45 protein-coding genes, 1 tRNA gene, 1 riboswitch and 1 other annotated feature are annotated in these 49,235 nt (G+C 40.1%); of the genes, 4 read left to right on the top strand and 42 right to left on the bottom strand.

Annotated elements, in window-relative coordinates; genetic code table 11:
- The first annotated feature begins 95 nt into the window (after positions 1-95).
- Entirely contained in the window at positions 96-1,541 is a 1,446-nt protein-coding gene (locus CH76_RS06775; protein ID WP_036144548.1) for an APC family permease, read from the top strand.
- Between the two features lie 31 nt (positions 1,542-1,572).
- Here the strand turns inward: CH76_RS06775 and CH76_RS06780 are convergent, their stop codons facing one another.
- The 7 genes from CH76_RS06780 to CH76_RS06810 form a co-directional block, all read right to left on the bottom strand.
- Positions 1,573-3,072 carry an ABC transporter permease/substrate-binding protein gene (locus CH76_RS06780; protein WP_036144550.1) on the bottom strand — a complete coding sequence of 500 codons (1,500 nt, stop codon included), beginning with the start codon at positions 3,070-3,072 and terminating at the stop codon, positions 1,573-1,575.
- Positions 3,069-3,992 carry an ABC transporter ATP-binding protein gene (locus CH76_RS06785; RefSeq protein ID WP_036144553.1) on the bottom strand — a complete coding sequence of 308 codons (924 nt, stop codon included), beginning with the start codon at positions 3,990-3,992 and terminating at the stop codon, positions 3,069-3,071. Before CH76_RS06785 ends, CH76_RS06780 begins: the two co-directional genes overlap by 4 nt.
- A gap of 73 nt (positions 3,993-4,065) precedes the next feature.
- Positions 4,066-5,883 carry an acyltransferase family protein gene (locus tag CH76_RS06790; protein ID WP_036144555.1) on the bottom strand — a complete coding sequence of 606 codons (1,818 nt, stop codon included), beginning with the start codon at positions 5,881-5,883 and terminating at the stop codon, positions 4,066-4,068.
- 161 nt (positions 5,884-6,044) lie between these two features.
- The gene (locus CH76_RS06795; protein WP_036144556.1) at positions 6,045-8,486 is read right to left on the bottom strand and encodes a LuxR C-terminal-related transcriptional regulator; all 2,442 of its coding nucleotides are present in this window, start codon (positions 8,484-8,486) and stop codon (positions 6,045-6,047) included.
- Between the two features lie 102 nt (positions 8,487-8,588).
- The gene (locus CH76_RS06800) at positions 8,589-9,224 is read right to left on the bottom strand and encodes an O-methyltransferase (RefSeq protein WP_036144558.1); all 636 of its coding nucleotides are present in this window, start codon (positions 9,222-9,224) and stop codon (positions 8,589-8,591) included.
- Positions 9,211-9,450 (bottom strand): hypothetical protein, encoded by a 240-nt coding sequence (locus tag CH76_RS06805; protein ID WP_036144560.1) that lies wholly within the window; start codon positions 9,448-9,450, stop codon positions 9,211-9,213. The genes CH76_RS06800 and CH76_RS06805 overlap by 14 nt, the downstream gene beginning before the upstream one ends.
- A gap of 67 nt (positions 9,451-9,517) precedes the next feature.
- Positions 9,518-10,180 carry a precorrin-3B methylase gene (locus tag CH76_RS06810; protein ID WP_036144562.1) on the bottom strand — a complete coding sequence of 221 codons (663 nt, stop codon included), beginning with the start codon at positions 10,178-10,180 and terminating at the stop codon, positions 9,518-9,520.
- Positions 10,181-10,351: 171 nt separating this feature from the next.
- Between CH76_RS06810 and CH76_RS06815 the strand changes: the two genes are divergently transcribed.
- Positions 10,352-11,665 carry a multicopper oxidase family protein gene (locus CH76_RS06815; RefSeq protein ID WP_152553304.1) on the top strand — a complete coding sequence of 438 codons (1,314 nt, stop codon included), beginning with the start codon at positions 10,352-10,354 and terminating at the stop codon, positions 11,663-11,665.
- 59 nt (positions 11,666-11,724) lie between these two features.
- Positions 11,725-12,543 carry an AraC family transcriptional regulator gene (locus CH76_RS13470; protein ID WP_051910262.1) on the top strand — a complete coding sequence of 273 codons (819 nt, stop codon included), beginning with the start codon at positions 11,725-11,727 and terminating at the stop codon, positions 12,541-12,543.
- 11 nt (positions 12,544-12,554) lie between these two features.
- Here CH76_RS13470 and CH76_RS06825 read toward each other — a convergent pair whose 3' ends face one another.
- The 16 genes from CH76_RS06825 to CH76_RS06900 form a co-directional block, all read right to left on the bottom strand.
- On the bottom strand, positions 12,555-14,540 hold the full coding sequence (locus CH76_RS06825; RefSeq protein ID WP_036144564.1) for an iron ABC transporter permease: 1,986 nt from the start codon (positions 14,538-14,540) through the stop codon (positions 12,555-12,557).
- Between the two features lie 4 nt (positions 14,541-14,544).
- The gene (locus CH76_RS06830; RefSeq protein WP_036144567.1) at positions 14,545-15,507 is read right to left on the bottom strand and encodes an ABC transporter substrate-binding protein; all 963 of its coding nucleotides are present in this window, start codon (positions 15,505-15,507) and stop codon (positions 14,545-14,547) included.
- Positions 15,508-15,523: 16 nt separating this feature from the next.
- On the bottom strand, positions 15,524-16,303 hold the full coding sequence (locus CH76_RS06835; protein ID WP_036144569.1) for an ABC transporter ATP-binding protein: 780 nt from the start codon (positions 16,301-16,303) through the stop codon (positions 15,524-15,526).
- A gap of 163 nt (positions 16,304-16,466) precedes the next feature.
- A complete protein-coding gene (locus tag CH76_RS06840; RefSeq protein WP_036144571.1) occupies positions 16,467-17,540 on the bottom strand; it encodes a hypothetical protein in 1,074 nt (357 codons plus the stop codon).
- Between the two features lie 75 nt (positions 17,541-17,615).
- Positions 17,616-18,044, bottom strand: coding sequence for a hypothetical protein (locus tag CH76_RS06845; protein ID WP_036144573.1), 429 nt, complete (start codon positions 18,042-18,044; stop codon positions 17,616-17,618).
- Positions 18,041-18,979 (bottom strand): arsenic resistance protein, encoded by a 939-nt coding sequence (locus CH76_RS06850; RefSeq protein ID WP_036144575.1) that lies wholly within the window; start codon positions 18,977-18,979, stop codon positions 18,041-18,043. The genes CH76_RS06845 and CH76_RS06850 overlap by 4 nt, the downstream gene beginning before the upstream one ends.
- Positions 18,980-19,044: 65 nt before the next feature.
- Positions 19,045-19,118 (bottom strand) — tRNA-Arg (locus tag CH76_RS06855).
- A gap of 68 nt (positions 19,119-19,186) precedes the next feature.
- Positions 19,187-19,801, bottom strand: a complete 615-nt coding sequence (locus CH76_RS06860; protein ID WP_036144577.1) for a DUF5052 family protein — start codon at positions 19,799-19,801, stop codon at positions 19,187-19,189.
- Positions 19,802-19,806: 5 nt separating this feature from the next.
- Positions 19,807-20,274, bottom strand: coding sequence for a YfcE family phosphodiesterase (locus tag CH76_RS06865; protein ID WP_051910264.1), 468 nt, complete (start codon positions 20,272-20,274; stop codon positions 19,807-19,809).
- Positions 20,274-20,855: an XTP/dITP diphosphatase gene (locus tag CH76_RS06870; protein ID WP_036144579.1), complete on the bottom strand. Its 582-nt coding sequence runs from the start codon at positions 20,853-20,855 to the stop codon at positions 20,274-20,276. The genes CH76_RS06865 and CH76_RS06870 overlap by 1 nt, the downstream gene beginning before the upstream one ends.
- Positions 20,855-21,610, bottom strand: coding sequence for a ribonuclease PH (gene rph, locus CH76_RS06875; RefSeq protein ID WP_036144580.1), 756 nt, complete (start codon positions 21,608-21,610; stop codon positions 20,855-20,857). Before rph ends, CH76_RS06870 begins: the two co-directional genes overlap by 1 nt.
- Positions 21,611-21,684: 74 nt before the next feature.
- Positions 21,685-22,485, bottom strand: coding sequence for a glutamate racemase (racE, locus tag CH76_RS06880; RefSeq protein WP_036144582.1), 801 nt, complete (start codon positions 22,483-22,485; stop codon positions 21,685-21,687).
- Between the two features lie 62 nt (positions 22,486-22,547).
- Entirely contained in the window at positions 22,548-22,997 is a 450-nt protein-coding gene (locus CH76_RS06885; RefSeq protein ID WP_036144583.1) for a thioesterase family protein, read from the bottom strand.
- An 87-nt stretch (positions 22,998-23,084) separates the two neighbouring features.
- A complete protein-coding gene (gene sdhB, locus CH76_RS06890) occupies positions 23,085-23,864 on the bottom strand; it encodes a succinate dehydrogenase iron-sulfur subunit (RefSeq protein WP_036144584.1) in 780 nt (259 codons plus the stop codon).
- Positions 23,865-23,866: 2 nt separating this feature from the next.
- On the bottom strand, positions 23,867-25,624 hold the full coding sequence (gene sdhA / locus CH76_RS06895) for a succinate dehydrogenase flavoprotein subunit (protein ID WP_036144587.1): 1,758 nt from the start codon (positions 25,622-25,624) through the stop codon (positions 23,867-23,869).
- A 61-nt stretch (positions 25,625-25,685) separates the two neighbouring features.
- The gene (locus CH76_RS06900) at positions 25,686-26,300 is read right to left on the bottom strand and encodes a succinate dehydrogenase cytochrome b558 subunit (protein ID WP_036144589.1); all 615 of its coding nucleotides are present in this window, start codon (positions 26,298-26,300) and stop codon (positions 25,686-25,688) included.
- A 274-nt stretch (positions 26,301-26,574) separates the two neighbouring features.
- Here CH76_RS06900 and CH76_RS06905 point away from each other — a divergent pair, with 274 nt between their 5' ends.
- The gene (locus CH76_RS06905) at positions 26,575-26,988 is read left to right on the top strand and encodes a YslB family protein (protein ID WP_036144591.1); all 414 of its coding nucleotides are present in this window, start codon (positions 26,575-26,577) and stop codon (positions 26,986-26,988) included.
- A gap of 101 nt (positions 26,989-27,089) precedes the next feature.
- Here the strand turns inward: CH76_RS06905 and CH76_RS06910 are convergent, their stop codons facing one another.
- The 19 genes from CH76_RS06910 to CH76_RS13715 form a co-directional block, all read right to left on the bottom strand.
- Positions 27,090-28,343, bottom strand: a complete 1,254-nt coding sequence (locus CH76_RS06910) for a methyl-accepting chemotaxis protein (RefSeq protein ID WP_036144594.1) — start codon at positions 28,341-28,343, stop codon at positions 27,090-27,092.
- A gap of 190 nt (positions 28,344-28,533) precedes the next feature.
- Positions 28,534-29,736 (bottom strand): aspartate kinase, encoded by a 1,203-nt coding sequence (locus CH76_RS06915; RefSeq protein WP_036144596.1) that lies wholly within the window; start codon positions 29,734-29,736, stop codon positions 28,534-28,536.
- Between the two features lie 79 nt (positions 29,737-29,815).
- A riboswitch (Lysine riboswitch) is annotated at positions 29,816-29,993 on the bottom strand.
- A gap of 48 nt (positions 29,994-30,041) precedes the next feature.
- The gene (uvrC, locus tag CH76_RS06920) at positions 30,042-31,814 is read right to left on the bottom strand and encodes an excinuclease ABC subunit UvrC (RefSeq protein WP_036144598.1); all 1,773 of its coding nucleotides are present in this window, start codon (positions 31,812-31,814) and stop codon (positions 30,042-30,044) included.
- A gap of 66 nt (positions 31,815-31,880) precedes the next feature.
- Positions 31,881-32,195: a thioredoxin gene (gene trxA / locus CH76_RS06925; RefSeq protein ID WP_036144599.1), complete on the bottom strand. Its 315-nt coding sequence runs from the start codon at positions 32,193-32,195 to the stop codon at positions 31,881-31,883.
- A 445-nt stretch (positions 32,196-32,640) separates the two neighbouring features.
- Complete coding sequence (locus tag CH76_RS06930; protein ID WP_036144601.1) at positions 32,641-33,615, bottom strand: electron transfer flavoprotein subunit alpha/FixB family protein; 975 nt, start codon at positions 33,613-33,615, stop codon at positions 32,641-32,643.
- 30 nt (positions 33,616-33,645) lie between these two features.
- Positions 33,646-34,419, bottom strand: coding sequence for an electron transfer flavoprotein subunit beta/FixA family protein (locus CH76_RS06935; RefSeq protein WP_036144603.1), 774 nt, complete (start codon positions 34,417-34,419; stop codon positions 33,646-33,648).
- 71 nt (positions 34,420-34,490) lie between these two features.
- Positions 34,491-35,264, bottom strand: a complete 774-nt coding sequence (locus CH76_RS06940) for an enoyl-CoA hydratase (protein WP_036144606.1) — start codon at positions 35,262-35,264, stop codon at positions 34,491-34,493.
- 16 nt (positions 35,265-35,280) lie between these two features.
- Positions 35,281-35,862, bottom strand: coding sequence for a TetR/AcrR family transcriptional regulator (locus CH76_RS06945; protein WP_036144608.1), 582 nt, complete (start codon positions 35,860-35,862; stop codon positions 35,281-35,283).
- A gap of 99 nt (positions 35,863-35,961) precedes the next feature.
- Positions 35,962-37,653 (bottom strand): AMP-binding protein, encoded by a 1,692-nt coding sequence (locus tag CH76_RS06950; RefSeq protein ID WP_036144610.1) that lies wholly within the window; start codon positions 37,651-37,653, stop codon positions 35,962-35,964.
- 274 nt (positions 37,654-37,927) lie between these two features.
- Positions 37,928-38,344, bottom strand: coding sequence for a DUF350 domain-containing protein (locus CH76_RS06955; protein WP_036144612.1), 417 nt, complete (start codon positions 38,342-38,344; stop codon positions 37,928-37,930).
- Between the two features lie 15 nt (positions 38,345-38,359).
- On the bottom strand, positions 38,360-40,711 hold the full coding sequence (locus CH76_RS06960) for an endonuclease MutS2 (protein ID WP_036144614.1): 2,352 nt from the start codon (positions 40,709-40,711) through the stop codon (positions 38,360-38,362).
- Between the two features lie 14 nt (positions 40,712-40,725).
- Positions 40,726-42,414: a DNA polymerase/3'-5' exonuclease PolX gene (gene polX / locus CH76_RS06965; protein WP_036144616.1), complete on the bottom strand. Its 1,689-nt coding sequence runs from the start codon at positions 42,412-42,414 to the stop codon at positions 40,726-40,728.
- A gap of 55 nt (positions 42,415-42,469) precedes the next feature.
- A complete protein-coding gene (locus tag CH76_RS06970; protein WP_036144618.1) occupies positions 42,470-43,006 on the bottom strand; it encodes a CvpA family protein in 537 nt (178 codons plus the stop codon).
- 5 nt (positions 43,007-43,011) lie between these two features.
- The gene (gene zapA, locus CH76_RS06975) at positions 43,012-43,242 is read right to left on the bottom strand and encodes a cell division protein ZapA (RefSeq protein WP_369792369.1); all 231 of its coding nucleotides are present in this window, start codon (positions 43,240-43,242) and stop codon (positions 43,012-43,014) included.
- A 114-nt stretch (positions 43,243-43,356) separates the two neighbouring features.
- Complete coding sequence (locus CH76_RS06980; RefSeq protein WP_036144620.1) at positions 43,357-43,779, bottom strand: hypothetical protein; 423 nt, start codon at positions 43,777-43,779, stop codon at positions 43,357-43,359.
- Entirely contained in the window at positions 43,757-46,174 is a 2,418-nt protein-coding gene (gene pheT / locus CH76_RS06985; RefSeq protein WP_036144623.1) for a phenylalanine--tRNA ligase subunit beta, read from the bottom strand. The genes CH76_RS06980 and pheT overlap by 23 nt, the downstream gene beginning before the upstream one ends.
- A 12-nt stretch (positions 46,175-46,186) precedes the next feature.
- Positions 46,187-47,224 (bottom strand): phenylalanine--tRNA ligase subunit alpha, encoded by a 1,038-nt coding sequence (pheS, locus tag CH76_RS06990; RefSeq protein ID WP_036144624.1) that lies wholly within the window; start codon positions 47,222-47,224, stop codon positions 46,187-46,189.
- Positions 47,225-47,276: 52 nt separating this feature from the next.
- Positions 47,277-47,487 (bottom strand) — a binding site (T-box leader).
- Positions 47,488-47,527: 40 nt separating this feature from the next.
- A complete protein-coding gene (locus CH76_RS06995) occupies positions 47,528-48,274 on the bottom strand; it encodes an RNA methyltransferase (RefSeq protein WP_036144635.1) in 747 nt (248 codons plus the stop codon).
- Between the two features lie 79 nt (positions 48,275-48,353).
- Positions 48,354-48,821 (bottom strand): competence protein ComK, encoded by a 468-nt coding sequence (locus CH76_RS13715; RefSeq protein ID WP_081892648.1) that lies wholly within the window; start codon positions 48,819-48,821, stop codon positions 48,354-48,356.
- Between the last annotated feature and the right edge of the window lie 414 nt (positions 48,822-49,235).

Here is a 49,235-nt window from a genome sequence, read left to right on the forward strand (position 1 = left end):
CGGACATTGTCTCGTGAGCTTTTTATCGTTTATGTTTAAATCGTGTCAAAAACGGTAAAACAATACTATCGAAAAATAAAGAAAGAAGTGATGGTATGACACAACATTCAGACGAGCAAAAGAGGAGGCAACTTAAACCCTCCTTATCAACTTCAAGCGTTTTTGCGATAGCGTTAGGTTCTTCTATTGGCTGGGGTGCATTTATTTTACCTGGCGACTGGATTAAAACAGCAGGGCCTATGGGCGCAATGATTGGTTTACTTATTGGTGCCGTTATTATGATGATCATTGCAGCTAACTACGGGATTTTGATCGAAAAGCACCCTGTTTCAGGTGGCGGCTTTACATACGCATATATTGCAGGTGGTAAAGTTTGGGCATTTATTGCAGGCTGGTTTTTATCGCTCGGTTATATTTCTATTGTAGCTTTAAATGCTTCGGCCTTTTCATTACTACTCAAATTTTTGTTGCCAGATATTATGCAACAAGGCTATTTATATACTGTAGCGGGCTGGGATGTATTTTTACCAGAGGTGCTCGTATCTAGTGCTCTTATTTTATTGTTTGCTGTGCTAAATACGCTTGGTACAGAGCTATCAGGTAAGCTACAATTTTACTTTAGTATGGCATTATTAGTTGGTGTATTTGCATTAGGTGGTTTTACTTTCCAATTTGCTTCTACACCACTTGAAAATATGGCCCCATTATTTAAGGAAAGCCAGTCCATTTGGGTATCAATTATATTAATTTTAGCCATTGCACCTTGGGCGTATGTAGGTTTTGACAATGTGCCGCAAGCTGCTGAAGAATTTGACTTTTCACCTAAAAAGGCAGCTGGCTTAATGATTTTTTCATTAGCTGCAACATTTTTAGTGTATGCTGTGATGATTGGTGTAACAAGTTGGTCATTTGCTGCAGGTGATTTACCTGAGGACAGCTTATGGCTCACGGGTACTATCGTCAATAAATTGCTAGGTACAACAGGCGTTGTAGTATTAGCTATTGCGATTATGATGGGTATTTTCACTGGTTTAAACGGCTTTTATATGTCATCAAGCCGCCTATTATTTGCGATGGCGCGTGCTCGTGCATTACCAAACTTCTTCCGTACATTATCAAAGGGTAAAAAAACACCATTATGGGGTATTTGGTTTGTAACATTAATGACCTTACCAACGCCTTGGTTAGGTCGTCAGGCATTAACATGGATTGTTGATATGAGCTCGATGGGTGTATCTGTTGCGTACTTCTTTGCTAGTTTAGCTGCATTCCGCTTATTGGCATGGCGTAAAGACGGCACAGAACGTCGTGTGTCACCAATTTATAAAGTATTTGCGATTATTGGGATGCTTGCTAGTATTGTGTTCCTTGCGCTATTACTTGTACCCGCTTCACCTGCTTCATTATCAACACCTTCGTACGCGTTACTTGGTGGATGGATTGTGATGGGTATAGTATTTTATGCAATTATCCGTAAGCGTTACAACTCTTTAACCCCAGCGGAGACTGAGCATTATATTTTAGGTAAAGAATTAGAGTAAACAAAAAGAGGCGCGAATCTGCGCCTCTTTTTTATGGTTTTAATAAGCCTTGTTGTTGTAAAAAGTCACGTGCTACATCTCGTGGGTTAGCATCGTCAACATTTACAGCGTAATTCATTTTACGCATCTCTTCGTCTGTTACCTTGCCAGCCAGTTGTTGTAATATACTCTCTAGCTCTGGGTACTGTTCAAGTGTTTCTTGTCGTAATAAAGGCGCACCTTGATATGGTGGGAATAGCATTTTATCATCCTCTAATACTTTAAGTTTATACGTTTCTAGTTCACTATCTGTAGCATAAGCGTCCAATACGTCAATATCGCCATGTTCGAGTGCTGTATAGCGTAGTTTTGGCTCCATAGTTACCATATCTTTAAAAGTAATACCATATAGGGATTGAATGCCTAAATAACCATCTTGACGGTCTGAAAACTCTAATGTAAAGCCTGCACGCACTTCATTTTGTAATGCGGCAAGTTCTGAAATTTTTGCAATACCTAGCTCCTGTTTTACTGCAAGTGCGTACGTATTATTAAATTGCATTGGTGCTAAATAACGCATATTAAATTTTTCTGCCATACCATCCTTAGCTTGATTGTATACGCCTGTGGCTTCCCTAGTAGTCACTTGCTCTTTAAGTAATTCATTAATAGCTGTCCCTGTAAACTCTGGGTAAATATCAATATCACCATTTTTTAAAGCATTAAATAAAAAGCTCGTTTTACCAAGTCCAGGTTTAAGTGTTACATGTAAATCTGTATCTTGCTCAATTAATGCCTTGTACATTTCAATTAAAATGGCTGGCTCTGCACCTAATTTACCGCCAATTGTAATCGTTTCTTCATTTGTTTTAGTTACCATTGGTGCAAGTACAATACCAACCGCTAGCAACATCAATGCTACAAAGGCAAGCATGGACTTACGATAGCTAAGCTTTTCGATACTACGGAGCACACTATCAAAAATAATCGCAAGTAAAGCAGCTGGTACTGCACCAAGTAATATGAGTTGTGGGTTGTTGCGATCAATCCCCAAAAGAATTAAATCACCTAGCCCACCTGCACCAATTAAGGCAGCGAGCGTTGCTGTCCCAATAATTAATACCATGGCTGTTCTAATCCCTGCCATAATAATAGGCATAGCTAATGGTAACTCTACCTTAAATAAGCGCTGTCGCTTATTCATTCCTAAACCGCGAGCCGCTTCGATTAACGAAGCATCCACTCCTACAATACCAGTATAAGTGTTTCGCATAATTGGTAATAAGGCATAAACTACAAGCGCAATAATTGCAGGTACTGTACCAATACCAAATAACGGAATCATTAGACCAAGTAGTGCAAGTGAAGGAATGGTTTGTAGCACCGCACTCATATTAATAATGGGCTCTGCTAAACGCTTGTGCCTCGTTAAATAAATACTGACGGGAACGGCAATGACTACAGCAATTAATAAAGAAATAAAGGATAGCTCAATATGTTCAAGTAGTGCTTGCCAGAGGTCTGCTTTACGTGCGGTAAATGTAGCAATCATTGCACACCACCTCCTGCATATTGCTCAAGCATTGTATAGGCATGACTGCGTGTCACCTCGCCTATAAGCTTACCTTCTTCTGTAATACCTATTACCTCATGCGCTACTAACACATCTAGCAACTGACGTAGGCTACTGGTCACCGCAAGTGTAAATGGCATGTCCGTTGCTATTGGCTCTAATAAATCACGTATGGTTAACGTAGTACGATTGACAAATGCTTTTACAAAATCATTAGCAGGACTCGCAATAATTGCTTGCGGCGTATCTAGCTGTACAATATGTCCATCTTGCATGACACAAATGCGGTCAGCTAATTTAAGTGCCTCCTCCATATCATGTGTAACAAAAACAATTGTCTTTTGAATTGTACGCTGAATGTGAAGGAGCTCATCTTGTAGCTTAGTGCGACTTAATGGATCTAGTGCACTAAAGGGCTCATCCATTAATAAAATATCTGGATTAGCGGCTAGTGCTCGTATTACACCTACGCGTTGCTGTTGCCCTCCTGATAACTCATGTGGGTAACGCTTACGATACTCCTCATAATTTAAGCCAACCAATGCCATAAGCTCTGAAATACGCTCACGAATTTGCTGACGCTTCCATTTTTTTAATTCTGGTACTATAGCAATATTTTCTTCAATTGTTAAATGTGGAAATAAGGCAATTTGCTGTAAAACATAGCCCATATTATAACGTAACTCATGGACATCATAATCGCTTATACGTTTATCTCTAAAATAAATCGTGCCATCCGTTAAGGGAATAAGACGGTTTAACATTTTTAGTGTTGTTGTCTTGCCACAACCACTAGGTCCTACTAGTACTAAAAACTCCCCTTCTTCAATAGTCATCGAAATATCATGAATGATTTCTTTTTTCTCATAGGATTTTGCTACATTTTCTAAACGAATCATAGACATTCCTCCTTATTTTTATTTACGTTCCCTTTACTGTAAACGATAAAACAAAAAAGAGCTAAGCCTAAGCTTAACTCTCAATTGCACCTGTCACGGCTTCTACACCATTTTTAATAACCTGTGCATAGTATATTGCGCCTTCTTTATTTGGATGTATACCATCTTCATAAAATACATTGGCTTGCTGAGATGCAGCTGTATCCCAGTCTATAACATGCACATTAGTGTAATTTTGTTGGGCCTGTTGCAATGTAGTATTAACGGTATCTTTCCAATAACGTGGCACATTAGTGTTCACAAAAAATATTTGGCGTTCATTGCCAAGCTTTGTAATTAAACGCTCAATCTCCCCATCAGGAAATGCACCATTTGAGCCTAGTGCAATAACAACAATATCTCCTAAGCGTTCGTGCTCTGCCATCCAATCTAGCACAATGACAGCATCACTTACTTGGCGACCTACAGCAGCGTCTACATAAGTCGTTGGGAAAGAACCCTGTAAAGCATCAGATGCCGCAAGCATAACCGAATCACCTACAGCTGTCACTATAGATTGACTAGCTGGGGCCTGCTCCTCTTGTTGTGCAGTCTCCTCTTGCTCTTGCTCGCGCTCAAGTTTTTCAGCCTTTTCTTGAGCCTTAGCCTGTTTTAGAGCCGCTTGCTCTAAGTGGGCCTGTAACTCTGCAGCAGCCACACTTTGCGATTTAGCACTAATCATACCCGTCGTAAATACACCAAGTATTAACAATATAATCACGGCCTGTGTACGCACAACACGGGTTTTATAATTGGTACGATAGTAGGCAATAGCTCGCGACAAACCACCATAGCGTACAGGTGTTTCGATAAAGTGCCACGATAGCACTGTACAAATAAAGGTAAGTACAAAAACAAGCACTACTTTATACCAAGGCAATGGCATACCTAGCCCACCACCAATTAAAATAATAATAGGGAAATGCCATAAGTAAATACCATATGAACGTGCGCCAATCCATCGTAATGGACGTAGGCTGAGTAGCTTACCAAGACGACTATTAGGGATTACAACAACACCAATTACTATTAGCATTAGTAATGACATTACCCCCATGCCTCCGCGATATAAAAAGTCACTGCCCTCACTAAAGAACACAAATCCTAAAAGTACTACTAGTAAGGCTACTGTACCAACAGCATCTAATATATTGCGTACACGTTGTTGCACCACTCGCTCAGCAAAGACACGGCTTGGCCAAACAACGGCTAGCATCCCGCCTAACACAATGGAAAACAAGCGCGTATCTGTACCAAAATAAAGGCGGCTTGGATCTTCTCCAGGCACATATAATACAGCCATCGCGATTAATGAAGTAAGCATAATCATCGCCATTGGGACAAGCAAACGAATGGGTTGCTTGAAAATTTTCAGCCCTAACCAAATGACAAACGGCCATACAATATAAAATTGCTCCTCCACTGCTAATGACCATAAATGTTGCAAGACTGAAGGCGCCTCAAATTTTGTAAAGTATGATTGATCTTGCGCAATATACCACCAGTTACTTACATAGGCGAGTGCAGCAAAGACATCCTCACGTAGACCTGTTAAAAAGCTACGCTGAAATAATGTAATCCATACACCTACTACAAGCAATACTGTATATAACGCTGGTAGTAATCTACGAAAACGTCGTAGCCAAAACTGTTTTAAATCAATCGTTGCTGTTGCCTCATACTCTTGGCACAGTAAGTCTGTAATCAAGTAACCTGACAATACAAAAAACAACGTTACACCTAAATATCCTCCTGCCGCAAATGGATAATTTAAATGATAAAAAATTACTGCTATGACTGATAGTGCACGCAGCCCGTCTAAGCCATAAATATAATGCTTAGGTTTTCTCACGTTTCTCCACTTCCTTATTAACTCGTTCCTTATTTGACGTTTCAACTTGCATTTTAGTTGTTACATACAAAAGCCCCTCTGTAAATAAAGAAGGGGGAATCGAACCTAACATTTTTTACCTTATTCATTATTCTAGCATGTCTATCACCGCTACGCACATATTATTTTTTCTGCTGTTTTAGGGCTAAGGCTATAGCTTTCGTACGAGAATTAACCCCTAATTTACTATAGATAGTTGATAAGTATACACGAACGGTCCCCTCTGATAATCCTAGTTGCTTAGCTATTTCACTATTAGAAGCACCCTCTTGTAGCAATAGCATTAGCGACTGCTCTCGGGGTGTTAAGTCGTTACCATTTGACTCTGCTAGCATTTCCTTACTATATGCCGATACTGTCGTATCGTGGTATGACAGGCCATACGATTTAATAAGTGCTATACGTGCTGTACACTGTAAAAATAGGGTTTTATAACCATACGGTATCGCTGACATAATACCTGCAATGAACGCATTTTTAGCTGCTTCCTCTTGATTGAGCGCATGATAGCACATTGCTTCTATAATATAAGCCTCAATAAGTATTGTAATTTGATGGGCAGTTATTGCCTGCTCCTTTACCTGTAAACAAATAACTAATGCCTCTGTTGGTTTATGTTGTGCTAATAATAACTCTGCGTAGGTCAGTAACCAAAAGCTATGACTTGATTGAGCATCTTGATTTGGCACACCTGTCGCACTTTGAAGTGCCGCTTCAGCTAAGCTACTATCGTTTTGTCGTAAATAGCAACTAGCACGCATCGTGCATAAAATATCTTGCCAATGGGGCTCTTTGGTTGTGCCCATTGCATAGGTCAACAAACCAAGCGCCTCTGTAAATTGTTTCTTAGCCATAAAAATTTTAGCCTTTGTACAATACATTGGAATAAATAAACCCGCATCCGCAAAATGATGCCCATATAAAATAGCTGCCTCTGTTGTCGCTAGTGCCTCTGTCAATTGCTCGCGATGATAGAAAGTCTCTGCTGCAACACCATAGGCAAAACCTGTTAGGTTATTGTCCCGCATCTCTTCGTCATCAAAGAGCTGATAAAGAGGAGCCGCCTCCTCAGGCCAAAGTAACCGCCCTCTTGCACCTAGACTTGTATGTAATAGGGAGGATTCGGATAAATTATAAGCTAAGGAAATATCACGCCAACGCGATTTTGTAGCACCTTTAGTTAACGCCTTATTAACAAAAACCATTGTTTGTCGTAAATCTTTACCACTCGCTAAAAATACAAATGCACGTACCATTTCAACAATTTGACCTAACTCCTGAGATAGCGGGTTAGTTTGCCACGTTAAATGCTCATCTAGCTCACACAATGCTTGTTGTGCACTTTCCATTTCGTAAAATAACACAAGAGTGATAATGTACATAAGTAAAATCTCGCCATCTACTTCATACTTCTCAGCTCGTAGTTGCTCTACCCACCGTTTAAACGTTGCTGTATGCCCAGCATTAAATAATGCGACAAGGTGCTCAAGCATCCACTGCTCAGCTTGCTCGTATTGCTCACTTTTTAATGCGAGCTCTATTGCGCCTGTCACGTCGTTTTGTGCATATAGTAACTTGCTTGCATTTTGATAAAGCTTACGTAGTTCACTTGTCGACATTTGTTTATGTAGCGCAACTTGCAAGGCCTCTACAAATAAATAATGATACGTAAAAACGGGCGTACTACTCGTCAAACGTGTGGTAAAGATTCCTTTTCGTTCGAGCTCTAATAAGTTACTATAGCTCTCTGCATCTCCTGTTAGTGCTTCACAAATTGTAGGTGTAATTGTACGAAGTATGGAAGTTTTCATTAAAAAGGTTTGCATAGACGGTGTAAGTTGTTGTATTACTTCTTCAAGCAAGTAATCGAGCATAAAGCTTTGGTCACCATCCCACGCAGTTAAGCTTGCAAGTTGTACCCCTGCGGCCCACCCCTCTGTAACATGTAATAGTTGTTGCAAATTAGGCTGATGTCGCCCTTGATAAAAGTGCTCTAGTTCCTTATAAGTAAAACATAACTCCGCTACGGTGATTTCTGTTAACCAACCTTTGACACGCCATTTTGCAAGTGGTAATGCGACATGCTCTCGCGAAGTAAGGTATACACGAGTTGTCGTTGGCAAGTACTCGATAAAACGTGTCATCGTTTGTGTAATAAGCGGATGACTAGTCAGATGGTAATCATCAATAATAATATGCAATGGTTGCTCACATTTTATAAGTAAATTAACTAAAGTATCCACGATAATATCAGGCGTTACGGCTTCTTCTACTAACGCTGTTAATTGCATATGAAATTGTTTAGGTGCAATTACTATAAGAGCTTGGCTAAGGTACTGCCAAAACCGTAATGGGTCATTATCTGCTACATCAAGTGACAGCCAAACTTTAGGCTCATCTCTTTTGGCTATCCATTGACCAATTAATGTTGTTTTTCCGTAACCTGCAGGTGCTCTAATAATAGTGATACGGGCAGGGCGCGCCATAAGATCTAACAATCTCGTACGCTTAATTGCATTAGTTGTTACTTGAGGTGCTGTAATTTTAGTAGTTAACCAAATCATCTCTATACCTCCCTATTAATTATTCATACTTTTTAGTATACAAGAAAAAATAAAATCCACAGCATGTTTAGATGCTGTGGATGCATGATAAGGACTTTACGCTTATATAATACGGGCTACTGTCATACCATCGCCAATAGGCAATAATAGTGATTGTAGCTGAGGATGTGTTGCTACATAGTCATTAAAGGCTTTCATTATCGTTGTGTATCGTTTTGGTGCTACGTCGTCATCTACAACACTACCTGCTGCTAAAACATTATCCATGACAATAATTGCATTTGGTTGCGCTACTTGTAGACAAGCGGCCACATAGTTTTCGTAGTTTTCTTTATCCGCATCAATAAAGAAAAAATCAAAGCGTTCAGAAGTCGTTGCAAGTTGTGCAAGGCTTTCGAGTGCTGGTCCAATTTTATATGTCACTTGTTCAGCAAAGCCCGCATCCTGTAAATTGCGCTGTGCTACCTCAGCATAGGATGCATCTAGTTCGAGCGAGGTTAACTTACCTTGCTGACCAAACCCTCTAGCTAAACAAATACCACTATATCCACCTAATGCACCAATCTCCATGACATTTTTTGCGCCTGTCATTGCTACAAGCAGCGTTAATAACTTACCAGAAGCTGCTGAAACCGAAATCGCTGGCATTTGTTGCGCCGTTATACTTGCACGTACTTGTTGTAATTGCGCATCCTCCTTCACAAAGGTTGCTTCAATATAATCATTAATCTTGTTCATCTTGGCATTCCTCCAACTCAAATAATTGTGTAAATGATGCAATCATATCATCTAATGCTTTTAACTCTCCAATTAACATTGCTTCAATTGAGGCAAACTCAGGCTTTTCTAATTGCGCCATAACTGTTGCACGCTTCATTGTTAATTGCTCTAAAAAGGCTAACGCGCGTCCACGACGAAATGTTTTCGCTCCGCCTCTCCCTCTAATATGCCGTTCTTCTCGCATACAAAACAACTCCTTTGTATACATTAGTATACAACTTGAAATAAAAAAGCACAACAAATTGTTGTGCTTAACGCCAAAAATCTTCGTGTTTTGTACGTTTATAAAAGCGATGAAATGCCTCACTGTCTCTAGCATACTTGTTATAATTCGTTAGGATAGCCTGTACAACACTTGGTACAAGTGCAACTGGTACCTTCTTTGCAAAAAGCTCTCCTGGTTGCGCATCCTTACCCATTGGGACCGCGCCTAAATAAATATCAAAGCTATTGTGTTGATATACTAACCCTATATCATCATATGTAGGATTATAACATGCTGAGGCACAGCCATTCACATTCAGCGCTACACGTCGCGGCACTTTTGCATCTGCAACGCTTTCATAAAGTAGCTGTGTAGCTAGCGCCGCTTCCATCTTCTCGCCATCACAAAAATCGCAAGCACGCATCGCTACTATGGGACCTGACTTTACAATCATCAACCCCACCGCTTCTAACGCTTGTATCGCCGCTTCGACACGAGCTGTGGGCACAGTTAATAATAAGGCATACGAGGCCGAATATTTAATCGCACCTTGCTCCCCAATAACCGTAGCAATCGTCGCAAATTGCTGTGGTGTATAGTGCTTATTAATAATGCCAGGGTTAACGGCAAGACGTGTATAATCCCCCTCCTTATTTAAGGTAGCAAATGTTGCATCAGGCTTATTTTTGGCAAATGCTTGCTGTTTCAATTGGACTCCCCCATTCTCTACAAATTTACCGTATTTACAGACTTTTTATTATATTTTACGCAATTTTGACAATATTGACGTACAAAAGATAACTATTCTTTTCAATGCCCCTCAATCAGCCTCAATGATACCTCTATTTTTGGGGTATAGATAGTAAAAGGAGGCTTTACTATGGATATGAATAAAACAAATACACTACATTCCTCAACAGGTAGTAATGCAATGGCTGTACCGCCTTTACTTGTTGCCAACAGCGATGGTAATTATGAACTTACAGCTATGGAAGGCACACATGAATTTTATGAAGGTATTGTCTCGAATACGTTAGGCTATAACGGTGCATTACTCGGTCCTACACTACGCTTACAGCCTAATGAAAATGTCACCATACTTACTCATAATGCCATGACTATCCCTACAACATTTCATTGGCATGGTTTAGTAGTAGACGACACCATTGACGGAGGGCCGCAGGCTATTGTAAAGCCTGGTGAGACGCGTGTACTAAATTTTACTGTAGCACAACCTGCTGCTACACTTTGGCTACACCCTCACCCACATCATCAAACAGCTCGTCAAGTATATAATGGCTTAGCTTCACTTGTTTACATCGAAGACAATCTCAACCTCCCTTCTATTTACGGGCAAAATGATTTTCCTGTCATTTTACAGGACCGTTTATTTAATGAAGGGCAGTTGGATTATGACTTTGCTTATAATAGTGACGGCACTAAGGGCGATATGGTTCTTATTAATGGGACAGTTAACCCTACATTGCATGTTTCGCAAGAGCTTGTACGCTTACGCCTCGTCAACGGTTCAAATGCACGTAACTACACGCTTACATTGTCAACAGGTGATAGCTTTTTACAAATTGCTACGGATGGTGGCTTTTTACCACAGCCAACGCCACTTACTTCACTAACACTAAGCCCTGCTGAACGAGCTGAAATCATTATTGATTTTTCGGATTATAGTCAGGACACTATGATTGCACTTTGTGATAGCGAAGCAGTACTACTCCCCTTTACCATTGCTGAGTATAAACATACACATCACTTACCTAAAATATTACCTAGCTGCTCCATTACTGCACAAGAGCTAGCATTACCTGTAACTAAAACTTTTGAGCTTTATGGCATGGCTGACATGGCCCAAATTAACGGTAAGCAATTTGATGCTACACGCATTGACTGTACACAAATACAGGGCATCACTGAAGTGTGGGAAATTTACAATAAAACTGACGAGATGGGCGGTATGATTCATCCCTTTCACGTACATGATACACAATTTAAAGTACTAACTCGTAATGGCATGCCACCTGCAGAAAATGAACGTGGCTATAAGGATACCATTGCTGTTGCTGTAGAAGAGCGTGTGCGTATTGCTGTACGTTTTATGTATAAGGGTATTTATATGTACCATTGTCACATTTTAGAGCATGAAGATAATGGCATGATGGGACAAATTCAGGTCATTTAGCTTTCCATTGCTAACTTTTTTCAACTCCTTTATACTTCTCGTGTAAAGGAGTTTTCACTATGCAAAAATTTATTGAAGTAAGTGAGCAAGTACCTTACCCTATCGGCGAAAAATACCATATACCTACTGCACTTGGTACAGGACATTTTTGGCGATTTACAGGTGATAACTTCACCTTCTTGCACATCACGATTGATTTAGCTAAGCCCTACCACATTCACTTGCCTAATCACTACGCGCTTATTTTACGTGACGGCAGTATATCTACCTGTGAGCTCTCTACATTTACATTACAGCAAGAGCAAGCTATTGTATTTTTGGTAAATGACACTTTTATTGACTATATTCAGCGTTGGTATAATCTATCACCAGCTGTTACCAAACAACTCTTTACGTTGTTTGAAGACGACTACTCTATTGAATTAAAGCAGGCATTAGATGTTATTATCCGCTTTTTACCTACCGCTGATATGGCTGAAAATTATTATAAAAGCAAGGCGCAAGAGTTAATGGCATTGCTCGTGTACTATGCGGCAAAACGTCAAGACCCTGAGCGTGATGCTATGACTCGCTTGCATAACTTTATTACGATGCATTTTGATCAAAACCTAGCACTAGCTGACCTTGCCAAACATGCTCATATGAGTAAAAGTAAAATGACGCAAGACTTCAAGGCACGTTTTGGCTACTCTATAGGCGAATATGTACAAGACCTTCGCTTAAAGCGAGCGCAGCTGTTGCTTACAAGCTCTGATGAGCCAATGTATGCCATTGCTACAAAGCTCGGCTTTAAACGCCAGAGTAGCTTCTCAGAGTGGTTTAAGCTAGCAACTAAGGAGTCACCACTCCAATATCGCAATAAAAGCTGCACTCCGTAGAGCGCAGCTTTTTATTTTGCTGTAACTTCGTTTGTTTTCTTTAATAAATATAACAGATACGGTGCACCAATCAGTGACACGATAATACCTGCTGGAATTTCTTTCGGCGCTAGCGCCACTCGCCCTACTAAATCCGCTAAAAGTAGCAAACTACCACCTACAAGTAATGTTAATGGTAAGAGACGCAACATTTTTGGCCCAATTAGCTGTCGTGCAATATGCGGTGCTAATAATCCAATAAAACTAATCGCCCCGACAACAGATACACTAATAGCAGCTAAAATAACGCCAAGTAAAATCATCGCTAACCGCATACGCGCTGTATTGACACCTAAACCTGTCGAAAGCTCATCACCAAAGGACAGCACATCAAAAGTTGTCGCAAAATATATAATAATGGGGAGTACAACCGCTAAAGTTATCCCTACAATCCATAAATGATGCCAGCTAGTGCCATACGTGCTTCCTGCTAACCAGGTTAAGGCTTGCGATGCATGCACATTAAAGCGCACTAATAAAATTTGAATAAGCGCTGCGCCAACTGCTGATATTGCTACACCCATTAATAATAAAATCATAGGCTGAAAACCGCTTCGTGCACTAATGGCTAGCACAAGTCCCATTGTTAAAAGTGCGCCAAGCAATGCACCAAGTGGTACAAAAATAGCTGATGCCTGCTGAAATACTAATAAAAATAACATCGCCATCACACTTGCACCTGATGTAACACCAAGTACAGAGGCATCTGCTAATGGGTTACGTAACACCGTTTGCAACAGTAACCCACTCGCCGCCATTAACATACCAATGCCAAAACTCACGACAACACGTGGTACACGGAAATCCCACACAAAAGTATTGTACATCAGCTCCTTAGGCAAATCCTTGAGCGCTGTAAAGCTCGTACCACCAAATGAGAGACTTACTACAGCAATTAAGACAACCACAATACTAGCTACACTATAAAATAATGTACGCTTATGAATACGTACACGCCCTTCAAGCACACCACCTGTGGCACGTGCTTGTTTACTCATTTTCAGCGCTAAATACACAAGCCAAGGCGCACCAATAATCGCTGTCATCGCACCAACAGGTAACTCAGAAGTGGCAGAAATCATTCGTACTAAAATATCTGCTGTAAGTAATAGACCTGCACCTACTACAATGTTAGCTATAATCATTGTACGGTGCATACGAAAGCCCATTAAACGTACAAGGTGTGGCGCAATAATGCCCACAAAACCAATAGGTCCCACTACTGTTACCGTCACAGAAGCTAGCAAAATTGCTAGCACCCAACCTAAAACTTTACTAGCGGCTACATTTTGTCCAAGCCCAACCGCTACTTCTTCGCCTAATAGCAATACATCAAAACGCTTTGCCACTAGAAAGGCAATAAAGAGTGTTGTGATAATCCACGGCGCTGCAAATTGTGTGCCACCCCAATCTAGTTGAAGTAATGTACCTGAGCCCCATAAAAAGAGCCCTGATACTTCGTTTTCAAATAATAATTTTAATGCACTAGTAAAGGAAGAAAACAACATGGTAACAATAAGCCCTGTAAGTGCAATACGTACAGGGTCAAACGATTTACCTACCAAAAAGGTAACAATTAATGCCGCACAAATCCCGCCTGTCATTGTAACTGCAATGGAAAACTGCCCACTAAGTGCAGGGAAAAAGATTGTGGCAGCTACTACAAAAAAGTACGCTCCTGCATGAATACCTAGTGTGCTCGCACTTGCCAATGGGTTTTTGGTCATCGTTTGTAAAAGCATACCTGCTACCGCAAGTGCTGCGCCTGCTAAACAGCCAATCGCTAAACGTGGTAAACGACTATATAGTAAAAAGTTCATTTGTTGTTGATCATGCCAAACCTCTTGCCAAAAATTAAAGAAACCTGTAGATGCCTGCCCTTGGCTTACATGAATCAAGCCAAGCACCACAAATACTAAAAGATATAAGCTAAATGTAATAAAGGGTCTAACCTTCATATCATCACTTCACTAACGTTGTTACTACATTATCCACTAATGTTTCCATTGATAGCACACTACCAAATGTCCACACACCTGGACCTAAATCATACATCTCATTATTTTTTACAAAATGTAAGCCATTCCATGCAGCATTTGTTGAAAGATTTTTAAATAGTGGGTCATCTTTTTGTACCGTGTGCAGTAACATAGCCTCTTGGTACTTTGCTAGGCCCTCTACATTACTCTCCACAAAGCCCCACGGCTGTGGTTTTTGATCCTGAATTTTATTTGTTAAGCCCATGCCTTCTAACACATTGCTCACTAAACCATTTGGTGTAAATAAACGGAAAGTTGGTGCTTCATTTACTGAATAAGCCTGTGTAAAAACAAAATCTTTTGTTGCTAAGTTAGCCGCATTAATTTTTTCTTTTGCTTGCGCCATCTTATCTTCTAAATGAGTAATCGCTGCCTTAGCTGCATCCTCTTTACCTGTAATAACACCCATACGTGTTAAAGAGATTGTCATATCTTGATACAAATCTTTTGTTGCCTCATCAGAGCCGTGATCAAATAATAAAACAGGTGCGATTTTTTCTAAATCACCTTTGATTTTTTCGTGAGTTTTTAAGCCAATAATTAAATCAGGCTTTGCCTTAGCGATTTCTTCAATATTTGGCTCGCCACGTTGTCCTACATCAATCACGCCATCTGCTACCTTTTTATCAATCGTTACCCACTTACCAAAACCCTCAATATCTGCCATAGCTACAGGCTGTACATCAAGTGCTAATAACTCTTCCGCTTGGCTCCACTCTAGCGCCACAATTTTTTTAGCTGGTCCATTTAATGTATGCTCTCCGTATATATCTGTTACGGTAATGCCATCTGCTGTTGGTGTTTCCTTTGGTGCGGTGTCTTCCTTTTTCATGCAGCCTGCTAACAGTAGTGTCAGCGTTGCAATTACTACTACTAATTTTTTCATTTTCTATACTCCTTTGTTATTCTGCCTTGCCATATGACAAGCAAATTGGGTTTTGGCTAAACGGACATGCCGTTAACATCGCCTGTATTTGAAATACCTCTTGTAAAATAGGCGCCGTCATTACTTGTGCTGGCGCTCCCTGTGTCACTAACTTGCCATCACGCATCGCAATTAAATAGTGCGAAAAGCGGGAAGCATGATTTAAATCATGGAGCACCATTACAATCGTTTTATGTTGCTCCTCATTTAAACGTGCTAATAACTGTAAAACATCTAACTGATGCGACATATCTAGATAGGTCGTGGGCTCATCTAAAATAACAATCTCTGTATCCTGCGCCAGTGCCATCGCAATCCATACGCGTTGGCGCTGTCCACCTGACAAGGCTTCAATTGGTCGGTCACTAAATGCTGTTAAATTTGTTGCGGCTAACGCCCAATCAATTGCCTCTGTATCTTCTTGCTTTAACTTACCAAAGCGTGATTGATGGGGAAAACGGCCATAAGTAATTAGCTCACGTACCGTTAACCCTGCTGGTGCTTCTGCCGTCTGTGGTAAAATTGCCATCTTTTTAGCAAGGTCTCGACTTTTTGTTTCGGCAATAGCTTTACCATCAATAAAAACCGCGCCCTCTGTCACTTTTAAAATCCGTGCAATACTTTTTAATAACGTAGATTTACCGCAACCATTTGGGCCAATAATCGTTGTAATTTTTCCACGCGGTAGGCTTACAGACAGGTCATCAATAATAATTGTATCGTTATAACCTACCTTAATATGCTCAACCTCTATCATGTACTCACCTCAATTGATAATCATTATCATAATCTTATGCTAAATGAGATTGATTTTCAATGATAGCTTATTCGGCAATAACGTATTGTTTTTCGGCATTTGACCAAAATAAAAAGAGGTGGGCATTAAACCCAACCTCTCATTACGTATTTTTCACTACACTTTATCTATGATTTAATTCCTCAGCAGGTTGACACTCCTCTTGAAAACATACTGTAGTATTAGGCGTCCACTGCGCATCTGCTACCTTCCACGTTTCACCTTCAAGTTGGTAAGTTACATTGCCTTGACCTGTATATGCACCGTGAAATTCTGGTTGGCTAACATTATATTGAATCGTAACAGATGTTGGCGTTGCCGCAATAACTTGACCATTCGTAAGTGTGGCGCCGCCAAATTTTACAACACTCATAACATACATATTCCGGTCACCAAGTTCATGCAACAAGTCCACACTACCTTGTAAATAACTATCTAATGCATACGCCCTTGCTTGCTGACGACGCTCCTCAATCGTATACCTTTTCTCTTCAACTGGCTTACCTAAATCATAACTCATAATTTCCTGTAACTTAGCAAAGCGTTCTGTACCTGTTACTTGTGCGTCTAAGTGAGCAATAGCATCCTGTGTAGCTTGCTCTTCCTTAGCTTTACGTTGTTGCTCTTCCTTAGCTTTACGCGCTGCTTCTTCTGCTTTTTGTTGCTCTTGTAGTTGCGCTGTTTGTGTTGCTTTTATATTTTCCTGTGCAGCTAACCATTGCGCCTTTGCCTCTGCAAAAAATGGAGAGTCCCACTGCTCATTGCTATTATGTTGTTCGTAAAAGGCTAAAGCATCGCTGTAAGCTTTTTGCTCTGTCATTTGTTGTGCTTGTTCTTGCCATTTTATTATTTTTTGTTCAAAATCTGTAACTTCTTTTAGCCTGTCATTGTACCATGTTACATGATTGCTTATATTGTCATTAGCAGCTTTATCCAATTTAGCTACTGCTTTTCGCACCGCTTCAAGCTTACCTTCCTGCCAAGCTTGATCAATCTCTTGTAACATACTGGTATGCGTTAGCCAATTTTGGATTTCTTCTGTATCTTGTACAGCTAATGCAGCTTCAAAATGTTGTTGTGCCTCATCGTATTGTTGTTCATTAATTGCTGTCACACCTTGCGTTAATGCCGTTGTATAATCTTTAGGTGCACAGCCAACAAGTAGCAGTCCAAGAACTATGAATATGTATTTTTTCATAAAAACACCCCTTTAATAGACCATATCATAGCCATTAAAGGTAAACAATTACAAAAAAGTAGCAACTTGTCGTTGCTACTTTATCTCTAATGCAAAAGCATAATGAGCATCACCTTGCGTTTGGTCACCCTCTTGCCACCAAGCACTATAGCTATAATAGTAGGTTCCTGGTTTTAGCGGTGCTACAAAATGTTGCTGTTCAATTTTTATGGGCATCGTCTTATTATCTGCTGTCAACTCCGTCAATTGTACCTCGGACGGTGTTGGTTTGTTCATCGTTAGCTCCACACTTTCACCCGCAGCAACCTGAATAAACGTTTTAACTAACTCCATGGGCTCAACAGCATCCTCACACTTATTGCCCCAACAATATGTGCCGAGTTTTGCCTCATAGCTTTCATTCGCTACTGTGATTTGCAAAGTAGGTGGTGCTTCACCTGCTAATGGACTATTGCTACAGCCTGTTAATAATATAAGAAGGGCTACTGCAAATAAACGTTTCATATAACTCCCCCGATCCATTTTGGTAATAGCCAAATATATAAAATTTCTCCTACTAATTCTATCATCGTTTGAATTACGATAACAGCAGCTACACTACTAGCAATCGTAGGTGGTAACGCAAAGGCTAAAGGTAATACAACTAACGAATTGCGTGTCCCCATGCTAAAAGCTAATGTACGTGTTTCTTTTATACCTAATTTCATTCCATAGCCAAGTAGTTTTGCACAGATTGGCATGATACATAAAAAAGCGATATATATCGGAATAACTTGTATAAGTATTTCTATATCTTGCTTGACGAGCGCAAGTTGTGAGCTGATGACAGTAAATAATACTAGCGCCATCAAAGGAACTGGTAACCATGCGGTAATAGCTACTACTCGCTTAGGTAAATATAATTGTGTTATAAGAGCTATCACTAATGGTAATACAATAAATAAAACAAAAGCTTTAGCAAATGGTAGCCATTGTAACAGTACTGCTATCTCTTGTCCAAACAATAACCAGCTGTAAATCGGAAGCATTATGAACTGCGTCACCACTAATAATGGCGTTGCAGCGAGCATAAGATGCTCATCTCCTTTACCTAGTTTAGTAAAGACAATTACATAATCAATACAAGGCGCTAGTAATACCAAGCACACACCAAACGCTAAAGTCGTCGAAAAATCAAAAAATTGTAGTAGCCCTACTACTATAAGTGGCACAACTATAAAGTTCCCTATAAGTAGCGCTATCATAAAACGGTAATTACGAAAGGCTACTTTACCATGCAAGAGCGGAAGCTGTGTAAACATGGCATACATAACTATCATAATACTAGGCTCAATAGCTTCTTCAAATAAAATGCCCTTACCTGTATTACCAACAAGTAAAGCTAAACAAATAACTACGCCGTAGATAATAATTTGATTGTTTTCCATTCTATCTCTCATAACAACATCTCCTTTACCGTCATAAAAAAAGCCGTTTCACCAAGTAGGTGAAACGGCTTTAGTAGCGTCCCCGGCAGGATTCGAACCTGCGACCGATGCCTTAGAAGGGCATTGCTCTATCCAGCTGAGCTACGGAGACAAAGTATATATCTTTCGTAAAAGACAATACTTATTATATGACGTAAGTATAGGTAAAGTCAATATAAATTAGCTGTTTAATAATAGTTTTGTATCATAAATCGTATAATCACAGCGATAAATCAGTAAGTACTTGCCATCAATCATTAAACCCGTTGCTTTTTCGATGTCTGTTGAATAATAACTTACTTTATTACCAGCAAATGTAGCGAGCGGTTTACCTGACTGTGAACGGATTAAAACAATTTTGTCAGCACCTGTGGTAAAGTTTTTCATGTCATTTACCATACGGTTAACAAACGGGACAGAGCGATTAACCTTATCAATATCAACAGTTTTACTATACTCTGCAAAAATATCTTCAAGCTCTGTATCATAAGCAATCATACTACTGCCAACATGCAGCATTTGATTACCACCCACTGTAATATTAAGCACGGCCGACTTACTAATTGTGCCACCCTCATCATCTTTAATCGCAAACTTGTCATCTGCTTCGATGCTTATACTCTTGCCTGTTACACTATCAATCAGTTGGCTTTCTTCGTCATAAGTTTGTAAAATTAACTCGCGTCCCACTAATTCTTCTTTGACATTACCAATAAACCATTTAAATGCATTACATGATGCTAGCACTGTCGTGACAGCTACTAACATTGCCAATAGGGCGATTTTCTTTTTCATGCCTCTCATCCTTTATCTACGTCGATAAATGCTACTTGCCACTGTTCATTATATGTAGCGAGCGCATAGCTTTCAGGGTGCTCACTACGCGACTGTGTCATGCTACCAGGATTAATGACAAGCACATCATCAATCCATTCAGCGCCTGCAATATGTGTATGACCAAAGCATACCATCGTTGCTTCTAGCTCCTTAGCACGGTATACCAAATTAAGCGGTGTGCGATGAACATTATGATAATGTCCATGCACAATTAAAATTTTAGTTCCTGCTACCTCAATTACTTGCTCATCTACTAGTTCACAATCCATATCACAGTTGCCACGCACAACATAAACGTCTGTTAACGCCTCTGTATTATGCTGTAGTTCACTGTCACCACAATGAATAAACATTGCATTAGGGTACTGCTCTTTTATTTGCTCAATTACTTCTGTATTGCCATGGGTATCGCTCATAATCACAAGTTGCATTATATGCTACCTAATGTTGATTGTAACTTACGTAATGCATTACCACGGTGCGAAATCTCGCCCTTTTGTGCTGCTGTTAGCTGAGCCATTGTTTTTTGAAGTTGTGGTACAAAAAAGATAGGGTCATAACCAAAACCATTGTCGCCCAATTTAGCTGTAGTAATTTCTCCTACACACTCACCACGTACTGTATAGGTTGATTGATTAGGTGCGGCCACTGCCATTACACAAACAAAACGTGCAGTGCGATCTGTTACACCTTCAAGATTAGCGAGTAGCTTAACAATGTTAGCTTCGTCATCATGGTCGCCAGCATAACGTGCAGAGTACACACCTGGCTCACCAGCTAAAGCATCTACAGCTAATCCACTATCATCTGCAATTACCATTTTACCTAAGGCATTGCTTAACGCTTCTGCCTTCAATATCGCATTTTCTTCGAAAGTTGTGCCTGTTTCCTCAATCTCCATATCTGGCGCAACATCAAACATCGTTACAACTTCATAGCCAAGCGGATGAAACAATGTTTCGAAATCTTTCACTTTACCACGATTTTTCGTTGCAATTACTACTTGCTTCATTATGCTTCCTCCTTCGTACCAACCTTAGCTGCAGCCTCGCCTAACGTATCTTTTTGCATTGTGATTAATTGTGCGATACCTGCTTCAGCAAGGTCTAATAATTCATTTAGCTCTGCACGTGTGAAAGTCGCTTCTTCCCCCGTACCTTGTAGCTCTACAAAATTACCTGAGCCTGTCATAATAACGTTCATATCCACATCTGCACTTGAATCTTCAATGTAATTTAAGTCAAGCACAGGGCCAAGATCCGCTAACTTACCTACACTTGTTGCGGCTAAAAAATCAGTAACAGGGAATGTCGTGAATGGTTTTTCTTCATGAAGTTTAGCAATTGCTTGTGTCATGGCGATAAAAGCACCTGTAATAGATGCTGTACGCGTGCCGCCATCCGCTTGGATAACATCACAGTCAATCCATACAGTACGCTCACCTAACGCCTCTAAATCTACAATCGCACGTAGCGCACGACCGATCAGTCGTTGGATTTCCATTGTACGACCATTAATTTTACCCTTTGCTGCATCGCGCATTGTACGTTGTTCTGTTGCGCGTGGTAGCATCGAGTACTCTGCCGTAATCCAACCTTTACCTTGTCCTCGTAAAAAGCCAGGCACACGCTCCTCAACCGTTGCAGTACAAATTACTTTTGTATTACCTACTTCGATTAATACTGAGCCTTCTGGGTGCATTAAATAATCACTTGTTACGCGTGTTGGTCGTAACTCCTGTGCTTGTCGTCCGTCATGTCTTGTCATTTTATAAAACGCCTCTTTTCCTTATTCTACAACTTCATCATAACAAAATTTTTGCCATAAGAAAAACCCCGAACTTAATCGCTCGAGGTTAATTTGATACGTGCTACTTCTGTTTGTTCAAGCTTTAACCAATCCTCTGCAATATCTTTAAAAATTGGTACAGAACCTGTCGCAAAAAATTTGTGTTGCGGTGTGCCTATCGCAAGCTCGCCGCGCTGTGCTAAAATTTCTTGTACATCTTTTGCTGTTTCTTCAGCTGATGATAGTACAGTCACATGTTCGCCTACAACTTCTTCAATGTAGTGTTGCAGGATAGGGTAATGTGTACAACCTAAAATAACCGTATCAAAGGATTCGTCACGTAGCGGCTTTAAACCCTCGTGCACAATCCCTCTAGCTACACTACTTTTATATTCGCCACTTTCCACTAAAGGAACAAAGGTCGGGCAAGCTAGTGGTACGACATGTGTAGATGAGCTAAGTGAAGCAATGGCCTCCTCATACGCACCACTCTCTACTGTACCTCTTGTCGCAAGTACTGCAACCTCGTGGCGCTTCGTATTTTTAATCGCTGCGCGTGCACCTGGGTTAACTACTCCAATAACTGGTACAGAAAAATACTTCTGTAAGCTATGTAGGGCAACTGCTGTAGCTGTATTACAGGCAATCACTAAGAGCTTAATACCCTTGCGCTCAAGCGCCTTTGCCATTTGCCATGTGAAGTTACGCACTTCATGACGTGGTCGTGGGCCATACGGACATCTCGCCGTATCACCAATATAATAAATCTTTTCATTTGGCAACAGTCGCATAATTTCCTTTGCTACTGTTAAACCACCAACTCCTGAATCAATAACGCCTATTGGGGCTTCCATATTTTTTACCGCCTATCGCATAAAATTACTATCCTAAATTTTATGCTACTTTCAGAAAGCCGTCAAATCTTTTTCATTGCTTCTCGCTCTGCTTCAGTAAATGCTGCGCTCTTACCAGTAGCATACGTAATTTGCACGATATTACCGCGCCCTACAAAACAAATATGCCCTGCTTCATTTTTTGCCATATAATGAATGTCCACTGACGAATTACCAATATGCGCAAGTTTTACATAGATTTTTAATTTTTCATTAAAAAATACCTGACGCAAAAAATCACATTGTAAATCTGCCACAATTGGTACACGCTCAGCTTCTTTTTTACTTAGGTCAGGCATTAAAATACCATAGTGCTCAAATAAATCAATACGTGCCTGCTCAAAATAAGCAAATGGCACAGTATTATTCATATGACCAAATAAATCGGTCTCCGAAAAACGCACACGCACCTCACTATAAAAGGTAAACGTCTCAGCCCACTTTGTTAAATCTTCAATATAATTTACTCTCATCATTCCCACCCCTTCAAAATGAATATATATTCATTATAAACAAATAAAAAAGCATTAGCGAGAAATTTCTCGCTAATGCTAGTTTTATTAGTCAACCATATGGTCAGAACCGAAGAAGTTCTTGAACATTTGGACTGTTGCTGCACGGTTAAGTGAAGCGATTGAAGTTGTAAGTGGAATCCCTTTTGGACAAGCTTCAACACAGTTTTGTGAGTTACCACAGTTAGCTAAGCCACCGTCGCCCATAATTTGAGCAAGACGTTCGTCTTTATTCATAGCACCTGTTGGGTGTGTATTGAATAGACGTACTTGTGATAATGGTGCTGGGCCGATGAATGATGCTTTTTCCGAAACGTTCGGGCAAGCTTCCATACATACACCACAAGTCATACATTTAGATAATTCGTAAGCCCATTGACGTTTGCGCTCTGGCATACGTGGACCTTCGCCTAAATCGTATGTGCCATCGATTGGTACCCATGCTTTAACTTTTTTCAGTGCATTAAACATACGGCTACGGTCAACCTGTAAGTCACGTACTACTGGGAAAGTTTTCATTGGCTCTAAACGAATTGGCTCTGTTAATTGGTCAATAAGTGCTGAACATGATTGACGTGGGCGACCATTGATCACCATCGAACATGCACCACAAACTTCCTCTAAACAGTTCATATCCCAAGCAACTGGCGTTGTTTTCTTGCCATCTTCAGTTACTGGGTTTTTTTGAATTTCCATTAAAGCAGAAATTACGTTCATACCATGACGGTAAGGGATACTAAATTTCTCGGTGCGTGTAGCGCCGCCTTCAGTATCTTGACGGAGAATCTCAATTTTAACCATGCGACCAGTGTTTGCTGTTGTTGGCATGATTATTCATCCCCTTTCGATGTATAGTCACGTTTACGTGGCGGAATAAGTGATACGTCAACTTCCTCATAAGTAATTTCAGGCTCACCTGTAGCAGGGTTAAATTTCGCCATCGTTGTTTTTAAGAAGTCTTCGTCATTACGATCCGGGAAGTCCGGTTTGTAGTGAGCACCACGAGATTCGTCACGTAATAGCGCACCTTTAGTAATAACTAACGCAAGGTAAAGCATGTTTTTCAGCTGACGCGTGAATTGTGCACCTTGGTTAGACCATTTTTGTGTATCGTTGATGTTAATGTTTTCCCAACGTTTTAGAAGTTCTTGGATTTCAGCGTAAGCTTCTTTTAAGCCATCGTTGAAACGTACTACTGTAACGTGCTTCGTCATTAACTCACCAAGCTCTTTGTGTAAAAGGTAAGCGTTTTCTGTTCCGTCCATCTTAAGGATAGCGTCCCATTTTGCTTGTTCTTCTTTTACGCGGTTTTCGAATACTGACTCTGGTAAATCAGCCGCATGCTTTTTAAGGTGTTTGATGTAGTCAACTGCTTTAGGACCAGCAACCATACCACCGTAAATTGCAGATAATAATGAGTTAGCACCTAAACGGTTAGCACCGTGTTGAGAGTAATCACATTCACCTGCTGCGAATAAACCAGGGATTTCTGTCATTTGATCGTAATCTACCCAAATACCACCCATAGAGTAGTGAACTGCTGGGAAGATTTTCATTGGTAATTTACGTGGATCGTCACCTACGAATTTTTCATAGATTTCGATGATACCACCAAGTTTAATATCTAACTCATGTGGATCTTTGTGTGAAAGGTCAAGGTAAACCATGTTTTCCCCGTTAATACCAAGCTTTTGGTTGATACAAACGTCAAAGATTTCACGTGTAGCGATATCACGAGGTACTAAGTTACCGTAAGCTGGGTATTTTTCTTCTAGGAAGTACCAAGGCTTACCGTCTTTATATGTCCAAACACGTCCACCTTCACCACGAGCTGATTCTGACATTAGACGGTTTTTGTCATCGCCAGGAATCGCTGTTGGGTGAATTTGAATGAACTCACCGTTCGCATATGTTGCACCTTGTTGGTAAACAATAGATGCTGCAGAACCTGTGTTGATTACTGAGTTTGTAGATTTACCGAAGATAATACCAGGTCCGCCAGTAGCCATAATTACAGCATCACCGCGGAATGATTTAATCTCACTTGATTGTAAATCTTGTGCTACGATACCGCGGCAAACGCCTTCGTCATCGACAATCGCACCAAGGAATTCCCAGTGCTCATATTTTGTAACTAAACCAGCTACTTCGTGTGCACGAACTTGCTCGTCTAGTGCGTATAAAAGTTGTTGACCTGTTGTCGCACCAGCGAATGCTGTACGGTGATGTAATGTACCACCGAAACGACGGAAGTCTAGTAAACCTTCTGGTGTACGGTTAAACATAACGCCCATACGGTCTAATAAGTGAATGATACCTGGTGCTGCCTGTGTCATTGCTTGAACAGGTGGTTGGTTCGCTAAGAAGTCACCGCCATAAACAGTGTCATCAAAGTGAATCCAAGGTGAGTCACCTTCACCTTTTGTATTTACTGCTCCATTAATTCCGCCCTGCGCACATACAGAGTGTGAGCGTTTTACCGGAACTAATGAGAATAATTCAACCTCAGTGCCAACTTCAGCTGCTTTAATCGTCGCCATCAGACCAGCTAAACCGCCGCCGACAACAATTACTTTGCTTTTCGCCATGATTAATTCTCACTCCTCTTTAACTTTGCAATTTAGTGTTTGCCTTATAGTTTCATTTGAATTAAACGAAAGCTAAAATTGCAGCTACACCAACGATACTTAAGATTACGAAAACGATTGCTGTAACATAAGTCATGATTTGTTGTGAACGTGGAGATTGTGTAATACCCCAGCTCACTAAGAATGCCCATAAACCGTTCGCTAAGTGGAACGTTGCAGCTAAAATACCTGCGATGTAGAAAGCAAGCATTACTGGGTTTGCTACGATGTCAGCGATCATATTGAATTCAACTTCAGCTCCAAGCGCTTTTTGGATACGCGTTTGGAAAATATGCCAAGCAATGAAAACAACTAAAAATACGCCTGTTACGCGTTGTAAAGTGAACATCCAGTTACGGAACGTGCTGAAACGTTTGTTGTTTAGCGTCGCTGTAAATGCAATGTATACACCGTAAACTGCGTGGAACAGTAGTGGGATGTAGATGACAACCCATTCAATAATTAATAGTAACGCTGGTGGAACTGTGTCCATCATTCCTGTTGCATCATTGTAAGCTTGTTCACCGCCAACAGCAGTGAAGTTCAATGATAAGTGGAACGCCAAGAACAAACCTACAGGAATCACACCTAGTAGAGAGTGTAAACGGCGCCATAAAAATTCTCGCTCTTTCGACAAGACTGTTACCCCCCTTAGTACTTAAAATAGCGCACCAACGAATCGTCATCTATGAAAAATGACGATTGAATTGACTGCGTATTTCAGCATGGTACAATATTATGACAAGTTCATTGTACTCTCTCTATACACTGTCGTCAAGGTGACTTAGCGAGAGATAAAGTTATGAAAAATGCGTTTTTTACCTTGTGTATTCGATTTTTTTGTACTTTAATCATGAATATTCTAACAGCGTCAAATTATAAGAAAATTCAAAAGAAAGTAGGATTTATACATGCAAAACGAATCCAAAGCACAAATGCCTGCATTTGGCTATGAATTGCTCCGAGATTTCACACTATCTTCAATATTAGGAAAGAATGAATCAGATATTTTATACTGGGCTGGTAAGGAAATGGCACGCAAGTACCCGTGCGACACAGATGTTGATGTCAACTCTTTTTTTGCCGAAGCAGGTTTCGGTATTTTACAGCTCGAAAAAGAAACAACAGATGGATACATATTTTCGCTTGCGAATGATCCAGCCGTTTTTAACTTTGCAAAGCGTAATTTTAGATTAGAGGCTGGCTTTCTAGCGGAGCAAATTCAACAGCAAAAAGGCTACTTGACAGAGTGCTTTGATGAAAAACAAGAGAAAGACCAGACTGTCCTTTTTACAATTAAGTGGGACCCTAAAGAAATTCGCTAAAAGAAGCGCTGGCAAAAAGAAAAAATGTTAGACCAAGATGTGGTCTAACATTTTTTTAATTACCGGTCATTCATTTAACTCTTTGACCTAAAAAATCATTGCTACGAGGCTTGTTGCTCTCTGCGTAGCACATCGATTAACTCAATAAATCCTTGCAATACAGCAAGTGAGTGATAGACAAATTCACGTACATTTGTAATGCTACTCTCTACTAATAATACTTGCGCTGCCTCATGTACTTGCTTATGTGGCTGCTCAATTTCTTGAAATGCCCGAATATGTCCAAACTGCTGTTTATTATCATAGTACCAGCGCCCAAACTTGCACTGCGTATGTGCGGTAACTGTGCCACCGCGTCCTGCTTCTTTAATCGTAGCTCGTAAAAAGGCAGCATGATCGCTTAGACGCGCACTCAACTGACTAATGAGTGTTTGCTGACGCGGTGTCTCAAGTGTTGGTTGTACGGTGCGCATTACCTCTTCAAACTGCGCCTGAATCATTTTAGAAAAGCGACTTGTTTCGGATAAATCTTGCGTTACCTCTGCTAGCTCTTCAATTGCGATAGCTGATTGTTCAGAAGCCTGTGTGATTTCATCCATTCCTACAGATGCTTCATTGAGTTGCTCAGATGTCGTCGTTAACGTAGCTACATCTCGCTTTACTTCCTCAACTAGTGTAAGTGTAAAACTTTCAACATGACGCATATTTTCTGTAACTTGATCAGAGCGCTCCTCAATAATTGTGCGAATGGTAACGACCTCACTCAGTGAATCCTTGGAGTGATTAGCAAGTTTGCCTACTTCAGAGGCGACGACGCTAAAGCCCTTACCATGCTCACCTGCACGCGCAGCTTCAATAGATGCGTTAAGCGCTAGTAATTTAGTTTGGTCTGCAATGGACGATACACTTGTTGTAATATCATTCATCTTTAATAACTCTGTATGTAAATAGGTCATGGCCTGTGTACCGTCTACTAAGCGATCACTAATTTGTGCACTAGAGGCAACGACCTGTTGCATACGCATTGTTAAGTCTTGCGAAATTGCCTGTACTTCTTGCATATTGGCATTAATAGCCTGCTCTGTACTTAACATTTCCTCACTGCTTGCTGCGAGCTGCCTGCAATTGCTCGAAATAGTATGCACACCGTCTGCGACACGCTCAATATTAAGTATGGTCTGAAAATTAACAAGCTCAATATGGGCCAATACAAAGTTTAACAGTGCATTTTTAATATCCACTGCATCTTCCTTTTGCTGTACATAATGCTTTAGCTGTGCCAGTTCTTCTACTACAGCTTGGTGTGCCGCCTCACTAATACCAGGTACCTCCGTATGTTGCTTTTTACGAAACATCACGCTATTCCCCTTCTTCCTGTGGCTATCCCACGACTTTAAACCCACCTAAGCATAATAGGTGCTCCTTCAAAATTAGTGAATTTTCTTTCATTTGTCAATATTAGTGACTAAACTTTACAATATCCTATCATTACTTTTTTACTAAAATACCCAATATAAAAGGAGAAGCCGCAGCTCCTCCCTCTTGTTATGCTAAATGGTATTCATCATGTAGCGCTTGCGCTGCGTGTACCATTTCATCTTGCGGTACAACGACAGACACTTTAATTTCCGAAGTGCTCACCATTTTCACCATGATTTTTTCCTTGCGTAAGCGGTCAAACATGCGTGCGGCCACTCCAGGATTAGAAGCCATAGCCGAGCCAATAATAGACACTTTAGCTAAACCAATCTCAAAATCTGCAAAGCTAAAACCTAATGCCTGTTTATTATCCTCTAACACTTTTAGTGCTTCAGCAAACTGCGCCTTGTCAATGGAAAATGATACGGTTTGTTGCGCATGGTTCATCACAGCTTGCACAATAATATCTACATTAATACGATGTTCTGCTAGCGTTGTAAATAACGCGGCTAACGATACCTCCTGCTCTGCCTCATAACCTACTGTTAAGCGTACAATATCCGCTTCATACGCTACACCGCGTACAATCATTTCTTTTTCCATGTCCTTTTCCCCCTTAACCCAAGTACCTTGCTGTTCCATTAAAGCTTGAATCAAAATTGCTACATTATGCTTTTTAGCTAGCTCCACTGCACGTGGGTGCAATAAATTAGCCCCTAAGTGAGCAAACTCTAACATCTCATCAAACGAAATCTCCGTCATACGCTGTGCATTTGGTACAAGTTGCTGGTCTGCTGTATAAATACTGTCTTTAGCAAGCACTACAACATGTGTCGCCTGCAGGTGGTGCGCAAGTGCTACAGCTAATGTTGCTGAGCCACCGTCACCTAGTGAAGTAATTTCACCATTTGCCATGCCTTGTCTACCTGCGATTGTGACAATACTTCCCTGCGCGAGTAAGGTTTCGATTTTAGTTGTGTTAATAGCTGTTAAGCGTGCATTTTGGTAACGCGCATCTGTAGCAATTCCTGCTTGTTGTGCTGTTAATGCTGTTGAAGCATGCCCGCGCGCCTGTAGTGCTACTGCTAAGCTACTCGCCGCAATTTGTGAGCTCGTTGCCATCAACATCGCTTGCTCACGCTGTAATGCATCCTTTGTCCATTTAGCAATAGGTGCTAATAAAATCGCCTGTTCCTTTGCCATGCCTGAGGCTACTACAACAACACGATAATTTTCCTCTTTCAGCTTTTCAATGTAATGTGCGGCTTGCTCAATACGCTCCTCGGATTGCATAGCTGATACGCCAACTTTCACAATAACGGTTTTCATATGCCCACTCCCTCTCCAATAAAAAAAGACAGCTCATGCATTTCGCATGTGCTGTCTATCATGTATGTGTTCATTGTACATGGCAGATAGCTCAACGAAATAAACATTTCGACAGTTTTACATTTATTCAATGCAAAACCAGCCCACTACCAGGAACAACTGGCTATGGCTTCGGCAAGTGTCCCTTTTTACAATGGTCACGGAGTTTGCTCACTCTCGCATTGTATACTCATGAAACTTGCGCCTCTATCTCAAATCATATAATTGTATAGTAACCATAGCACACTCTAATTTAACGTGCAATGCTATTGTCTGAAAAATGCATGAATGGTTGTAGCTAGCTTCTCTGGCATACCCGCTGCCTGTAATGCCGCCACATCAGCTGTCTTGATTTTTTTAATAGAACCAAAATGAGCAAGTAATTGTTGCTTACGCTTAGGTCCTACGCCTTCAATTTGATCTAGCACAGATTGGATAACCTGCTTCTCTCGTTGTTGACGTAAAAAAGTAATCGCAAAGCGATGCACTTCATCTTGAATGCGCTGTAATAAATAAAAGCCATCACTCGTACGTTTTAAGGCAATACGTTCTGGTGGTTCGCCGTAAAGTAGCTCTGCGGTTTGGTGTTTATCATCCTTCGCTAAGCCCGCAATTGGAATGCTAAGCCCTAGCTCATCTTCTAGCACTTCCTTAGCTATTGTCATTTGCCCCTTGCCACCATCTACGACGATTAAATCAGGAAGCGGTAACTCATCTTGTAGCACACGTTTATAACGACGACGTAATACTTCGCGCATTGCACCGTAGTCATCGTGGCTTGCCGTATCACGTAGTTTAAATTTGCGATAAGCCTTTCTATCAGGTTTACCATCTATAAATACCACCATAGCCGAAACAGCATCTGCCCCGTGCATATGACTATTATCAAACGCCTCAATATGTAGCGGCGAATAAATATTCATTGCTGCTCCAAGTTCATCACATGCACCTACTGTACGTTCTTCTTGACGTTCAATAATCTTAAATTTTTCGTCTAGTGCGACACGTGCATTTTTTATCGCAAGGTCTACTAACTCCTTTTTTTGCGCGCGCTGAGGAACTGTAACCTTTGATTGCAATAACTGCATTAAAAGCTCACTATCTGTTCCCTTAGGTAACAATATTTCTGTTGGTTTAAAATGCTCAGGTTGCTCATAAAAGCGTCCAACAAATGTTAAAAATTCTTCTTCGGGCTCACGGTAAATGGGAAATATGGATACATCTCGTTCAATTAATTTACCTTGTCTAACAAAAAATACTTGTACGCACATCCAGCCTTTATCTACTGCATAACCAAAAATATCACGGTTCGCCTTATCACGTGTAATCATTTTTTGCTTTTGCATAATAGTATCGATATGAGTAATTTGATCACGTAGCTCCTTCGCACGTTCAAATGCCAACGTCTCTGCAGCCGCTAACATTTTTTGTTCGAGTTCAGCTTTCACATCATCTACCCCACCATTTAAAAAGTGTGTAATCTGTGCTACTACCTCATCCATTTGTGCAACACTTACATCCTTCTCACAAGGTGCTAAGCACTGTCCTAGGTGATAATACAAACAAACACGCTTTGGCATACTAACACATTTACGTAAAGGATAAATGCGGTCTAGTAACTTCTTTGTTTCATTTGCCGCATAGGCATTAGGGTATGGCCCAAAATATTTGGCCTTATCACGCTTCACCTTACGCGTGGTAATAAGCCGCGGATAGCGTTCATTAGTAATTTTTAAATACGGATAGGTTTTGTCATCTTTCAGCATAATATTATATTTAGGGTCATGCTTTTTAATAAGGTTGAGCTCTAAAATGAGCGCTTCTAAATCAGATGATGTAATAATGTATTCAAAATCCTCAATCTCACTTACTAAGCGCGCTGTCTTGCCATCATGGCTACCCGTAAAATAAGAGCGTACGCGATTTTTTAATACTTTAGCTTTACCTACATAAATCACCGTACCTTGATGATTTTTCATTAAATAACAACCAGGTAAATCTGGTAATAATGCTAGCTTATGCTTAATGATCTCGTTCATATGTTCGCCCCCTAACGACAACAAAGCCGAGCACTACAAGAGCGCTCGGCGTATATGTTTTAACTATTATAGGTGTTTTTCAACGAAAGCTTGTAAAGCTTCTTTTGGTTGGAAGCCCATTGTTTTTTCTACAAGCTCACCATCTTTGAATAAAAGTAAAGACGGGATTGACATGATTTGGTATTGAGAAGCTGTACCTTGGTTTTCGTCAACGTTTACTTTAACGATTTTAGCTTTGCCATCTAAATCAGTAGCAAGCTCTTCAAGTACAGGAGCAATCATTTTACATGGTCCGCACCAAGCTGCCCAAAAGTCTACTAGTACTACGCCATCTTTAATTTCATCTTGAAAGTTTGCATCAGTTGCATTAATTACTGCCATTATTATTTCCTCCTTTAGATTAACTATACTTGTAGTATACAGGGGGTATTTTAAATAAGCGAGTTATTTGCTCACTATTTTATAATGTGTGTAATGGTGGGTTATGTACGACTAAGGTAAGCCCTTACCCCTTGCGGTAATTCTAGCACTTTCTCTTATTACACTAGACTAAAATAAATAGAGGATTTTTCTTTAAAGTGTATTACTGCAAGGATTAAATTGCTCATTGACTGCTAATGTTAACACTCTCCTATACATTACAGCTAAAGACCACTCTTACGCTATAGGGGATGTGCTTATGACGTTCAAAGCTTTCATACCATATAGGCTGTTTTAGAGACGTTTCTTCATTTATATACCCACATCGGTATTAAACTGGATTAAGCACTTCAAATATACCTATAAAAAAAGTTGCGTAGGTACTTGCCCTACGCAACTTAGTCACTTATGATTGTTTAATTTTTTTAAACTCTTCGATTAATAATGGCATTACTTCAAATAAGTCGCCTACGATACCGTAATCAGCTACATTAAAGATGTTTGCCTCTGGGTCCTTGTTAATTGCTACAATGACTTTCGAGTTAGACATACCAGCTAAATGCTGGATTGCGCCCGAAATACCTGCTGCAATGTAAAGGTCTGGTGTTACAACTTTACCTGTTTGACCAATTTGTAGTGAATAATCACAGTAATCAGCGTCACATGCACCACGTGATGCTCCAATAGCGCCACCTAATAGGTCAGCTAATTGTTGCAATGGTTCGAAACCTTCTGACGATTTTACACCGCGACCGCCCGCTACCACAACTTTTGCTTCTGATAAATCAACACCATCTGTAGATTTACGTACAACTTCTTTAATAATTGTACGTAAGTTCGTAATATCTACAGCTAAGCTTGAAATATCACCTGCGCGTGATGTGTCTTGCTCAAGTGGTGCGATATTGTTAGGACGTACTGTAAAGAATGTCACACCATCTTTAATTTTAATTTTTTCGAAAGCTTTACCTGAGTAGATTGGGCGGATAAACGTATGCTCATCGCCATCGCTTTCAATTGATGTTACATCTGACACTAAACCTGCTTGTAACTTACTTGCGATTTTTGGTGACAGGTCTTTACCTAAAGCTGTATGACCAAATACAATGCCTTCAGGTTTTTCTTGTTCGATTACTGCCATAAGTGCTTGGCTATAACCATCTGATGTATATTGTTTTAAGTGTGGGTGCTCTATTGTAATAACACGATCAGCGCCATAAGCCACCATATCCTTTGCTAAATCAGCTACTGCATCCCCTACTAATACTGCGACAACTTCTCCGCCATTAGCTACTGTTTTTGCTGCTGCAATCGCCTCAAATGATACGTTACGTAGACTGCCTTCACGTGCTTCACCTAACACTAATACTTTTTTTGTCATAATTTATTCCCTCCGTTACCTAAACTTCGATTAAATTACTTTTGCTTCTGTGTGTAGTAAGTTAACTAATTCTTTCACTTGGTCAGCGATATCGCCTTCTAGTACACGACCTGCTGCCTTTTGTGCTGGTAAGAAAATATCAACGGTTTCTGTTTTCACTGCAACATCATCTTCGTCGATATCTAAATCATCTAATTCAAGCTCTTCAAGCGGTTTTTTCTTCGCTTTCATGATGCCTGGTAAAGATGGGTAACGAGGTTCGTTTAACCCTTGCTGTGCCGTTACAAGTAATGGTAACGCTGTTTCTAAAATTTCTGAGTCACCTTCGATATCACGAACGATTTTTACAACATCGCCATCAATCTCAAGGCTTGTGATTGTTGTTACATAATTAATATCTAATAAGTCAGCTACACGTGGTCCTACTTGACCTGAACCACCATCTACTGCTACGTTACCCGCAATAATAATGTCAGCTTCTTTGTCTTTTAAGTATTCTGCGATAAGTGTCGCTGCTGCGAACTCATCAAGCTCATCTAAGTCATCTTCAGTGTTAATTAATACGGCTTCGTCTGCGCCCATTGCTAATGCTTTACGTAGTTGCTCTTCAGCATCTTCGCCACCTAGTGTTAATACGATTACTTTACCACCATGTGCATCACGCAATTGAATCGCTTCTTCAACCGCGTACTCGTCATACGGGTTAATGATGAATTCTGCACCATCTTCTTGAATCTTACCGCCAGATACGACGATTTTTTCCTCTGTATCAAATGTACGTTTAACTAATGCATAAATGTTCATATTAGTAGACCTCCTGAAGCTTATTTATTAATTACTTTATTTAACATAACACAATTTACTGAAAAATGAAGTTATTTTCCCGAAAATTGTGGTGCTCTTTTTTCAAGGAAGGCTTGAATGCCCTCTTTTGCATCCTCAGATACAAATACTTTACCGAAGCTCGCGGCTTCTGCTTCAATACCTTCATAAAATGATGCCGGCTTTGCATAGCCTAGCATTTTAATAGCTTGCGCTAAGGCAATCGGACTTTTCTTCGCCATTTTTTTAGCGATAGCTACAGTGCTTTCAAGTAATGCTTCTGCTTCAAATGCACGCGTTGCTAATCCCCATTGCACCGCTTCTTCACCTGTAATTGGCTCGCTTGTAAATAGCATTTCTGCTGCTTTTGCTGTACCAACATAACGAGGTAAACGTTGTGTGCCACCAAAACCAGGAATTAAGCCTAGTTGTAGTTCAGGCAAACCAAGTTTAGCATCGCTCGCTACATAACGAATATGACAGCCCATTGCTAGCTCTAAACCGCCGCCTAGTGCTGCGCCATGAATAGCTGCAATAACTGGTTTAGCAAATGACTCAAGACGCTCAAACACATCTTGCCCTGCTTTTGCTAGCTTTGTAAACTCTGCACCGTCGCTAACCTCTGTGAACTCTTTAATATCTGCGCCTGCCGAGAAAAAGCGCCCTTCACCATGAAGTACAACGACGCGTACAGCTTCATCGTTTTCAACTTGATTCAATAGCTCATTGACTTCTTGAATCATACCTCGTGATAAGGCGTTCGCTGGTGGACGATTAATTGTTGCTACAGCCACACCATCTTCTACTTTCCAAGTTAAAAACTCCATTTTATTACACCCCTTTTTAAGCTTGAATCCCCTTTAATAATAAAGTCTGCACCTTAGGTATCATTGCTAATAAATCATAGCGCGCATCATTCATTACCCATGATGTAATAATTTCGTCAATTGTGCCAAATACCATTTGACGCGCTAAACGAACATCCATCGTTGGGTTAAATTCGCCATTGAGCATACCTTCAATTAGAATTTCATCGAGCAACTTCAAATATTCTTTTAATATTCCGTTAATTTTTAACCGGAGTTCTTTATTTGATTGTCTAAGTTCCAATTGAGTTACCATGGCTAGATGCTTGTCTGACGCAAGTACTGTAAAGTGATTTTTGATCATCAAGCATAATTTGTCGGAGGATGTACCTCCATTTTCTATTATAGCCTGTAAGGACTCTGTAAATACACCCATCTTTTCTTCAAACATCGAAATTAAAATATCTTCTTTGTTTTTAAAATATAAGTAAATGGTACCGTCAGCAACACCAGCTTGTTTTGCTATTTTAGCAACCTGTGCTTGATGGTAGCCATTTTCTGCAATAACGATTACAGCAGCATCAATAATTTGCTTATACTTCGGTTTATCGCGTTTCATGTCTGTCACCACCAAAAAATAAAAGAGATATGAATGACCATTCATTCATATCTCTATATTATATAACATCTTGTAGTTTGTCAACATTAATACTCGTTATTACACTTGTTCGCTCGCTATTCTCGTTTTCTCTTCATCTGCTAGCGTACGGCGTAAAATTTTACCCACGGCTGTTTTTGGTAGCTCTTTACGAAACTCGTACTGGCGTGGCACTTTATATGCCGCAAGATTTTTTCGGCAATACGTATTAAATTCGTCAGACGTTGTAGTATATCCTTCTTTTAACACAATAAATGCTTTAACAGTTTCTCCGCGGTAACTATCAGGTACACCAATAACTACGCATTCTTGTACAGCCTCATGTTCATAAAGTACTTCTTCTACCTCACGTGGATAAATATTAAAGCCACCTGCTATAATCATATCCTTTTTGCGGTCAACAATAAAGAAATACCCTTCTTCATTCATATAACCAAGATCACCTGTCAGTAACCAGCCATCCTCTGTGAATGTTGCTTGTGTATCCTCTTTACGATGCCAATACCCTTTCATTACTTGTGGACCTTTAACAATAAGCTCGCCAATCTCACCAAAATCAAGCTCTCTATGGTCACCAACACGTACAATTTTTGCATCCGTATCAGGCCATGGTATACCAATAGAGCCATTTACGCGTCGCTCCCAAATATTATTAGCATGAGTAACAGGCGAAGTTTCTGTTAAGCCATAGCCCTCAACTAATTTGCCGCCTGTTGCGGCTTCAAATTTTTGTTGCACATCTACAGGTAGCGGTGCTGAGCCACTAATACAAGCTTTAATTGAGGTTAAATCATACTTATGCAACTTGGGATGATTTAATAACCCAATATATAAAGTTGGTGCTCCTGGAAATAGTGTCGGTCTTTGTTTATCAATTGTTTTTAACGTAGTTACCGCATCAAACTTTGGCAGTAATACCATTTTACTCGTTGTATATACACTAAGTAGCATTACAGTAGTCATACCGTATACATGAAAGAAAGGCAGCACCCCCATAATCACCTCTTTACCTCGCTGTGAGCGATAAAGCCAAGCATCACACATTTGCACATTAGACGTTAAGTTTTTATGCGTTAGCATAACACCTTTAGGGTAGCCAGTAGTGCCACCTGTATATTGAAGCAAAGCAATATCCTCTTCGTAATCAAATGGAATATTAACTGGAGCTGCCGGCATACTTGCCATAATCTCTTTAAAAAGATGATGGTAACCTGCATGTTTAATACTAGCTGTTACCCCCATTTGTTTACGCTGCATCATAGGATAAATACGATTTTTAGGAAACGGTAAGTAATCACTAATTGAAGTAATAATAATATCTTGGAGTGCCGTTTCTTTTTTCACTTTCATAACGCGTGGATAAAGTGCATCTAACGCTAAAATAGCTGTTGCCCCACTATCCACTAACTGATAGGTTAGCTCTCGCTCCGTATAAAGAGGGTTTGTCTGCACAACAATTACTCCCGCATACATTGCACCGTAATAAGCAATGACACTTTGTGGTGAATTGGGCAACATAATAGCTAGACGATCACCCTTTTTCATTCCAATCTTCATTAAATAATTTGCGAATTTTAATGCAGACTCATATAGTTCGTAATACGTAATTTCTTTGCCTAAAAAATGAATAGCTACTTTCTTAGGGCTTTGCTCAAATGCACGGGTTAAAAATGTTTGGATTGGTACTGGTTCATAGGTTAATGAATGTGGGACTTCCTTTGGGTAATTGGCCCACCATAATTTTTCTACCATAAAAACGTCTCCCTTCCCATTTGCGTTAAGATGCCTTAAGTATAGAATTTTATTACAAGATATACAATACAAAACAGAAAATTCACGTTTTTTCGATTTAGAACATGAATCATAATTCATTGTTTTCCCGTCATTTAATTTTTGTAAACAAAAAAGGAGCCGCATCCGCAGCTCCTTTTTGTTATTGTCGAAACATCCAGTACACACCTACAAGTACAAAGGCAATACAGACAACGATTAATACTTTAGCTAACTTTTCCAAATATATCGCTCCTTACACTACAATACTTGCGCCAATAATAAATGACAAACCAACAGATATAGTGAAAGAAATCAAACCTACAGCAATATTACCATTTTCAATTTCTTCATCGACTTTAAACATTGGTGTTAAAAATTCATATAAATAGTAGGCAAGGATTAATAAAACAAAACCAAAAATACCCCATGCAATCATTTCACCAAACGAACTATGTCGCTCAACTGAGTAACGGAAAATATTACAAACACCCATAATTTTACCGCCTGTTGCTAGGGCTACTGCAACATTACCCTTTTTAATTTCTTGCCAGTTTTGATATTTCGTAACGACTTCAAATAATGCCATTGCCACGATTAAACAAAGGACAACTACACTAAAGTAGCCTGCTGTTTCTACGATAGGGTAATGCCAAAAGCTTTTTTCGGTCATGTTTATACCTCCTACTTATTTTAATTCTACAACTGTTACACCATAGCCGCCTTCAGCTGGCTCACCAAAGCGGTAATTTTTCACGCGTGGATGTCGTTTTAAAAAGCTTTGGATGCCCTCGCGTAGCGCGCCTGTTCCTTTACCATGAATAATTGATACTTGGTGATAGTTTGCTAAAAGTGCATCATCTAAATATTTTTCTGTACGCGCTAATGCCTCCTCATAACGTTCGCCTCGTAAATCTAACTCTAGCTTTACAGCTGCTCGGCTTGAACGTAGGGATGATGTTGCTACAGGCTCTTTTTCTGGCTTAATATATTCTAATTCTGTTTCTGGTAGCTTCATTTTCATAACACCAATCGCTACAATCCAATGCTTTTTGCCTGCTTTTTCGGCAAGCGTACCGCGCTGATTATAAGACAGCACACGTACTTCGTCGCCGATTTGTAGGTTTTGATTACGCGCCTTAACCTCTGCCACTTTTTTCAACACGCGATTTTCTTTTGGTGCCGCTTCTTCTAAGCGTTTTTTTGCTTCAATAATTTCATGCTCTTTTACTGTTTTGGTTTTCATTGTACGTAAATCATGAATAACATCCTCTGCCTCGTGGCGAGCGTTCTCTACAATACTACGCGCTTTATCTTTAGCTTTATCGAGTAGTGCATCTTTTTTCGCCTCGTAAGCAGCGAGTTGCTCTTCTAAATCTTTACGCATTGCTTCTGCTTCTGCTACTAAACGAGCTGCGGCCTCTGCATCTATTTGTGATTGTTTGCGTGACGCTTCAAGTGAGGCAATCATTGACTCTACTTCGCGGCTATCTGTACCTGTAAATGTTTTTGCATGCTCAATAATAGCCGTTGGTAGCCCTAGTCTGCTCGAAATTTCAAAGGCATTTGAACGTCCTGGCACACCAATTAGTAAGCGATATGTTGGGCTTAGCGTTTCTACATCAAACTCCACGCTCGCATTAACGACACCCTCTCGGTTATAGCCATATGCTTTTAACTCAGGGTAGTGAGTCGTTGCCATTACACGTGCACCGCGCGCGTGTACTTCGTCTAAAATCGAAATAGCGAGTGCCGCACCTTCTTGCGGGTCAGTACCTGCGCCTAATTCGTCAAATAATACAAGAGAATGCTCATCAAATTTTTGTAAAATATCTACAATATTCACCATATGAGATGAGAAGGTTGATAGCGATTGTTCAATGGATTGTTCGTCGCCAATGTCAGCAAATAATTGCTTAAAGACAGCAAGCTCTGAGCCATCTAGTGCAGGAATTGGTAAGCCTGCTTGTGCCATTAATGTACACAACCCAACCGTTTTTAACGTAACCGTTTTACCACCTGTGTTAGGCCCTGTAATAACAATAGCATTAACATTTTCGCCAAACTCAATATCATTTGGCACTGCTGTATCGATTGGGATAAGTGGGTGACGCGCACGTACTAAACGAATATGCCCATCCTCATTCATCGTTGGCATTGTACATTTATTAGCTTGACCATATTTACCCTTGGCCAAAATAACATCAATCTCACCTAGTAGTTTTACTAAGTTAAATAGTTCTGGCGCAACTTCTTCTACTAACGCACTAAGCGCTTGCAAAATACGGTCGATTTCTTCTTTTTCCTTTACCTTTAAACGCTGTACTTCGTTATTAGATTGTACAACTGCATCGGGCTCAATAAATAATGTTTGTCCTGAAGCTGACTGGTCGTGCACGATACCGCCATAATGATAGCGATACTCCTGCTTTACAGGGATAACAAAACGATCATTACGAATGGTTACGATTTGGTCAGATAGCATTTTAGCTGCATTGCTACCACGGATTAAACTCTCTAACTTAGAGCGCACTCGCCCTTCTTCTGCTCGAAGTGATTGACGAATTGAACGTAGTGCACTACTTGCGCTATCAGTCACAACACCATTATCATCAATACACATATTAATTTCATTTTGTAACCCTGTTAACGCAGGGATTTGCTCTTTTTTAGCAATGAAGTGTGGGATGCTAATCACATCTTGTTCTTCAATTTCTTCAATAAATTCACGTAAAATACGGCTAGCACGAATGGTGCTCGAAATCTCCATAAGCTCCATAGCGCCAAGTACGCCACCAATTTGTGCGCGTCTTGCGCTTGGACGAATATCAAAGATGCCACCTAAAGGTACATGCCCTTTTACACGTAGGATTGCTAGCCCCTCGTCCATCTCCTCAAGGAGTGTCACTACTGTTTGAAAGTCTGTTGCTGGTTGTAATTGTTCCACGGCTGTTTTACCGATAGACGAGGTACAATGTTTTGCTACCTCTGCAATTACTTTATCGTATTCTAGTGTTTTCAATGCGCGCTGTGCAATCATTGAAGACACCTCCCTTATCTCATTATAAATTGTTCAAACTGTTCGCGGGTCCATGTATTCACAAGTAACTCCTGTGGCACATAAGCCTTTTGTGCATAACGCTCGCCTACACTCATATATGCTAATTGTTCAATACTATGCGCATCTGTATTAATGGCAATAGGCACGCCCGCTTCAACTGCCATACGTAAATGCTCCTCACATAAATCTAGACGGTAGGGATTTGCATTCAACTCTAAAATTTTACCATATTGTTTCGCCCATGCAATCAATTGTGACATATTTACCGCATAACCTTCGCGTTTTTCGATAACACGTCCAGTAGGGTGCGCAATCATATGCACATATGGATTTTTCATAGCCGCATACATACGTGCCATAATTTGTTCCTCGGTTTGATTAAAACTAGAGTGGATAGCAGCAATCACAAAGTCTAACTCGCGTAGCACATCGTCCTCAAAATCCAAAGTAGCATCAGGTAAAATATCCATTTCTGTACCTGCAAAAAGACGGAAGTTTGGATGCGCTTTATTGTATGCTTCGATTTCTAAACGTTGTTGTCTTAGACGCGCAGGCGTTAAACCATTTGCTACGGCTAAAAACTGTGAGTGATCAGTGATGGCTGCATGCGTATAACCCTTTTGTTGTAAAGCATCGCCCATCTCATGTATAGCACTTGCTCCGTCTGACCATGTTGTATGCATGTGTAGGTCTGCTTTAATCGTTGCCTGCTTAGGTAGCTCGCGCTCAAACTCCTCACGCCCTGTACGGATTGCAGGTGGGATAAATGGTAAATCAAAGTGCGCAAAAAAATCTGCTTCGGTCTTAAAAGTTATAACAGTACCATCTGCTTGTTCTACACCATATTCGCTAATCTTTTCGCCGCGCTCTTTTGCAATTTGACGCATACGCACATTGTGATCTTTTGAGCCTGTAAAGTGATGTAATGCTGTGGCATATTGCTTGTCTGTGACAAAACGAAAATCTACAGGCATCAATTCTTCACCATCTAGTACAACAGACACTTTAGTATCACCTGCCGCTACAATTTCGTGCACAGCAAGTTTCTCTAATAAATAGTTACGTAGCTTTACTGGTTCCGCTGTCGCAACAATAAAATCTACATCCTTACTCGTTTCGTTTGTACGGCGATAGCTACCTGCTACTGAATATTGATTTACAAATTCACTTGTTGCTAATACTTGATTAATATGATTAACTACAGGCTCAATACGCCAAATCGCATGGCGGTCTGCACGCGTCTCAACCTCTGCAATACCTGCTAAATATTTTTCTTCTGTTTTAGCACCAAAGCCAGCTAATGTACGGATTTGTCCTGCTTCACATGCCTGCTTTAAGCTTTCGATACTATCAATACCTAGTTCTTTATATAACTTAGCTATGCGCTTGCCACCTAACCCTGGGATTTTAAGTAGCGCCATTAAGCTTGCTGGAATTTCGGCTTGCAATGCGATGAGTACACTCGTTTCACCAGTGGTCATTAGTTCGGTAATTACTTCACCTGTCCCCTTGCCAATGCCTTTAATTTTTGTAATATCGTCAATCTCTGTAATCGATCGCACATCGCCCTCAAGTGCAGCTGCAGCCTTACGATACGCTGATATTTTAAAGGGGTTTTCGCCTTTCACTTCCATATATAATGCAATATCCTCTAGGACATTAATAATCTGCTTCTTGTTCATATAAGCCCTCCTATAATGAAAGGCACTTCCCGTATCGAGAAGTGCCTCGTAAGTACTACATGTAAACGTACCATAATTTTTTAGCAATTTGTGCGAGCACAGGTGTGTGCTCTAATAAAAAATTAGCAAAAACAGAATGATTGGTTCGTGCCTGTACAAAATCAAATGGTAACATCACGATTAAATACATCATGATATAAATTGCTGCGTACATTTCGACCATACCAAGTACAGCTCCGCCAATGCGGCTTGAGTTTGGGAAAAATGGAATGTAAGCTAGATAGTCAAACATTGATACTATAATCTTACCTACAATCATGACAGCAAAATAAATCATTGCAAAAGCTAATATCCGATAAAATGTCATATCAGCATCTACATTTGTAAAATCTACAGCAGCTTTAGCTGTAGCTTCGATTCCAGGGTAAGGTACCCAAAAAACAAATTTTTCGGCTAATGCTTTATAAAAAATAATAGCTACAATACTTGCAATTGCCATGCTACCGATATGCAACGCCTGCATCGCAAGCCCTCGCTTAGCGCCAATAAAAAAGCCGAGTGCAAGCATAAGTAGTACAATAATATCTAACATTCACTTCAATCCTTTAATTTTCTCAGTTCTTCCTCAAGTAGCAATTGTTCATTTACAGCATTAACTGCCGTTAACACAGCTAGCTGAATACTATCGAGCGAGGGGTTTTTGGACTTTAGCTCTTTCATACGTTGATCTACTGTTCTTGCTACGAGACGCATATGCTCAACCGACTCAGGCCCCACCATATGATAGGTATTACCCGAAATCTCTACAGTGATTCGATTTTTTTCCAAGCATAGCACCTCCCCAACGCTGTCGCGTATCCTAATCAATAAAAAGCTATCTATAATGATAACACGAAACGCCCTAATTTGTGAATGTTACCCCTATAAAAATAAGGAGCGGCATTAAGCGCCGCTCCTAAAGGTTACTTTAATAATGATTTCAAGCAATGGTAATGTAAATGATGTGGGAATCATTGTACTTGGCAGAGTTGTAATATTGGTAATGCCAATACTAGCCTCACCTATCGTAAACCAATCAAGCTCACTGACGGTTTGTATTTCGCCGCTGACATGGTAATCTGCCACATAATATAACTCATCAGGATTAGCACACCACACCTCTGCCTCTTTTGTCGGGTCTAAGCCAAGCGTTGTAAAAAATGCCTGTAACTCAGGTGAAACATGCTTAATATGCTCCACATACGCACAACAATCCTCACAGCCACAGTGGATACTGTCTGCAATACTTGGTAGTGTGGTATACCAAGCTGCTGTTTTTACTGGATTAACATAGACAGTCCTATTATCGAACTTCAGTGCCTTCAATTGTAGCAATCGCCTTTAATACTTTATTATGTGCGGCTACAACTTCTTCGTCCTTAAGCGTATGTTCAGGGTCAAGATATGTTAATGAGAAGGCTACTGATTTTTTACCTTCTGCCATTTTATCACCTTCATAAACGTCAAACACAGTAATATTTTTTAGTAATTTTACATTTGCTTGTTTAATAGCTGCTACTACTTCACCTGCAGCTGTGTCCTTGTTCATCACTAATGCAATATCTCGTGACATCCCTGGGAAACGAGGTACAGCCGTATAACTTAATAGTGGTTTATCATTAGCTGCTGCAAGTAACGCAAATAAGTTAAGCTCCATGACATAAGTATCTTTAACGCCTACTTCTTTTTGTGTTGCTGGGTGTAAGCCACCGATTAAGCCGACCATTTCGCCGTCTAATAAAATATGTGCTGTACGACCAGGGTGTAAACCGTCAACTTCTGCCTTAACAAAGCTACTACGTGTTTGCAAACCTAGCTTCGTCATTAATGCCTCTACTACACCTTTTAACACGAAGAAGTCAACCTGTTTTGACTCACCTTGCCACGCATGATCTAACCACTTGCCTGTAATAACAGCTGCTACGTGTTCTTCTTCATAAGGTTGCCCGTGCTCGTTTTGCCCTAAGAATACTGAACCAACTTCGTAAAGTGCTACTGAACTATTATTACGTGCCACATTATACGCTACTGACTCTACTAATGAAGGAATTAAGCTTTGACGTAGCGTGCTACGTTCTTCACTCATCGGCATCATTAATTTTGTTACGTTTTCTTTTTTCAACGCATATTTTTGTGCGGCTTCTGATGACGTTAGTGAGTAAGTCATTGCTTGGTAAAGCCCTGCACCTTCCATCACATCACGTACGACACGACGGTCCGCTTGGTATGGTGTTAGTTTGCCAATTTGCGTTGCACCTTGTGGCAAAGTCATTGGAATTTGATCATAACCATAAAGGCGTGCAATTTCTTCTACGATATCTTCGGCAATTACAATATCTTGACGACGTGTTGGTACAGCTAATGTTAACTTACCATTTTCTGCAGTAACACCAAACTGTAGGCGCTCAAGGATTTCTTTCATTTCATCCATCGAAATTTTCATGCCCAAGCGTGTGTTCACAAAATCTGGTGAAACAATAATTTGTTTCTCTTCTTTATTTAACTCGTCAAAAATAACATCATCTGCTAATACCTCGCCACCAGCAAGCTCAACTAATAAACTTGCAGCGCGGTCTGCTGCTTTTTGAACGCGGTTAGGGTCAACACCTTTTTCAAAACGTGCTGAAGAATCTGAACGAAGCCCTAGGCGACGTGACGTTTGGCGTACGCCTTGTCCCTCAAAGTAAGCTGCCTCAATAACTACTGTTGTCGTTGCATCCGTTACCTCAGAGTTAGCACCGCCCATAACACCTGCGATAGCTACTGGCTCTTTACCATTTGTGATAACTAAATCTGTCGCTTGTAATGTACGTTCTTGTGTATCAAGCGTCACGATTTTTTCGCCTTCTGTTGCCTTACGCACAACAATCTCACCTGTTTGTAAACGGTCATAGTCAAATGCGTGTAAAGGTTGACCATATTCCATTAATACAAAGTTCGTAATATCTACTACATTATTTAATGGACGTACACCAGCTGCCATTAAACGCTGTTGTAACCAAAGTGGTGAAGGTTGTACTTGTACATTTTGCACAATTTTTGCTACGTACATTGGGTTAGCTTGTGTATCTTCTACACGTAGTGATAATTTATCACTTGCTTTCGCTGCAACAGGCGTAATTGCTGTATTTGGTAATGTTACAGTTGTATTTAAGATAGCCGCTACTTCGTACGCTACACCTAACATTGATAGTGCGTCTGAACGGTTTGGCGTTAGGTCTAACTCTAAAATCGTATCGCGGTAGTGTAAGTAATCAAGCGCATCTGTGCCTGGTACTACAGCACTTGCAATGACATAAATTCCTTCAGCATAAGCTTTAGGCACTAACTTACCTTCTACACCAAGCTCTTGTAGTGAACAAATCATACCGTTCGATACTTCACCACGTAGCTTTGCCTTTTTAATTTTCATACCACCTGGTAATACAGCACCTGGTAGTGCAACAATAACATTTTGTCCTGCATCGACATTTGGTGCACCGCAAATAATTTGTTGTAACTCATCTGCACCAACATTTACCTGACAAATACTTAGTTTATCAGCCTCAGGGTGTTTGTCCTTTGACACTACATGACCGATTACAACATTGCTCATATTATATGAACTGTCAATAACAGCGTCTACCTCAATACCCGAACGTGTAATACGCTCTGCTAATTCTGCATCTGTTAATGCTGATGTATCTACATACTCTTTTAACCAATTTAATGATACTAACATTTTGCTTCCTCCTTACGCTTCAGTTTCTTGGAATTGTGATAAGAAACGAACATCATTTGTATAGAAATGGCGAATATCATCAACGCCGTATTTTAACATCGCAATACGCTCTACACCCATACCGAATGCAAAACCTGTTACCTTCGTTGAATCATAACCTGCTTTTTCAAGTACGTTCGGGTGAACCATACCGCCACCTAGTACTTCAATCCAGCCTGTTTGTTTACATACGTTACAGCCTGAGCCTCCACATTTAAAGCATGAAATATCCATCTCTACAGATGGCTCAGTAAATGGGAAGAAACTCGGGCGTAAACGAATTTCGCGGTCCTGCCCAAACATTTTCTTCGCAAATAAATCTAGTGTACCTTTTAGGTCACTCATACGGATGCCTTCTGCTACAACTAGGCCTTCAATTTGCATAAATTGGTGTGAGTGTGTCGCGTCATCACTGTCACGTCGGAAAACTTTACCCGGGCAAATAATGCGTACATTCGCGCCTTCTTTTTTCTCCATTGTACGAGCTTGTACAGGTGACGTATGCGTACGTAATAAAATTTCTTCAGAAATATAAAACGTATCTTGCATATCACGCGCTGGGTGACCCTTTGGTAAGTTAAGTGCTTCAAAGTTATAATAGTCGCGCTCTACTTCAGGTCCCTCGGCTACTTCATAACCCATACCCATAAATAAATCTTCAATTTCTTCCACTACGCGTGATAGTGGGTGGCGGTTACCAATGCGCACCGTACGACCTGGTAACGTTACGTCAATTGACTCGCTTACTAGTTGTTCAGCAATTGCTTGTTGCTCAAGCTTTTCAGCGTGTTCTTCTAATACTTCCGTTACCTTTTGGCGCATTTCATTTACAAGTGCACCCATTTTCGGACGTTCTTCAGGTGATAGTTTACCCATCCCTTTTAATAAATCTGTAATTGGTCCTTTTTTACCTAAATACGCAACACGTACTTCGTTTAACTCTTTTGAATTTAACGCAGCTTTAATTTTTTGTAATACTTCTTCTTTTAACTCTTGTAAGCGTTTCTCCATTGCATAATGCCTCCTTAAATAGTGAAAAATGCATAAAAAAACCCCGCCCCAAAAAAGGGACGAGGATTAATCGCGGTACCACCCTAGTTACTGTATAAACAGTCACTTCATTTCGTTAACGACTTTTGGAAAGCCGACGCAGTTTTTGCTGCGCTGCTAGCAAGACGAATTCAAGTTAGGCTACTTTAATGAGCTTACAGTCTATGGCTCATACTCCCTACAAAGCGCTTCTATCTTTACTACTTCTTGATTTATGCATTTATTTATTATTACTACTTCATTATACGAAAGTCATTTTATAAGTCAAGCTTTCACAAGTGTATAAAGTAAAATACCCGTAGCTACAGCGACATTTAGTGACTCTGCACCTCCGCGCATCGGAATCATAATCGTTTGTGTTGCTTTGCTTAATAACTGTGGATTAATGCCGCTGCCCTCATTGCCTACAATTAATGCAAACTTTTCTTGAGGTTCTACTGCAGTAAGTGACACAGCTTCTTCTAAAGCTGTACCATATACAGGTATCGTCAACTCTGCTACATAATCCATTAAATCAGCGCGTACAATAGGAATATGGAAGTGTGATCCTTGTGCTGCACGTAAAGTTTTCGGGTTATATGCATCTGCACAGCCCTTACCTAAAATAACAGCATCCATACCAGCAGCATCTGCTGTACGAATCATCGTACCAATATTACCTGGATCTTGAACAGCGTCAATCAATAACACGCGGCTAAAATTATCTGCTACAACTTCGATTTGCTGACATACGGCAAAGACACCTTGTGAATTTTCTGTTTCAGCAAATTCTTTTGCCACAGCAGCGGTAACTTCTACCATTGCAAGGTCATCAATATCCCATAGCATTGGTAAATCAACATCTTCACGTACGATTAACTGTGTAATTTGTGATTTATTTTTTAATGCCTCTTCTACTAAATGAAAACCTTCAATAATAAACTCTTTTGATTTTTCTCGTTCCTTACGTACAACCGCAAGTTTCTTCCAATATTTCACTAATGAATTTTGTGTTGATTCAATTCTTTTTATCATGTTTTATACCATAGTGTTCATTACACTATGATGTACCCCCTAATTACAAAATGAGCTTAATTATATCATACATTAGCTAAGGCTTCATCATTTGAAAAAACATCTCTGCTTGGTCCATACGCCTTTTAAATGCCCTTTGACCAATCGTAATAATAAACTCGCTACCTTGATGGGTTTTAATTAGTGTTGTACCATCGTCTAGCGCTTTAGCTGTAAATTGACGTTGAAATAAATAAATACTGCCTTTATCAGCCTTTGGAAAAGGTATTGCTATAATCATATTCGTACTATATCCAATGAGGATGGGCGGTTGGCGTAATACACTTAATAATTTACGTGCTGCAATTACCCGCCCTTCGTAAGTAGATCCATTTAAATGACAAATTCTATTCATAAATGTGTTTATTCTACATGTAGAATAATAGACACCTTGACTCGCAATAATTCTAGTCATATAATGCTCCGTTTCATATGTTTCTACAGCTTGAATACTCAGCCATTCAATATGTCGGTAACCCCCTAATCCATTTAACACTATCACCATGATTTTTCACTAGCAAAGCTTCTGCTGACATCGCTCTACTAAGCCATCGCCAAAATGTTAACACGTTACAATCGTAACCACTTTCCTTTATCATCACTACTCATTTTGGCAATTCGGCTCCCCCTCCCTATGTATTGTTATTTCCATACATTATCACTACCATTAGTAGCAACAAATTTAATAAAACTTGTATTTTTATAGTTAACTATACCCAAAATAGGTAAATTACTTATTTTTATTTTACATTATTTTTTTGTTTTTTCTAGTTTTATTTGCGTTTCCTCTTATTTTTTCTCTTTAATGTTATTTTTCTATTATTTAATAATAGATTACTCACTATCACTCTATTACTGTTTCCACATAATCAATCGTAATATTATTATTGCTATCTATAAAATAAATAGAAAAAATTTG

This window comes from Lysinibacillus sp. BF-4, from assembly GCF_000743635.1.
GTDB classification, from domain to species: domain Bacteria; phylum Bacillota; class Bacilli; order Bacillales_A; family Planococcaceae; genus Metalysinibacillus; species Metalysinibacillus saudimassiliensis.

What these genes read in the sequence shown, in the direction of transcription:
- CH76_RS06775 (WP_036144548.1), top strand. Translation starts at nt 96, where the DNA reads ATGACACAACATTCAGACGAGCAAAAGAGGAGGCAACTTAAACCCTCC.
- CH76_RS06780 (WP_036144550.1), bottom strand. Translation starts at nt 3,072, where the DNA reads ATGATTGCTACATTTACCGCACGTAAAGCAGACCTCTGGCAAGCACTA.
- CH76_RS06785 (WP_036144553.1), bottom strand. Translation starts at nt 3,992, where the DNA reads ATGATTCGTTTAGAAAATGTAGCAAAATCCTATGAGAAAAAAGAAATC.
- CH76_RS06795 (WP_036144556.1), bottom strand. Translation starts at nt 8,486, where the DNA reads ATGATTTGGTTAACTACTAAAATTACAGCACCTCAAGTAACAACTAAT.
- CH76_RS06800 (WP_036144558.1), bottom strand. Translation starts at nt 9,224, where the DNA reads ATGAACAAGATTAATGATTATATTGAAGCAACCTTTGTGAAGGAGGAT.
- CH76_RS06805 (WP_036144560.1), bottom strand. Translation starts at nt 9,450, where the DNA reads ATGCGAGAAGAACGGCATATTAGAGGGAGAGGCGGAGCGAAAACATTT.
- CH76_RS06815 (WP_152553304.1), top strand. Translation starts at nt 10,352, where the DNA reads ATGGATATGAATAAAACAAATACACTACATTCCTCAACAGGTAGTAAT.
- CH76_RS13470 (WP_051910262.1), top strand. Translation starts at nt 11,725, where the DNA reads ATGCAAAAATTTATTGAAGTAAGTGAGCAAGTACCTTACCCTATCGGC.
- CH76_RS06825 (WP_036144564.1), bottom strand. Translation starts at nt 14,540, where the DNA reads ATGAAGGTTAGACCCTTTATTACATTTAGCTTATATCTTTTAGTATTT.
- CH76_RS06830 (WP_036144567.1), bottom strand. Translation starts at nt 15,507, where the DNA reads ATGAAAAAATTAGTAGTAGTAATTGCAACGCTGACACTACTGTTAGCA.
- CH76_RS06835 (WP_036144569.1), bottom strand. Translation starts at nt 16,303, where the DNA reads ATGATAGAGGTTGAGCATATTAAGGTAGGTTATAACGATACAATTATT.
- CH76_RS06840 (WP_036144571.1), bottom strand. Translation starts at nt 17,540, where the DNA reads ATGAAAAAATACATATTCATAGTTCTTGGACTGCTACTTGTTGGCTGT.
- CH76_RS06845 (WP_036144573.1), bottom strand. Translation starts at nt 18,044, where the DNA reads ATGAAACGTTTATTTGCAGTAGCCCTTCTTATATTATTAACAGGCTGT.
- CH76_RS06850 (WP_036144575.1), bottom strand. Translation starts at nt 18,979, where the DNA reads ATGAGAGATAGAATGGAAAACAATCAAATTATTATCTACGGCGTAGTT.
- CH76_RS06860 (WP_036144577.1), bottom strand. Translation starts at nt 19,801, where the DNA reads ATGAAAAAGAAAATCGCCCTATTGGCAATGTTAGTAGCTGTCACGACA.
- CH76_RS06865 (WP_051910264.1), bottom strand. Translation starts at nt 20,274, where the DNA reads ATGCAACTTGTGATTATGAGCGATACCCATGGCAATACAGAAGTAATT.
- CH76_RS06870 (WP_036144579.1), bottom strand. Translation starts at nt 20,855, where the DNA reads ATGAAGCAAGTAGTAATTGCAACGAAAAATCGTGGTAAAGTGAAAGAT.
- rph (WP_036144580.1), bottom strand. Translation starts at nt 21,610, where the DNA reads ATGACAAGACATGACGGACGACAAGCACAGGAGTTACGACCAACACGC.
- racE (WP_036144582.1), bottom strand. Translation starts at nt 22,485, where the DNA reads ATGGAAGCCCCAATAGGCGTTATTGATTCAGGAGTTGGTGGTTTAACA.
- CH76_RS06885 (WP_036144583.1), bottom strand. Translation starts at nt 22,997, where the DNA reads ATGAGAGTAAATTATATTGAAGATTTAACAAAGTGGGCTGAGACGTTT.
- sdhB (WP_036144584.1), bottom strand. Translation starts at nt 23,864, where the DNA reads ATGCCAACAACAGCAAACACTGGTCGCATGGTTAAAATTGAGATTCTC.
- sdhA (WP_036144587.1), bottom strand. Translation starts at nt 25,624, where the DNA reads ATGGCGAAAAGCAAAGTAATTGTTGTCGGCGGCGGTTTAGCTGGTCTG.
- CH76_RS06905 (WP_036144591.1), top strand. Translation starts at nt 26,575, where the DNA reads ATGCAAAACGAATCCAAAGCACAAATGCCTGCATTTGGCTATGAATTG.
- CH76_RS06910 (WP_036144594.1), bottom strand. Translation starts at nt 28,343, where the DNA reads ATGTTTCGTAAAAAGCAACATACGGAGGTACCTGGTATTAGTGAGGCG.
- CH76_RS06915 (WP_036144596.1), bottom strand. Translation starts at nt 29,736, where the DNA reads ATGAAAACCGTTATTGTGAAAGTTGGCGTATCAGCTATGCAATCCGAG.
- uvrC (WP_036144598.1), bottom strand. Translation starts at nt 31,814, where the DNA reads ATGAACGAGATCATTAAGCATAAGCTAGCATTATTACCAGATTTACCT.
- trxA (WP_036144599.1), bottom strand. Translation starts at nt 32,195, where the DNA reads ATGGCAGTAATTAATGCAACTGATGCAAACTTTCAAGATGAAATTAAA.
- CH76_RS06930 (WP_036144601.1), bottom strand. Translation starts at nt 33,615, where the DNA reads ATGACAAAAAAAGTATTAGTGTTAGGTGAAGCACGTGAAGGCAGTCTA.
- CH76_RS06935 (WP_036144603.1), bottom strand. Translation starts at nt 34,419, where the DNA reads ATGAACATTTATGCATTAGTTAAACGTACATTTGATACAGAGGAAAAA.
- CH76_RS06940 (WP_036144606.1), bottom strand. Translation starts at nt 35,264, where the DNA reads ATGGAGTTTTTAACTTGGAAAGTAGAAGATGGTGTGGCTGTAGCAACA.
- CH76_RS06945 (WP_036144608.1), bottom strand. Translation starts at nt 35,862, where the DNA reads ATGAAACGCGATAAACCGAAGTATAAGCAAATTATTGATGCTGCTGTA.
- CH76_RS06950 (WP_036144610.1), bottom strand. Translation starts at nt 37,653, where the DNA reads ATGGTAGAAAAATTATGGTGGGCCAATTACCCAAAGGAAGTCCCACAT.
- CH76_RS06955 (WP_036144612.1), bottom strand. Translation starts at nt 38,344, where the DNA reads ATGACCGAAAAAAGCTTTTGGCATTACCCTATCGTAGAAACAGCAGGC.
- CH76_RS06960 (WP_036144614.1), bottom strand. Translation starts at nt 40,711, where the DNA reads ATGATTGCACAGCGCGCATTGAAAACACTAGAATACGATAAAGTAATT.
- polX (WP_036144616.1), bottom strand. Translation starts at nt 42,414, where the DNA reads ATGAACAAGAAGCAGATTATTAATGTCCTAGAGGATATTGCATTATAT.
- CH76_RS06970 (WP_036144618.1), bottom strand. Translation starts at nt 43,006, where the DNA reads ATGTTAGATATTATTGTACTACTTATGCTTGCACTCGGCTTTTTTATT.
- pheT (WP_036144623.1), bottom strand. Translation starts at nt 46,174, where the DNA reads ATGTTAGTATCATTAAATTGGTTAAAAGAGTATGTAGATACATCAGCA.
- pheS (WP_036144624.1), bottom strand. Translation starts at nt 47,224, where the DNA reads ATGGAGAAACGCTTACAAGAGTTAAAAGAAGAAGTATTACAAAAAATT.
- CH76_RS13715 (WP_081892648.1), bottom strand. Translation starts at nt 48,821, where the DNA reads ATGGTGATAGTGTTAAATGGATTAGGGGGTTACCGACATATTGAATGG.